This window comes from uncultured Luteimonas sp., from assembly GCF_947492465.1.
In the GTDB taxonomy this organism is placed as follows: Bacteria; Pseudomonadota; Gammaproteobacteria; order Xanthomonadales; family Xanthomonadaceae; genus Luteimonas.
In genome coordinates, this window is the sequence record NZ_CANLNF010000008.1 from 110,181 (window position 1) to 159,437 (window position 49,257).

The following is a 49,257-nucleotide window of genomic DNA, read 5'->3' on the forward strand; positions in this document are numbered from 1 at the left end:
TGCGCGCCATCCGCGCGGTCAAGGTTCTGCTAGGGAGCCTGGCATGAGCCTGCCGCTCCGGGTCGAGGTGGACGCTGACGGCATGCTGGGTCGCCAGTTCTCCGAGCTGGAACGCAGCCAGCTGCCGTTCGCCGTCATGCAGGCCAGCAACGCGGTCGCGTTCGAACTGCGTAACACCTGGAAGGCGACCGCCCAGCGCGTCTTCGACCGGCCTACGCCCTTCACCGTCAACGCAGTGCAATACCGCAAGGCCACGAAGGCCCGCCCGTTCGCCGAGGTGTACATCCGCGACGAGGCCGCCAAGGGCACGCCGCCTTCGAAGTACCTGCTGCCGCAGGTGGAGGGCGGCGCGCGCCGGCCGAAGGGCATGGAGGCGCTGCTGCGCTCCAGCGGCATCGGCGGCGGGGCATCGCTGCCGGCCGGCATGTTCGCGGTGCCGGGCAAGGGCGTGCAGCTCGACGCCTTCGGCAACGTGCCCGCCGGCCAGGTGCGGCAGATCCTGTCGCAGCTGCAGGCCGGCCGCGAGGCGGGCTACGTCTCCAACGAGAGCGAGGCGAGCCGCGGTCGCCGGCGGCGCCGCCAGGCGAAGAAGGGCACGCGCGGCGGCAACTACTTCGTGCTCAACAAGAAGCGCGGCCGGCTGCTGCCCGGCATCTATGAGCGGCTCGCCACCGGTTTCGGCAGCGCGGTGCGCAGCATCTTCGTGTTCGTGCGCGCGCCCCGGTACCGCCAGCGCTTCGACATCTATGGCCTCGCGCAGCGCCAGTGGAACCGCCTCATGCCGTTCCACTTCAACCGCGAGCTGGCCAAGGCCATCGCGTCCGCGCGCTTCCGGGGGCGCGGATGAGCCAGCGCGCCTTCCTGCAGGCCTTCGACGCTGCCGCCTTCGGCACCTTCGCCGCGGCCGGCATCGCCGACGCCGCTGAGTACCTCGCGCCGGACGCCGCGCCCGGTGCGCCGGCGGTGCCGTGCACGGTGCTGGTGGACCGCAACGTCGAGGACTTCGGCGACGACATCGCCCCTGTCTCCGCCTTCCGCACCCGCATCACCTTCCAGGTGAGCGAGCTCGCGGCGGAGGAGGGTGGCGTGGTCTCGCTGCTGGACGCCGCCGGCCTGGTCACCGAATCCTTCACCCTCGCGCAGCGCACGCGCCACGACGAAGGCATCAGCGCCTGGTGGGTGCAGCATGGCTAGCCCGCGCGCCATCTACCTGGACGCCGTGGCCGACTGCATGCGCCAGATCCTGCAGGCGGGCGGCTACAACACCAACGCCGGCCAGACGGTCACCCTGGAGCCGACGCCGAAGCTGGCCGAGAGCGACGAGCCGTTCATCGCCGTGGTGTGGTCGCGCCAGGTGCGCGCCACGGAGCCGGCGGTGGTGCGCACGCACCGCGCCACCACCGTCGACATCGTGGCCCGCGTGCCGGCGCAGCTCACCGACGCGCGCGAGCGCCTCGACCTGATCGTCCAGGACATCGAATCCGCGCTGGCGCGGCAGGAAGTGCGCTTCCCCGTCGGCTACCAGTTCCCCGTCTACCAGTCTGCCGAGCCGCTGCTGGCGCCGGCCGGCGCCGGCTGGATCGGCGTGCAGGTCACGGTGGCCGGGAACATTCCCATCCACTCCCCAGCCCTCTAACCGCCGCCCCGCGGCATCACCCCGAGGTATACCTCCATGGAAGCACCCGATTACAGCTACGTGGGCAGCGGCCACATCCTGATGAAGGAGTTCGGCGCCGCCGCTCCCTTCCTGCCGGTGGGCAACTGCTCGGCCCTGTCGTTCTCGCCGCAGGTCAATACCCTGCAGCTGCAGGACTTCACCCAGCCCGGCGGCGGCCTGCGCAACCGCATCGATCGCGTCAGCGACGTGCAGTTCAGCCTCACGTTCCACGACTTCAAGGGCGAGAACTTCGCCCGCTTCCTGCGCGCCAGCAATACCGACGTCGCCGCCGGCACGGTGGCCGCCGAGGCGCTGGTGGCCTACAAGGGCGGCTGGACCCCGCTTTCGAAGTACGCGTCCAGCATCGACACCGTGGAGCCGGCCGGCGGTGGAGTGGCCTACGCAGCGGGCACCGACTACGTGCTGGACAACGGCGGCCTGTGGATCCCCGAGACCAGCACCATCGCGGCCCCGGTGGCCGGCGCGGCCAACATCGAGGTCGACTTCGACTACGACGCCCACAGCGTCACCGAAGCCTTCGTCAATCCGGCCAAGCAGTACACCCTGGTGTTCGCGGGCCTCAACGAGGCGCGCAGCGGCAAGCAGGTGCGTGTGATCGGCCACAAGCTGTCGGGCGGCGTGATCAGCCAGCTGGGCCTGATCGGCGAAGAGTACGGCGCCGGCGAGGTCAACGGCTCGCTGATGTCCGACACCAGCAAGGGCGCGGGCCTGTCGAAGTACTTCCAGATCCTGGTGGTCGACTGATGTCGGACGACCTGGACGTTCTCGACCCGGCACCGGTCGAGGTGGTCTACCGGAGCGAGCGGCTGGAGATCCGGCCGCTCGAGCTCCTCCAGATCAGTGCCGTGGTGCGGCTCGCGCGGCCGCTGCTGGACCGGCTGCTCGATGCCGACATCGACAGCGAAGCAGGCCTGACCGACTTCCTGATGGCGGCGCTGGCCGACGACCTGCCGCAGGTCATCGAGCTGGCGGCGGTGATCACCGGCAAGCCGGCCGACTGGCTGGGGAAGGGCACCGCGGCCGACCTGCTGCGGCTGGGCAAGGCCGTGTTCGAGGTGAACCGCGATTTTTTCGCCCAGCTGCCCGAACTGCTCCGCGGCGAGTGGACGGGCAGGGCAGCGAAGTCGCGGACTGGGGATGGGCCGATGCCGTCGAGCTCCTCATCGAGCGCGGGCACCGGCTGAGCGACATCAAGCACTACACGCTCGCGCAGCTGCGGGCGTTCGCCCGCGCCGGCGACCGCTGCCGGCGCATGGACCTGGTGGACCAGCTGACGATCCAGCGGGCCGCCGCGCACTACGAACCGAAAGACTTCCAGGCCTTCGTGAAGAAGCTGACCTCCTGACATGGCAACCGGCCCCAACCTCCGCGTCCGCATTTCCGCCGACCTGGCCGACATCAAGCAGGGCCTCGGCCTGCTGCGCGGCGAGCTGGCCAGCGTCAAGAAGCAGGCCGCGCAGGTGGCACCGAGCACGGGCCGGTGGCAGGAAGGCCTGCGCGCGGTCCGGCAGCAGCTGCTCGGCATCGTTTCGCTGTACGGGGCGATGCGTGCGGCCGGCGGCTACGTCCGTCTGGCCGACGATGCCGCGAACCTGGCTGGCCGTCTGCGCCTCGCCACGAAGTCGCAGGCGGAGTTCAACAAGGCGCAGCAGGAAACGTTCCGCATTGCGCAGCGGACATCCGCGGACTGGGGCGCGGTTGTGGCCCTCTACTCCCGGCTCAGCCAGACCACCAGCCTTGCGCAAGACGACATCCTCGCGCTGACCAAGACCATCAGCCAGTCTTTCGCCGTCTCGTTCGCCAGTACTGCGGACACCGAGAACGGCATCCGGCAGCTGTCGCAGGCCATCGCCGGCGGCGTGCTCCGAGCAGAAGAGTTCGGCACGATCGTCGACACCAATGGTCGGCTGGTGCAAGCGCTGGCCGACGAACTGCGCATTCACACCGGCCAGGTACGGCAGTACGTCAACGACGGCAAGGTGAGCTCCGAGATTCTTCTGCGTGCGCTTCGCAACAGCGCCCAGCAGATCGACGACGAGTTCAGCAGCCTTCCGCTCACGGTGTCCAAGTCAGTTACGCAGCTGCGCAACGCCCTGACCAAACTGGTCGGCGATACAGACCAGGCCGAGGGCGCGAGCCGCGACTTGGCCGAAGCGATCAGCGAGCTCGCGGGCTGGCTCAGTTCCGACGAGGCCAAGCAGGGCTTCGCCGACATGATCTCGTCGCTGGTGCAGATCGCCCGGCTGGCCACGACCGTCGCCAATGGCATCGGCAAAGTCGCGCGGGAGACCCGTGACCTGTTCGCAGGCGTCGAGGGATTCCTGAAACGCAATGCGTCGCTGCCTGCCCTCGGCGCGCGCGCCGCTGGCGGCGACCCCAAGGATGTCTTCGGCGTCGGCGCCTACCTCAAGCAGCAGTTCCCGTGGCTGTACAAGGAATTCGGCGCGGCAGCACCGGAGCGGCCGGACTTCGGCAACGTGCTCACCGGCGCCGATTCGCAGGGCGGCGGGGGTGGAGGCGGGGGCGGTGGCGGCGGCGGCAATGCCGGCAAGGCCGTCGCCCGATCCAACGCCCTGATGCGCGACTCCGTCGCCCGCGCCCTGGCCGAGCTGGACCGGCTGTACAAGGGCAGCGAAATCGGGTTCCGGGAGTACTTCGCCAGCCGTCAGCAGCTGCAGGAACAGGCGATCGACCTGGAGATCGAGCAGGCGCGCAACGAGCTGGCCGTCACCAAGGACCTGGCCAAGCGCCGCGACCTCGAAGAGCAGATCGCCATCCTGCTGCGCGATCGTGCGGACATTGCCACGACGGCGGCTCACGAGCAGGCCGAAGCCGAGAGCGCCCTCGCGAAGCAGCTGGGTGAAGTCAAGCTGGCGATGCTCGAGCTCGACGGCGAAACCGGGCGTGTCGCGCGCGCCAAGCTCGAAGAGGAGTACCTCGAACTCTTCAAGCGCCTGGAGGCCGCCAGCGACGCAACTGGCCAGGCCATGGTGCGCAACCTCATCGACCGGCTGGTGGCCAAGGCGCAGCAGGACGAGCTGGGCGAGCGGCTGTCGCAGATCACCGGGCGCCTGTCCGGGGCGGAAGGGTCGATCAGCGCCCAGATGGAGGCCGGGGCGCTGGGAATGGGCGAGGGCGAGCGCCGGCTGAACATCGAGCGCGAGGCCGCGCTTGTGAAGCTGCGCGAGCTGCGCGCGGAGACTGTCGCCTACCTGCAGACGCTGTCGCCCGACAGCAAGGAGGCCGCCGACGCGCTGCTGTTCCTCGGCCAGATCGACGGCGAGCTGGCGAATGTGGTGGCCTCGCGCCGCAAGTTCGCGATGGCGATCGAGGACCAGGCGGTGAACGCCTTCGGCGACTTCCTCGGCGACCTGGTCGACGGCACGAAGACGTTCAAGGAAGCCTTCGCCGATATGGTGCGCAGCTTCGTCGCCGGCGTGGCGAAGATGATCGCGCAGGAGCTGGCGCTGCGCGCCGTGCGTGCCGCGCTGGGCGCGTTCGGCGGCGGCACGGGCGCCGGCGTGGCGCACAGCGGCGGCATCGCCGGGCGGCTGGCACAGACGCGCCAGAACCTCAGCCCGATGCTGTTCGGCGCAGCGCCGCGCTACCACACCGGCGGCATTGCCGGCCTGGGCCCGGACGAGGTTCCTGCGATCCTCAAGCGCGGCGAGGAAGTGCTGACGAAGGGCGACCCGCGCCACCGCTACAACGGCGGCATCGGGCAGGGCGAGGGCGGCCGCACGATGGTCAAGACGCCCATCGTCGCCATCGGCGACCGCGCCGTGGCCAACGCGCTGGCCGGCGCCGATGGCGAGGACGTGATTCTCACCCACGTACGCAACAACTGGGACGCGCTGGTCAATGGCGCTCGCTGACCCCGTCCCCTGGCCGTTCTTCCCCGGCGGGGAGTTCGTCGAGCAGCTGGACTCGCGCACGGACATCCTGCCCGCGGCCACCGGCCCGGAACAGCGGATCCGGCTGCGGCCGGAGCCGCACGTCCGGCTCACGTTCGACGGCCTGGCCGAGGCCGACGAGCGCCGCTGGCTGGAGAACCTGCTCAACGCCAACGGCGATGGCCGCTGGTGGGTGCCCTGGCCGATGGAAGGGCAGGCGCTGGCCGCGCCGCTGTCGCTGGGCGGCACCACCATCGGGCTGGACACGCGCTGGCGCCACTTCGTCGCCGGCGGGCAGGCGCTGCTGGTAGGCGCCACGCCGCGGCAGCACGCGCTGGTGTCGATCGACAGCCTGACCGACGAAGTGCTGGAACTGGCCGAACCGCTGGACGCCAGCTGGCCCGCCGGCACGCTGGTGTACCCGGTCATGCCCGCGCGCCTGGATGGCATGCTCGAGCTGCCGCGCTTCACCGGCGACGCCGGCGCCTACCAGGTGAAGTGGCGCGCCGATGCCGCGGTGGCGTGGCCAGCCGCGTTCGGCGAGCTCACCTACCGCGGCGTGCCCGTGCTGGACCTGCCGCTGGAGTGGACGCAGGACCCGCTGGACGTGCCCGAGCGCACCTTCACCACGGTGGACGATGGCCTGGCGCTGCCGTTCGCTGTGGACCAGGCCGGCCAGCCGCGCAACCGCATCCGCGTGGCCTGCACGGTGCAGGGACTGGAGGCCGCCGCGCAGCTGCGCTCGCTGCTGTACGCGCTGGGCGGCAGCTGGGGCGCGCTGTGGGTGCCCAGCCTGGCGCACGACTTCCGCGTGGTGGGCAACGTGCTGGTGGGCGCCACCGCGCTGGACGTGGCCTGGGCGGGCTACAGCCTGGCCGCGCCGGCGCAGAACCGGCGCGACATCCGCATCACGCTGTGGAACGGCACCACGTACTACCGCCGCATCACCGGCGCCACCGAGCTGAGTGCCACCACCGAGCGCGTGACGCTCGACAGCGCGCTGCCCGCCGCGTTCCTGGCCGTGGACGTGGCGCAGGTCGCCTTCCTGCAGCTGTGCCGCCAGGAGGCCGACGTGAACGTGCTGCGCTGGTGGACCAGCGACGTGGTGCGCACCACGCTGGAGTTCCGTGGCGAGGTGGCCCATGGGGTTTAGCCTGTTCGAGCTCTCGCGCGTGCTGGGCCGCAAGGCGGCGCTGTACACGTTCCAGCACGGGCCGCTGGTGGAGCGCTTCAACTCCACCGACCGCGACCTGACCATCGGCGGTGACCTGTACAAGGCCGCCCGCGGCATCAGCCACTCGCCCATCCGCGACACCGCCAGCAGCGGCAAGGCGCAGGTCACCATCACCATGCCGGCGCTGCTGGATCCGGCCGCCACTGACACGCCGCCCACGCAGGTGCTGCTGGGCTGGTGGCGGCCGTACCCGCCCAGCACGCGCGTGTACGTGACCATCGCCACCACGCACCTGGGCGACCCGGACGAGGAGATCCACGAGGAGTGGAGCGGCCGCGTGCTCGCGCCATCCTTCAAGGACGTGGAGATGACGCTCACCTGCGACCCGTCGCGCAGCAACTCGCGCACGGCGGGGCGGGCGAAGCGGATCTCGCGCAACTGCGGCGTCGCGCTTTACAGCCAGGGCTACATGCAGTGCAACCTGGACCCGGAGCCGATCGCGGTGGCGGCAACGGTGGTGGCGATCGACGGCGATGACGTGACCATCGCGCTCGCCGGCCACCCGCCGCGGCCGCTGGCGCCCGGGCCCATCGAGTGGGTCGACGGGATGGAGCAGCCGCACACCGCCGAGGTGCTCTCGATCGCCGGCGACGTGCTGACGCTGGACGATAGCAGCGGCATGGCGGTGGATGACGCCGTCACCGTCTACACCGAACCGCTGTGGTTCCTGGCCACGCTGGGCGTGGACGCCGTGGGCCTCACCCTCACCGCGCCGGAGTTCGCCACCGCGCCCTTCGGCCTCGAGGGCGGGCTGATCCGCTGGACGCGCGACAACGGCCTGGTGGAGTCGCGCAACATCCTCGCCCACCTCGGCACGTCGATCACCATCGACTATGGCGCCCCGGACCTGCTGGCGGGCCTGGTGCTGCGCGCCTACTGGGGCTGCCCGCACAACCTCGACGCGTGCACCGCCCGCGGCAACGAGATCCACTACCCGGGCTTCAAGTACCTGCCCGTCGCCAGCCCCATGGGGAGGTCGCAGGCATGGGGCTGACCGCGCGCGCGCGCCGCAAGGCCGGCTGGTGCTGGTGGATGGCGTGCTACCTGGTGCTGGACAAGCACCGCGAGGCGACGCGCGTCACCGCGTTCTGGGCGGCCGTGGTGGTGGCCACCCTCACCGGCAGCCTGCTGCTGGTCGACGTGCTGGGACTGCGGCCGCCGCCGGCCCCGGGCGAGCCGCGCGCCGCGTGGTGGGTGCAGCTGGTGCTGTTCGTGGTGTCGCTGCTGATCAGCTATGCCATGCGCCCCAAGGTGGAGCCGCCCAAGCCTTCCGAAGGCCAGCAGCCGGTGGTGGAAGACGGCGCCGCGCTGGAGCGCATCTACGGCCGCGTGTGGACCGACGACGGCAAGTGGACCGCATGGAGCAACGGCGACCCGGAGCCGATCCGGAAGAAGGGCGGCAAGAAGTGATCGTCACCAGCACGCACCTGCGCACCATCCCGTATTTCAACGAACGCGCCGGCTTCTGCCTGCCCAAGGCGCGCGCGTGGTTCCGCGCCCAGGGGCTGGACTGGTCCGACTTCCTGCGCCACGGCATCGACGCCGAGCTGCTGCTGGCCACCGGCGACGGCATGGCCGCCAAGCTGGTGGAGTGGGCCCGCGAGTGCGAGGGCCGCGCCCATGGGTAGCAGCAAGAAGCAGACCGTCAGCTACTGGTACCACCCGTTCTTCCAGCTGGCGCTGCACGAAGGCCCGTTCGACAAACTGCTGAAGATCCGCGGCGGCGACGTCGACGCCTGGGTGGGCGAGCTGACCGCCAGCGGCAGCATCGAGGTCGACCAGCCCAACCTGTGGGGCGGCGAGGAGAAGGAAGGCGGCATCCAGGGCACGTTCGACGTGATGTTCGGCGAGATGGACGCCGAGCCGAACGCCTACATCCAGACCGCGCTCGGCCCGGACCCGTCCAACCACAACGGCGTCGCGCTGCTGCAGTTCAACAGCGGGCGGTATGGCGCGGGCAACCCGTACCCGAAGCCGATTTCGGTGCTGACGGAGCGAATCTACGCGGGGTGGCTGGATGGGGTGTGCTGGTATCCGGAGAAGGCGGCAGTCCCGCTCATCGCAGCGCCAATGTGGAGCATGCAGTGGCGCGCCACGTCCAACAATCCGCACCTCTTTACGGCTCCGGCAGAAGTGGCAACGTGGTCGAGCAATCCGGACGATTACAGCGTCGTCGACGTAGGTTCGTTGATCAACTGGCCCACCGGGATCGGTGCCGTGGGCTTGGCCTGGCTGCACATCAACGCTCCCCAAGGCGTGCCCCAGTCGTTCCACATCGACGTGAAAACCAACTACGACGACAGCGGTGCGGTCATCGGCGTGCATAACGTCACGCTCGGAGCTGCCACACCACCGGAGGAGGTGCCAACGTATCCGCGTGCCGAGGGCGTGCGGGTCATCGTGCCGGAGAGCAATGGTCCGTTCTCAGGCTGGGTGTGCTATGCATGCGTGGATGGGCGGGACATCGAGACGGGCGGCACCTTGGGCAGCGCCACGGCGCACCGCATGCTGAATTCCTCCGTCTCGGTCATCGCAGAACAGCATGCGATGAATCCGGCCCACGTCATCTACGACAGCCTCGCCTACCTGCAGGGCGAGCCGGTCGCATCGATCGACGAGCCGAGCTTCGCCGCGGCGGCCGATCGCCTGTATCAGGAAGGCTTCGGCATCTGCACGAAGTACAACCACGCCCAGGAGACGATCGAACAGTTCCGCCAGCGCATCCTGGACCTGATCGGTGCGGAGTGCTCGCGTTACAACGGCAAGTGGTATCTGGACCTGATCCGTGAACTGTCGCCCGCTGAGATCGCCGTCCTGCCGGTGCTCACGGACGACGACATCCTGGACTGGCAGGAGGACCCGACCAATCGGGACGACGCGGTCAACCAGGTGGCGGTGAAGTGGTTCGACCCCGACACCAAGCAATCGCGCATCACGCCCCACGTGCATGCACTGGCGGCCATCAACACGCTGGGCAGCGTGAACCCCGAGGTGCGCGACTACCCCGAGATCCCGTACGAAGCGCTGGCCAACCGCATGGCCCTGCGCGACCTGCACAACAAGTCAACGCCCACGCGGCGCTTCAACCAGACCACCAATCGAAAGCCCTACAACTGGCGCAAGGGCCACGCGTTCCGCCTGCAGTCGCCCAAACGAGGCATCGCCGACATGGTGTGCCGCGTGGCCGATATCGATCGCGGCACGCTTCAAAGCGGCGCCATCCGGCTGGTGGCTGTTCAGGACAGTTTCGCCATGCCGGCCACGGCATACGTCGTGGGTCAGCCGACCGTGTCGGAACCCAGCCCGGTGCCCGAGCCGATCGTGCACCAGGTACTGTTCGAGGCGCCGTACGTTGAGCTGGCAGGCGTGCTGTCCGCAGGCGACCTGGCCGCCCTCGATCCGGACGCGGGCTACATCCTCGCGCTCGGTGCCAAACCCGGGAATGGACAAGGATATGCGCTCCTGACGCGCCCATCCGGCAGCGAGTTCGACCGTATCGGCACGTTTGACTGGTGCCCGAGCGCGCTGGTGACCGAGGGGTCTGGATTCACGGACACAGGGTTCACGCTGTCTGGCGGAAGTATGCTCGCGCGAGTGGGGCTCGGGTCGGCCGCCGTGTGGGGTAGTGAGATCGTGCGCGTGGATGCGCTGGATCTGGAGACCGGCGCCGTAACACTGGGCCGGGCCTGCGCGGATACGGTGGCGGTGAAGCACGCTGCCGGCGAGCGCATCTACTTCTATGATGCATGGGCCGCAACCGACAGCATCGAGTACGCGACTGCGGAAACAGTCGAGGCCAAGCTGCTTCCTCGCACTGGCACCCAGGAGGCCGACCCCGAGGACGTCGCTCCGCTGTCTGTCGTCCTCGATCAGCGCGCCGCGCGGCCATATCCGCCGGCCGCGCTCACGATCAACGGCCAGGCGGATCCCACCAGCCTGTCTGGAACCTTGGCGTTGCTGGTCGCATTCCGCGATCGCATCGCGCAGGCCGACCAGCTCGTCGACCAATCCGTTGGCGACATTGGACCGGAGGCGGGCGTTACGTTGACCGTACGCTGCTACCTCAACGAAGTCCTGGACGACACGCAGACCGGCATCGCCGGGAACACCGTTGCGGTGACGCCTTCGGGCAACGGGCTGGTGCGGATCGAGGTGGAAGCCGAGCGCGATGGGCTGGTCAGCTGGCAGGCCCAGATTCGCGAGTTCTCCTACACCATCAACTCGCCGGATCGACGTGTGACCGTTGGCGGCGACAGCCGTGTCACGGTCGCCGGCGACTTCCGCATCACCAAGGGATAAGAGGCCATGGCCGACCTGATCATTTCCGCACTGGCGCCTGCCGGGGCATTGTCCGCAGCAGATCTGCTTGAGATCGAACAAGGCACGGACCCAAGCAACACGAGCGGCAAGGTGACGCTGGAGGCGCTGCGCGCGTTCGCCCTCACATCGGCCGAGAATCTGCAGACCGGCACCAGCTACACGCTGGTGCTCGCCGACGCGTTCAAGCTGGTGGCGATGGACAACGCGGCTGCCAACGCGCTGACCGTGCCAGCCGACAGCTCCGTGGATTTCCCGCTCGGGACCCGCATCGACCTGTCGCAGGATGGCGCCGGCCAGACCACCGTCGTGGCCGACACTGGCGTGACCATCCGCACGCCCGAGACCCTGAAAATTCGCAAGCGCTACGGCAAGGCCACCCTCATCAAGCGCGCGGCTGACATCTGGGACCTCGAGGGCAACCTGGAGGCCGCGCCGTGATTCCACTGGGAATCCTGGCGGCGGCCGACCGATCGACCGCAGTGCCGCCGCCGGCCGGCTCGACGTTCGACCCGGCGCTGAAAGGCGCGAGCATTGCGCTGTCCAATGGCAACCTGGACGCGACGAAGGCAGGCAGCGGGTATCAGACCGTTTACACCACGCAGGGGAGGAGCGCGGGAGTCTACGCCTTCGAAATGCTGATGCCGGTTCGGCCGTCACTGTCGGCCGCCATGGTCGGAATTGCAGACAAGACGAACAGCGGCTCGGTCATCGGAACCTATCTAGGCACCTCCTACGTTGAGACGCTGGGCCTCAACGACGACTCAGGCTCGTTCGTGAGTGGCAGAATCTATCGCAGGATGACTGTCGGAAATACCTCGGGAGGCGGCACGAGTCGATATGAGGAAAACGACGTTGTGACCGTCAAAGTGGACTTCGGCGTGAATCAGCTGACCGGCTACGTCAACGGCGTGCAGATGGCCAACCTGCCAATCGCTGTTACTTCTGGCAAGACGTATTACCCGGCCGCCAGCCTCCAGAATGGCGTGGTCATTCGGTTTCGGCCGACTGGCCTGACCTACCTGCCAGCGGGCGCCACCGAGTGGGGGTGAGAGTTTTCTCACAGTTGGAGAAGCTCCCGCCCGACAGCGCATCGTTGCTTGAGTCTGTATCGTCCATTCGCCAGCAACGCCTCACCGCGCTGTGACGCCCGACTTATGACGGGCAATGCGCGAGGGGCGGGCCGCACCTAGGGCGGCTGCTGGCGCTCAGTACTTCGCCGGGTTCGGCGCCACCTAGCTGGTGCGGTCGCGGTCCAAAATCTCACCGAACGTGGGTTCAACCCGTTCGCCAACACGTCGAGCCGTGCCTCCTGGTGGCGGCGGGCCCACAGGCCGAAGCTCCCTTGCTGCCGTGGCCTCGGTTCGCGTGGCCTGCAGCACTTCGCGCGTCGCCCGTGTTTCGCGAATGAGTTCCTTCAGCAGATCCTTGATGCCGAACACCGCAAACGGCAACAGGAACCAGAGCAGGGCGAGCACGAACAGGAACAGCACGACGACAAGGCCGAGGCCGCCGGTGAGAAGCGAGGCGTCATCCATATCAGGTCCCCAGCGCGGCCGGGCGGCCGCGGTGAACCGATCGTACCAGCCGCGGCAATGGCGGGCCCGCGCTGGTTGAGTTGGGCGTGCACGCTTTCGGTCGCATACTCCCCTCCGCCAGCACCGTGCGGAGCCGACGTGACCTCGATGGCCCAGTCGCGCGGGCGCCCCGCTCCCCGGGGCGCGGCTGGCGCCTTTCTCGCGACGTGCGACGGGCGGGCGTACCCTTCCGGGGATGCTCCCCGAAGGCTTCGAGTGGATCCCCCGGCACCAGTTCGCCAATGGCGAGCTGGCGCTGGTGCTCGGCCGCATGACGGTGGCCCAGCTGCTGCAGCGGATCGACGGAAGCTGGATGGCGCGGCTGTGCCCCTACGCCGAGCCGATGAGTCCGTGGATCCAACGCAGCTGCCGTTCCTTCGAGAGCGGGAAGGCGGGCGCCGAGGCCTGGGCGCGGCGCCATGAGGCGGCTCTGCGCGCCGAGGCGGCCCGGATTCCGCGACCGCGTATCGCGGGGATGCCGCCGCCGGCGGCGGCGCCCGAAGCCGCGGCGGGCGAGGTCGGGCCTGTCGGCCCAGCGCAGTAGCTCCCTCGGTCGGATCCGCCCCGGACGCTCAAACTTCGGCCGGGAACTCCGTGTCCTCGCCGCCCGTGGTGCCGAACAGGCCGGCGTCGAGCGCCGAGTCGGCGATATCGGCGATGCGCTGCTGGGCGTCCGCCGCCAGCTCGGGCCCGGCTTCCGCCTTGATGTCTTCGGCGCGGTGCCAGAACCAGGTGGCGAACTCGCGGGGCGTGCGCCCCGATCGGGCGTTGGAGAACTCGCCCACCTCGCGCGCCAGCAGCTGCAGGCGCTCCTCGAGTTGGTCAGGCGTCATCGCAGGGCTCGTCTTCGTCGCCCGGCACCAGGCCGGCCTCGTGCAGCATGCAGTGGATCCTGGCGTCGACGTGCGCCAGGTCCGCAGGCGCGGCACTTTCGCGGATCTCGTCGGCGATGCCGGCGAAGGCGTCGATCAGGCTCTCCGGGCTGGTCTCGGCGATGAGCGTGGGCAGTTGGGCCTCAAGCTCAGCCAGTCGACGGTCGATCGTGGCGCGATCCTGGTGCGGCATGGCAGCTCCTAGTGCGGCTTCCCGGTTTCGAAAAGCGGTTGGTTGGCGCCCATCTCATTCATGTCGGTCAGGAGTTGCGGCAACGCCTGGGCGAACGAGTAGAGCACCTGGAAGGGAACGACCACTTCGGTGGTCTCGCCCGCACTTGGCGTCTGGCCCAGCATCTGGGTATGGAACTGCAGGCGTACGGAGGAGATGCTCGACAGGATCTCCGGCACGGTGATGTGCACGCACACGCGCTCGGCCGGAGGGCGGGAAACGGCAGCGCCGTCCGTCGCTGGATCTGCCTCTTTCAGGGGCCGGAAGTCCTGCGCGTCGACGCGGGCGATGACCTTGGCCAGGCTTTCCTGCAGGCCGAGCAACGCGCGGTAGGAGATCAGGTAGTCGCTTTCCACGCCATCTTCCGGGTCTGCGCCGATTGGCGCTCCGCCGATGACGGCCACCACGCCGTCGATGGTCGGGTCAGGGTCTCGGATGCCGAAGCCCGTGCATTGGTAGAGCGGCCGGCCAAGCGGCGGCCTGGGGCCATCATTCCAGGCCGGCAGGGGCGTAGAGTCCGCCGCTGGAGCGACCGTGTGGCCAGCGCGAAAACCCGCCACCGTGGACACCAGCTGCGGCAGGAAATCCAGCACCGTTCGCAGCATGTTCCAGTCCATCAAGACCGGGTCGCGCGTGCCTACGGCGACGTTTCCGGCGTCGTCGCGGGTGCGAACGTGCATGCTGACCAGCACGGAATCGGCCTGCGGCACGAAATCGCCGAACGAGATACCGAGGAGCTCGTCCATGTCGTGCAGATCGCTCATGCCGCCTCGCGGTGCTCGTAGTAGGGGTGGCGCTTGTCGTCGAGGATGGCCTGCAGGGCGTCGAGGCCATGCGATTCGGGGTTCAGCCAGGCGTCGACGTGCTCCGGCTTGATGTTGATGACCGTGCGGTCGTGGCCAGCCGCGGCCACCTCCGGCTCCGGGTCGTCGGTGATGGCGGCGAAGGACAGCAGATCCGGCTCGCTGCCTTTCGGGTCTGACCAGCTGGACCACAGGCAGGCGATCAACATAGGCTCGCGATCGCGCGGCGTGAACGCGAGCACCCGGTTCTTCCCGTCCGGGCCCTCCACGTTCTCGAAGAAGACGTCGGCCACCAGCAGGCCGTGGTGCTGGCCGAACTGGGCGCGCCAGAACCCTTGAAGGTTGTCGCGCCTGGCGTTGTAGGTGCCCGGGAACTTGCGGTCGTAGAAAGCCGGCTTGCCGGCGGGACGGCACTGGTAGCGCATGAGCTTGACCAGGCGCTGGCCGCCCTCGGCGACGATCACCGGGGCGTAGACGCCAGGGTAGATCCGCCAGTCCTGGTCGCTTTCCCTGCCCTTGAGGGTGTCCAGCCGGCGCTGGGCCGCGGCCACCTTGTTGCTGCCGATGCGCACGTCCTCGGCCGCCTTCTTAGTGGCCTTGGCCTGCAGGGCCCGCTCAGCGTCGGCGACGCGCCGGCGCTGGGCGAAGATCTCCTGGGTGAGCTGGTCGATCTCCCAGGCGTCCCAACTGCGGACCATCTCGGCCAGCTCGGGTGGCCCGCTGGCCAGTAGGTCGCGCTCGATCCCGCGCGGCACCTTTGGCCGCTTCCGGGGATCCTTGCCCTGCTGCCACCAGAACACCTTCACATAGGAGTGGATGTCCATCCCGTGGCCGCCGGTGGCCCGGACGAACTTCTTGAACTCGCGGTTGACCTGGGCGGAGTAGCACATGGGCGGATGTTATCGCGGCTAGCCTAGCGAACTGGACCGGAGGTCTCATCGTGCCCGCAATACGGCCCGGTATGCGCTCCCGACCTGTCGAATGTCACATTGCGCTGGACACGATTTTGAAGCAAAAACATACGCTTAGGCTCACGCAGCCGGGCAGGCCGCCTGAGCTTTCGGAAAACCCGTGAGAAAATTGGTAACGTGCCGGTCGACGCCGATGGAGCAGGCGTGTCTTGGGGGCGGTGTGAAGTCAAGCAAGTATCGGGTGGTCCGGTTTCTAGAACTGCGCCTATCCCATGAGGATGACGCCCGGCATCGCGATCCTTACGACCTCCGCGCGATGCTCGTAGCGGCAGGGGGAGAGAACTTCTACCAGCGGCCGGTGCGGGACGGGGCCAATAAGGCCATCCGGATCGTTGACGCTCGCGAGGCCGTTTTTGAGGGCAAGAGCTACTTCGGGATGCTCTTCTCTCTAGCTGATCGAAGCCTCGTTGATGCTGCCTACGCGATGATCGAAACGGGTGCTACTCGCAGCATTGGAAAGGAAGACGGCGAGGGTAACCGGACGGAGGCACACCTCCTGATCGATCTCGATTACACAACCGTCGGCAATCATCAGGTCTATCGTTGTGCTCTGGAGGAAGCTACTGGCCTCTCGCCGTCTCAGGTTCTGGCACGCATCCGCCCTACGCTTCAGCGAGCAGGTGAGCGAAGCATGGAGATCAATCGAGGCGAAGTCCAAAAGTGGCGCCCGGGAGTTCATTTGGAAGGCTTGTTCAGCGGCGACCTATTGACTGAAATGGCTGGGGGCGTGGTCGCCGGCTTCAACTTGCTCAAAGATGAGAGCCACTCCGGCGGGATCGACGAGTTTGATGTCCTGCGAAGGAGACGAAAAATTCTGGAAATAGGTGTCGCACGAGATCCGGTCGAAGGCAGGAGCCCCCTGCAAGTCGTTAAGGACTCCCTGGTGGCAGTTATTTCGCTGGCACGCCGGGAACGGTGGGACACGGTCAGAGTGCAGTACACAGAGGCTGGCACAAAAAAGGGCCATTCTGTCGAGCTGGACCCTAACGCTTTCGACGAGGAAACCCTGGAGTCGGAAGGTTTTGCCCTTGATCGGGCCGTTGTCAGGACGGCGCGAATCAATCTAGATCACCCCATGAGCGACGACCACGAGGAAGTCGTGGTGGATTTCCTCAGGAAAATGGCAGCTAAGCTTGCCGAACAGGAGTAGCCGGGATGAGCGTTGCGGTGCTGAAGCAGCTCGTTACGCCGTTGTCGTATCTCCGCATTACTTCGGCCCGACACGAAAAGCTCTGGGTAGACCTGCTATACCCGGCCGCCGCAGCAGCGATAGTTACCTTGGTCTGGGCTCGCTGGCCTGAGGCGATGCCCTTCAGAGGCGGGGATGGCTTGCTCTCTGGAGTTGGCAGTTTTATGCAGGTTCTCGTCGGCTTTTACGTGGCTGGATTGGCAGCTGTGGCTACTTTCCCCAGGAAGTCCCTCGACCAGGACATGGTTGGCATTCAATTTAAGGGCAAGCCATTGCCGCGCCGGCAGTTCCTTTCGTACATGTTTGGCTACCTCGCATTGGTCAGCTTAGCGATGCTGGTAGCTCACTTGCTTAGGGCGGTGCCAACGGCCGTCCTGTCGAACATATCCGATCCCGTGGGCTTCCACTTGGCAAAAGGGGCCTTTGTCTTCGTCTACCAGTTCATGTTCTGGCAGATGATCCTTATCACCCTGTTGGGCATCCACTTCTTGGCCTACAGGATCCACGTCGACTGACGGGCCGTGTCGATGATTGATAGGCGCGCCCTCGTGTGGCATGCGGCGACGTCCCTCCGTAAAATTCGCAGAGGTGGCACGGGCTGAAGCCTGTTCCACGTGTGGCAGTCCGTAATTTTCTCGGCTGCAACTGATTGAATTGGCGGCACAGCGGCCAAGCCTTTTAATCCGCTGGTCGATGGTTCGAATCCATCACGGCCCACCACCGCAGGACTGGCCCGCAGGCCCACGGCGCGCGGCGGCGCTGTGACCTCGTCGCAGCCGGAAGATCGGGCGGCGCGGTTCGAATCCATCACGGCCCACCACCGCAGGACTGGCCCGCGGGGCCACGGCGCGAGGCGGCGCGGTGACTTAGTCGCAGCCGGAAGATCGGGCGGCGCGGTCGAATCCATCACGGCCCACCACCGCAGGACTGGCCCGCGGGCCCGCGGCGCGCGGCGGCGCGGTGGCCTCGTCGCAGCCGGAAGATCGGGCAGCGCGGTCCGAATCCATCACGGCCCACCACCGCAGGACTGGCCCGCAGGCCCACGGCGCGCAGCGGCGCGGCGGCCTTGGTCGCGGCCGGTAGGTCGGGCGGCGCGGTTCGAATCCATCACGGCCCACCACCGCAGGACTGGCGCGCGGGCCCACGGCGCGCGGCGGCGCGGTGACCTCGTCGCAGCCGGAAGATCGGGCGGCGCGGTTCGAATCCATCACGGCCCAGCATCGACCACCGCCGCGTTCCTGCGCGGCTGGTCCCGGCTCAGGCCGCCTCGTTCTCCGCGACCACGTCCAGTACCTCGTCGCCGTAGCGCTCGATCTTGCCGGCGCCGATGCCGCCGACGAGCGCGAGGTCGCCTGGCGTCTGCGGGCGCAGCCGGGCGATCTCGCGCAAGGTGGCGTCGTGGAAGATCACGTACGGCGGCACGCCCTGTTCGCGCGCCAGCCGGGTGCGCAGGCTCCGTAGCGCTTCGAACAGCGGACGGTCGGCCGCGGGGACCTCCACCGCCGGGCGGGCGGCGCGGGCCTCGCCGCCGCGGCCGCGCTTGCGCAGCGATTCCTTGCGCAGCAGGACCGGCTGCTCGCCGCGCAGCACCGGGCGGCTGGCCTCGGCCAGGCGCAGGCCACCATGGCCTTCGGCATCGACTTCGAGCAGGCCCAGCGCGACCAGTTGCCGGAACACGCCGCGCCAGCTGCGGGCATCGAGGTCGGTGCCGACCCCGTACACGGCCAGCCGGTCATGGCCGAACTGGTGGATGCGTTCGGTATCGGCACCGCGCAGCACGTCGATCAGGTGCGCGGCGCCGAAGCGCTGGCCGGTGCGGTAGACGCAGCTCAGGGCCTTGCGCGCGGCTTCGGTGCCGTCCCAGGATTCGGGAGGCGAGAGGCAGTTGTCGCAGTTGCCGCAGGCCCGCGGCAGGGCTTCGCCGAAGTTGTCCAGCAGCACCTGGCGGCGACAGCGCATGGTCTCGCAATAGCCCACCAGGGCGTCGAGCTTGCGGTGCTCCAGGCGCTTGCGTTCCGGCCCCGACTCGGACTGCTCGATCATCTGCCGCAGCAGCACCAGATCGCCCAGGCCGTAGCACATCCAGGCCTCGGCAGACTCGCCGTCGCGGCCGGCGCGGCCGGTTTCCTGGTAGTAGCCCTCGATCGACTTGGGCAGGTCGATGTGGGCCACGAAGCGCACGTCGGGCTTGTCGATGCCCATGCCGAAAGCGATCGTCGCCACCACCACCACGCCCTCGCCGCGCAGGAAGCGGTGCTGGTTGGCGATGCGCAGCGAGGCGTCCATGCCGGCGTGGTACGGCACCGCGTCGATGCCGTGGCCGGCCAGGAACCCGGCGGTCTCCTCCACCTTGCGCCGCGACAGGCAGTAGACGATGCCGGACTCGCCGCGGTGCGGCTCGAGGAAATCCAGCAGCTGGCGTTTGGCGTTCTCCTTCTGCACCACGGTGTAGCGGATGTTGGGGCGGTCGAACGAGCTGACGAACCGGCGGGCGTCCTGCAGCTGCAGGCGCTCGGCGATCTCGCGCTGGGTGGGCGGGTCGGCGGTCGCGGTCAGGGCGATGCGCGGGACCTGCGGCCAGCGCTCGTGCAGGATCGTGAGTTCGCGGTATTCGGGGCGGAAGTCGTGGCCCCACTGCGAGACGCAGTGCGCCTCGTCGATGGCGAACAGGGCCAGCGGCGCCCGCTCGAGCAGCGACAGGAAGCGCGCCGTGAGCAGGCGCTCGGGCGCCACGTACAGCAGGTCCAGGCCGCCCGCCAGCAGGTCCCGCTCCACCGCCTGCGCGGCGGCGCCGTCGAGCGTGGAGTTCAGGCAGGCCGCGCGCACGCCCAGCTGGCGCAACGCGTCCACCTGGTCCTGCATCAGCGCGATCAGCGGCGACACCACGATCGCGACGCCGTCGCGCAGCAGCGCCGGCAACTGGTAGCACAGCGACTTGCCGCCGCCGGTGGGCATCAGCACCAGGGCGTCGTTGCCCTCGGCGACATGGCGGACGATCTCGCCCTGCTCGCCACGGAAGGCGCGGTGACCGAACGTGGTTTCGAGCAGGCTCAGGGCAGCGGGGGAACTCATGCGTGCAGGATAGCCAGCCGGGACCCGCCTGGCTTGTAGGAAAACCGCCCGGAGGGGGATGCGACGACGGCGCGTTGCCGCGCCGTCGTCGGGAAAGCGCCGGCCCGCGTGCGCGGGCGGCAGGATCACTGCAGCAGCGAACGCAGCATCCAGGCGTACTTCTCGTGGGTCTGCAGGCGCTGGATCAGCAGGTCCTCGGTGGGCTCGTCGTCGGCGTCGTCGGCCACGTCGATCGCCTTGCGCGCGCTGCGGCACACCGCCTCGTTGCCGACCACCAGCTGGCGCACCATCTCGCGCCAGTCCGGCGCCTCGGTGGCGCCCGGCTCTTCCTTGATCGAGCTGAGCTTGATGAACTCGGCATACGAGCCCGGTGCGTTGTAGCCCAGCGCGCGGATGCGCTCGGCGATGTCGTCCAGCGCGGTCCACTGCTCGGTGTACTGGGTCTCGAACATGTTGTGCAGGGCGTTGAACATCGGCCCCGTCACGTTCCAGTGGAAGTTGTGGGTCTTCAGGTACAGCGTGTAGCTGTCGGCCAGGAACTTCGACAGCGCCGTGGCGATCTGGCGCCGGTCCTTGTCGGAAATGCCGATGTCGATGGCCGGGCCGCTGCCGCTGCTGGCGGGGGACGCTGCCGGGACCACCGCAGCGCTCTGCTGGGCCGCGGCTGCAGGGGCGGCGGACTTGCCCGGTTTCGCGGACTTCGACGGCTTGGCCGGCTTGTTCTTGGACATGGTGGACCTCGGGTCAGGTGGTTTTGGCGACAATAGGCCATGCATGACGAAGATGCGAATGGCCAGGGCGCAGGCAAGGGTGCCAATGGAGTCTAGGCGCGTCGCCGCGACGGCCGCGTTAAAGCAGGCGCGCCGTGAGATCGATGGCGCGCTGTCGCGCGACCGCGGACGGCTGCTGGGCCTGTGGTCGCGCTGGAATGCCCGGCCCGCCGATGCCCCTGCCGGGGAGGCGTTTTTGCGTGCGCTGCAGGCGTCGGTGCAGGCGCGCGAAACGCGGGCGGCACGACTGCCGGCCGCGACCGTGGCCGAGGGCCTGCCGATCGCCGCCGAGGCCGACAGGATCGTGGCGCTGGTCCGCGACCACCAGGTGGTTGTGGTGGCCGGCGAAACCGGCTCGGGCAAGACCACGCAGCTGCCCAAGCTGTGCCTGCAGGCCGGGCGCGGCGCCGCCGGCATGATTGGCTGCACGCAGCCGCGACGCATCGCCGCGCGCGCGGTCGCCCGGCGCGTGGCCGAGGAACTTCAGGTGCCGATGGGCGGGCTGGTCGGCTACCAGGTGCGTTTCAACGACAACGTCTCCGAGGAGACCGCGGTCAAGTTCATGACCGACGGCATCCTGCTGGCCGAGATCGCGTCCGATCGCTGGCTCTCGCGCTACGACACGATCATCGTCGACGAGGCCCACGAGCGCAGCCTCAACATCGATTTCCTGCTCGGCTACCTCAAGCAGCTGCTGCGCAAGCGCCGCGACCTGAAGCTGATCGTGACCTCGGCCACGATAGATACCGAGCGGTTCTCCCGGCATTTCGACGACGCGCCGGTGGTCAGCGTGGAGGGCCGCGGCTATCCGGTGGAGGTGCGCTGGCGCCCGCTGGAGGACCTGGCCGGCTCCGGCGAATCGCCGGGTGCCTCCGCCTCCGCGGGCACGCGCGGGAGCGCGCGGGACCGGGCCGACGCGGAGGGCGGGGTCTCGGTGCTGGACGGCATCGTGGCCGCCTGCGACGAGATCATGCGCGAACGCGGGACCGGCGACACGCTGGTGTTCCTGCCCGGCGAGCGCGAGATCCGCGATGCGCACCGGGCGCTGGAGCGTCGCAAGTACCGCCATACCGAAGTGGTGCCGCTGTACGCGCGGCTGTCCGGGCGCGACCAGGACCGCGTGTTCAACCCCGGCCCGCAGCGGCGCATCGTGCTGGCGACCAACGTGGCCGAAACCTCGCTGACGGTGCCGCGCATCCACTACGTGGTCGATCCGGGCCTGGCCCGGGTCAAGCGCTACAGCCCACGGCAGAAGCTCGACCGCCTGCACATCGAGCCGGTCTCGCAGGCCAGCGCCGACCAGCGCAAGGGGCGCTGCGGCCGCATCGCGCCGGGCACCTGCATCCGCCTGTACTCGGAAGCCGATTTCCTCTCGCGCCCGCAGTACACCGATCCGGAGATCCGGCGCGCGGCGCTGGCCGGGGTGATCCTGCGCATGCTCTGGCTGGGACTGGGCGACATCGATGCCTTCCCGTTCGTCGAACCGCCCGACCCGCGGGCGGTGGCGGACGGCTGGCAGCAGCTGACCGAGCTGGGCGCCATCGATGGCGACCGCAGGCTGACCGAGACCGGCCGGCAGATGGCCCGGCTGCCGGTGGACGTCAAGCTGGCGCGCATGCTGAGCGCCGCGCAGCGCCACGGCTGCCTGCACGAGATGCTGACGATCGCCTCGTTCCTGGGCATTCAGGATCCGCGCGAACGCCCGGCCGACCAGCGCGCCGCCGCCGACAACGCGCATGCGCTGTTCGCCGACCAGAAGAGCGAGTTCGTCGCCATCCTCAAGCTGTGGGCGGGCTATCGCGAGGCGCACGAGGAGCTGACCCAGTCGCAGCTGCGCAAGTGGTGCGAGAAACATTTCCTGGGCTTCCTGCGCATGCGCGAATGGCGCGAACTGCATCGCCAGCTCAAGCTGCAGTGCGAGGAACTGTGGCCCGACGGCGAACTGGCGCGCGGACCAGGACAGACCGGCGAGCGGGTGCGGGAGCGGGCGAGGCGCCGGGGCAGGAACGCGGCTGCCTCAGCCGCCACTTCGCGCCACGCCACGCGTGAAGACCCCGCCGCGCACGCCGCCGATGCGCCCGGCGGCGAGGCGGCCCGCTACGCGCTGCTGCACCGGGCGCTGATCGCCGGCCTGCCCACGCAGATCGGCCATCTCGGCGAACGCGGGGTCTACGAAGGGCCGCGCGGGCGCCGCTTCCAGCTGTTCCCGGGTTCGGCGCTGGCGCGCAAACCGCCGCCGTGGGTACTGTCGGCGACCCTGCTCGACACCGAGAAGGTCTGGGCGATCACCAATGCCGCGATCGAGCCGGACTGGGCCATCGCCGAGCTGCCGCACCTGCTGGCGCGGCGCCACCACGATCCGCGCTGGTCGCGCGCGCAGGGGCGCGTGCTGGGCAGCGAGCAGGTCAGCCTGTTCGGGCTGGTGCTGGCGCCGAAGAAGCCGGTGGACTACGGCCGCCTGTATCCGGCCGAGGCGCGCGAGCTGTTCCTGCGCGATGCGCTGGTGGCCGGCGAGGCCAACCTGCGCAGTCCCTTCCTCGGACGCAACCTCAAGACCCTCGAGGCCGCGCGCGAGGAGGAAGCCAAGCAGCGTCGTGCCGGCCTGGTGGTGGACGAGGACTGGATGCGGCAGTGGTACGCCGACCGGATCCCCGCGGAGATCGTCGATACCCGCGCGCTCGATGCCTGGTACGGCAAGCAACCGCCCGAGCGCAGGCGCGCGCTGGAATGGTCGCGCGACGAACTGCTGGTGGGCGAGGGCGCCGACGCGGTGCGCTTCCCGGCCTGGCTGCCGCTGGGCGAGGCCAGGCTGGCGGTGCGCTACCGCTTCGAACCCGGCGCGCCTGATGACGGCATGACCGTGTCGGTGCCGCTGCACCTGCTCAACGCGCTGGACCCGGTGCGGCTGTCCTGGCTGGCGCCGGGCTTCTTCGCGGACAAGGCGGCGGCGCTGATCCGCGGCCTGCCCAAGGCGCTGCGCCGCAATTTCGTGCCGGCGCCGGATTTCGCGCGCGCCTTCGCGCAGGCGCATGGACCCGGCGAGGCCGATGCCTTCACCGGTGCGCTCGCGCGCTTCCTTGCGCGCATGACCGGCGTCCAGGTGTTGCCCGGCGATTTCGACGAGGCCGCGCTGGAGCCGCACCTGCGCGTCAACCTGCGGCTGGTGGACGTGAAGGGACGCGGCGGCGGCCAGGTGCTGGCCGAGTCGCGCGACCTGGACGAACTGCGCGAACGCTTTGGTGCGCGCGCGGCCGAAGCGTTCTCCGCGCACGCGGCCGAGGGGCTCGCGCGCACCGGACTGCGCGAGTTCCCGGCCACCGCGATTCCGCTGTCGGTGCCCGGCGCGGGCGGCGTGCCCGCCTGGCCCGCGCTCGAGGACGCCGGCGACAGCGCGGTGCTCGCGGTGCATGCCGATCCGGCCCGGGCCGCGCGCCTGCATCCGCAGGGGGTCCGCCGGCTGCTGGCCATCGCCCTGCAGGACCGGGTCAGGCAGGCGCGCAAGCAGCTGCCGGTACCGCCGAAAACCGCACTGCTGTACGCGGCGATCGAATCGTCCGGCGATCTGCGCCGCGACGCGCGCGGCGGCGACCGCCTGCGCGAGGACCTGGTCGATGGCGCGCTGTCGGCGCTGCTGGCCGAAGATCTTGGCGTGATCCGCGATCCGGACGCCTTCGCCGCGCGCCGCGACGCGGCGGGCCGCGCGCTGTTCGGCGAGGCGATGGCGCGGCTGCAGCAGGCCGAGGCGATCCTGGCCCTGGTGGCCGAGGTGCGCGCCCGGCTGGAATCCAGGCTGGTCGGCTGGGCGCGGGCGAACCTGGACGACATGCAGGCGCACCTGGCGTCGCTGGCGCATCCGGGTTTCCTGCGCGATGCGCCGGCGGCGGCGCTGGCCGCGTATCCGCGCTACCTCAAAGCCCTGTCGGCGCGCGCTGAACGCGCCCAGCGCGATCCGCTGCGCGACCAGCAGCGCATGCTCGAGCTCAAGCCGCTGCTCGATGCGCTGGCCGATGCCGAGGCCGCCGGTCGCGGCAGTCCCGAGGCGCGCGACGCACTGCGCTGGGAGCTGGAGGAAGTGCGCGTGGCCACCTACGCGCAGGAACTGGCCGCCCGTGGCGGGACGACCGCGAAGAAGCTGGCGGCGCGGATCGCGGCGCTGGACTGAGGCCGGGGCCTACGGCGGTCGAGCCGCGACCGGTCACGTCCGACCGGCGTCTGCCGTGGGATTCACCACCCGAGGCTCATCACGGGCCGGCGGGAAGACGTCCCGCACGGATCGCCGGTGGGTTGCCCGGCGTCGACACGCCGGGGCCAGCATGGCGCCCCGGCCCGGTCGCCCTACTCGACGCGCTGGACCTTGGCCTGGGTGTTGTAGCCGTCGATCCGCATCCACCACACGCCCAGCACGCCGGGCTTGATGCGCACCTTCGGGCTGGTCCTGCGCACGCCCGACAGGGTCGCCGAATCGGTCTGCTCCCAGACCTGGCCATTGTCGAGCGTGTAGCGCTTGCCGTGGCCGAAGCCGTTGAATTCGCCCGCGATGCTGGCCTCGATCGGTTCCTCGGAGCCGAAGTGGAAGAAGCCGCGGTTCTTCTCCACCACTTCGTTGCGGCCTTCCTCGCGCGCCTGCTCGACGGCTGCGGCCACCGCGGCCGAAGCCTGCTGTTCGACCCGGCGGTCGAGCCAGGCGTTGAGCCGGGCCAGTTCGTCTGCACTGAGCTTGTCCAGGCCGGCCGCCTTGAATTCCTCGGCGCTCATCGCCTGCTGCAGCGGCGGCGCCTCCTGCGCGAAGGCGGGCAGGGGCAGGGCAAGCAGGCTGGCCAGCAGCACGGCGTGGATCGGTCGCATGACTGTTCCTCTCGGCGGGAGGCCGCTAGTGTAGGGCGTCCCCCATGGAGGATGCGGTGTCGCCGTGACCCCCGGATTCGAGACCTGGCTTGCCGCGCCCGAGGCCGAGGCGATCGCGCCGGCGCTGCGCCAGGCCATGCGCGCGGCAGGTGAGGGGCTGGTCGAGACGCCAGCGTCGCCGGCGGTCCTGCGCGACACGCTCGCGTCGCTGGCCCTGCTCGGCGCCGACGGCGATTCGGTGGCGGCTGCGATCCTGTTCGAGCTGCCGCAGCTGGCCGCGCGGCTGGAACCGGCGCTGCCCGCGCGGCACGCACCGGTCGCGGCCCTGCTCGACGGGCAACGCGCGGCCAACCAGGTCTGGACCCTGCACGCCGAGACGACCGGCGGCGGCAATACCGAGGGCCTGCGCCGCCTGCTGCTGGCCATCGTGCGCGACCTGCGGGTGGTGCCGATCCTGCTGGCGCGCCAGCTCGCGCGCATGCGCCACGCCGATGCGCTGCCCGACGACGAGCGGCAGGCGCTGGCGCGGCTCACCCGCGACATCCTGGCGCCGCTGGCCAACCGCCTGGGGATCTGGCAGCTCAAATGGGAGCTGGAGGACCTGGCCTTCCGCCACCTGGAGCCGGACACCTACCGGCGCATCGCGGCCCTGCTCGACGACAAGCGCTCCGGCCGCGAACGCTACATCGCCCAGGTCAGCGGCGAACTCGAGCAGGCGCTGCGCGCGCAGGGTATCGCCGCCGACATCGCCGGCCGCGCCAAGCACATCTACAGCATCTGGAAGAAGATGCGGAAGAAGGACGTGCCGATCGGCGAGCTCTACGACCTGCGCGCGGTGCGCGTGCTGGTCGACGACATCCCGGCATGCTATGCGGCGCTGGGCGTGGTGCACGCGCTGTGGGCCCCGGTGCCGGGCGAATTCGACGACTACATCGCGCGGCCGAAGAACAACGACTACCGCTCGCTGCACACCGCGGTGGTCGGCCCGGAGGGCAAGACCCTGGAAGTGCAGATCCGCACCCGCGAGATGCACGAGCAGGCCGAACTGGGCGTGGCCGCGCACTGGCGCTACAAGGAAACCGGCGGCTCGCAGCGCTCCGCCGCCGGCAATGCCGCGCTCGAGCGCAAGATCGAGTGGATGCGGCGCCTGCTCGAATCGCACGCCGAGGGCGAGGAGGGATCCGGCCTGGCGCGGAGCCTGGATACCGAGCTGGTCGAGGACCGCCTGTACGTGCTGACGCCCGCGGGCGAGGTGATCGACCTGCCCAGCGGCGCCACGCCGCTCGATTTCGCCTACCACGTGCACACGATGGTCGGGCATCGCTGCCGCGGCGCCAAGGTCGACGGCCGCATCGTGCCGCTCGACCACAAGCTGCGCAGCGGCGACCGGGTCGAGATCCTGACTGCCAAGGAGCCCGAGCCGCGGCGCGACTGGCTGGTCGCGGCCAACGGCTTCCTCGCCAGCCCGCGCGCGCGCGAGAAGGTGCGCAGCTGGTTCCACCGGCTCGACCGCGAGCGCAACCTGCAGGCCGGGCGCGAGATGCTCGACCGCGAGCTGCGGCGCATGGGCCTGCTGCATGCCGACCTGCAGCCGGTGCTGGCCAGGTTCAACGTGGCCGCCGTCGACGAGCTGCTGGTGCTGGTGGCGCTGGGCGACGTCGGCCCGCACCAGGTCGGGCGCGCGCTGCAGGAACACGATCGCGCGCAGGCCCCGGGCGCCGCCGACGCTGCCGCGGCGCAGGCGCAACCGCGCCGGCGGGTACCGAAGGCGGCGACGTCGGGCTTCACCGTGGTCGGCGTGGGCAACCTGCTGGTCCAGGTGGCGCGCTGCTGCCAGCCGCTGCCGGGCGAGGAGATCGTCGGCTACCTGACCCGCGCGCGCGGCCTGACCGTGCACCGCGCCGACTGCGCCGCCTTCGCGCGCCTGGCCGCGGCGCAGCCGCAGCGGGTGCTGCCGGTCGACTGGGGACGCCAGGGCGGCGTGCACGAGGCGGCCGCGCTGGTCGATGCGGTCGACCGCAAGCACCTGCTCAGGGACGTCAGCAACGTGATCGCCCAGGAAGAAGCGCACGTGGTGTCGATCCGCGGCCAGGCCGGACGGCATGGCCGGGTGCGCCTGCGCCTGCGCCTGCGCGTGGACGGCTACGAACAGCTGTCGCGGGTGCTGGCCAAGCTCGACGGCCTGCCGGGCGTGGAGCAGGCGCGGCGCGAGTAGTACGCCGATCACACGCGTTCAGTCGTGACGCGTACTCTGGCGCCGTGGCCAGCGAACCCAGTCCAGATGCAGCGGCAGGCGCGCGCCGGGAACCCGTCCTGGGCGACCTGCGCGGGCTGCGCCTGGGCGATCGGCCCATGCGCGGGCGCCGGCCGCCATCAGGCACCATTGCAGGACGTCGCTGGTGGATGGTCGCGGCCGTTGCCGGCGCGGTCGTGCTGGGATTGCTGGCGCTGGCACAGGGGCCGTTCGGCGACCGGTTCTGGCCGCAGGCGCGGGTGCATGAACTGGGCATGCAGGGCGAGCAGGCCCTGTCGCGCGGACATCTGACCGCGCCCGATGGCAGCGGCGCGCGCGAGCTCTACGAGGCCGCGCTGGCGATGGATCCCGACCGCATCGAGCCGCGCCAGGGCCTGGCCCGGGTGGCGACGGCGGCACTGGCGCGCGCACGCGCGGACCTCGCCGCCGATCGCCTGGCCGATGCCCACGCGCATCTGCGGCTCGCCCGCGAACTGTCGGTGCCGCGCGAAGACGCCGACACGCTGGCTGCGCAGCTGCGCGAGCGCGAGGCCGCGCTGGCCGGCATTGACGGATTGATCGAGCGCGCGACCGCGGCCCACGCCCGTGGCGACCTGCAGCAGGGTGCCGATTCCGCGCTGCCGCTGTACGCGCGCGTGCTCGAACTGCAGCCCGCGCATGCGCAGGTGCTGCGGGGCCGCGACGATGCGCTTGGGGCGCTGCTCGACGCTGCCCGCGAGGACCTGCGCCAGGGCGACTTCGCCGCCGCGGCTGCCGCCGTCGCCACCGCGCGCCGTTACGATCCCGGGCATGTCGACCTGCCCGACACGCAGGCGCGTTTCAACGAGGAACTCGACGCGCTGCGCAGTCGCGCCGAGGCCGACCTGCAGCGTGGCCGGCTGGATGCGGCGGTGGCGGCGTGGCGACGCCTGGAAGCCCTGGACCCGGACGATCCGGCGGCCGCCGAAGGCCTGCGCCGCGCGGCCGACGCGCATGCCGCGCAGGCGGCGCGGCTGGCCGCGGATTTCCGTTTCGGCCACGCGACCCGGGCGCTGGACCAGGCGCGCGCATTGGCGGCCGATGCCCCTGGCGTCGCCACCGCGGAAGCGGCGATCGAACGCTCCCGTCGCAGGTACGAGCGGCTGCAGGCGCCTGCACCAGCGGGCGAACGCGCGCGCCGCGTGCCGCAGCTGCTGCGCCAGGCGGCCGAAGCCGAGGCCCGCGGCGACCTGCTGACGCCGCCGGGCGAGAGCGCCTACGACCGCCTGCGCGCCGCGCAGGCGCTGGCCCCGCGCGATGCCGACGTGCGCCGTGCGATCGCCCGCCTGCTGCCTTCGGCACGCGACTGCTTCGAACGCGCCCTCAGCGCCAACAACCTGGCCCTCGCCCGCCGCTGCCTGGATGCGCGCGACGCGCTGGGCGACACGCCACCCACCGTGGCCGCGGCGCGCCGGCGCCTGGCCTTGCGCTGGTTGGCGATCGGCGACGAACGCCTGGCCGCGGGCCAGCTGCAGCCGGCCTCGGCGGCGCTGGAGGCGGCGCGGGCGGTGGATCCGTCGGTGCCCGGACTGCCCGAGTTCGACCGCCGTTTGCGGACTGCGGCCGCCGCGGGCAGGTAGGTGGGAAGGCCGCATTGGCCGGGCGGACGCCTGCGACGCCGGATCCGGCACAGGTTGCGCGTTCGGCCCCGGGCAGAGTGGGGGGGCTCTGGACGGTGGCGGGGACGCATACCGTGCGGACCCTGTCCGCCACCGGCGGGCGGTCAGCCGGTCCCGGCGCCGTCCTCGAAGAAGATCCTCCGGACCGCAGCACGCGCAGCCTCCGCGGAGAAGTGCCGCGCGATGTTGGCGTGGCCATTCGCGCTCAGCTTCATCCACAGTTCCTCGTCGCCATACAGGCGCAGGATCGCCGCGGCAAAATCCTCTGCGCTATCGGCGAGCAGGACGTCCACGCCATCCCGCAGGTGCATGCCTTCTATCGCGAGCGAGGTCGCGACCACCGGTTGGCCGTGCGCCATGCTCAGGTTGATCTTGCCCTTGACCCCCGCGCCTACCCGCAGCGGGGCGATCGCGATACGACAGCCGCCCATGTACGGTTCGAGGTCGGGTACGTGCCCGTGCACCAGCACCCCCTCCTGCCGGGCGAGTGCCTGGATGTCCGGGGGCGGATCCACGCCGATGCAGTGCAGTTTCACGCCGGGCAGTCGCGCGCGCACCGACCCGAACACCTCATTGCAGAACCAGCGAACCGCATCGGCATTGGGCGGATGCCGGAACCCGCCGACGAAAACCAGGTCGCTTCGTTGCGCGAAGGGGAGCCCAGCCCCGGCGACCTCGTGCACGTTCGACAGTAGTTCGACCCGCGCGCCGGGTGCTTCGCCCGCCAGTGCCGCCGCTTCGACCGGGCTGACGACTGTCGTGACGTCGCTCCTGGCCAGCATGTCGAGCTCCAGCACGCGCGTACGCGCTGCGCTGCGCGCGAGCGCGGCATCTCCGGCCAGCTGCGCGGTCCGGGTCTCGCGTACGTAATGCAGGTCGACGCTGTCGAAGACCAGGCGTGCGCCGGCCGCATGCGTCCGCAGCAGCGGCAGCAGTTCGCGCATCACGTAATGACGGCTGACCATGGCCACGTCGAATCGCGGTCCATGTTCCTTCAGCCAGGCAGGTAAGCGTGCTGCATACGGCGCGTACCAGACCTCGATGCCGAGCTGCTGCAGCTCCGCGGTGTAGCGGCCGGCATGCGCAAGGTCGGCCGGAAGGAACACCACGTGCGCGCCCTCGTCGCGCAGGATCCGCATCAGGTTGACCAGCCGCAGCGATGCGGAATCGCGATCAGGCCTGGGCGTGGTGGCATCTACGATCAGCACCTGGCGGCGGTCGCGATGCAGTGTCGCCGGGGCAGGTAGCGTGCCGGGTGCCGGCTGCGCGGCCAGTTCGGCGGCCCGGTGTCGTGCGAACACGCCCTGGTTGCGCGTCTGCGCAGCCTTGGGTCCTTGTGCGACATCGGTGCCGGCGGTCGCCCCTTCATCGTGCACCACGCGGGCCGCGGGCTGGTAGCGCACGCGCAGCCCAGCAGCACGCACGGCGAAGGCCAGGTCGGTGTCCTCGTAGTACGCCGGCGCATAGCGCGCGTCGAAGCCGCCGATCTGCTGGAACAGGCTGCGTGGAATCGTGATGGCCGCGCCGGAAAGGTAGTCCGCGTCGCGCACATAGGCGTAGCGCGGATCGTCGGGAGTCCCGAAACGCCCATAGTTCCATGCGCTCCCGTCGGAAAAGACCACGCCGCCGGCCTCCTGCAACCGCCCGTCCGGATACAGGAGCTGCGCACCCGCCATGCCGGTGTCCGGGTGGTGCCGGAAGGTGGACAGCAATGCATCGAGCCACCCGGGCTGGGGCACGGTGTCGTTGTTGAGGAAGACCAGCATGCGTCCAGTCGCGGCGGCGGCGCCGTCGTTGCAGGCGGCAATGAATCCGCCATTGACCGGTCGAGCCACGACCCTGAGCCCGCCGACCTGCGAAAGCCGGGCAAGCGTGTCGTCCGGTGACGCGTCATCCACCACGATGAGTTCGAAGGGGGCCTGCGGAGGATGGGCGGCAATCGCGCGCAGGCAGGCCAGCGTATGCGGCCACTGGCCGTGGACGGGGACCACGATGCTCGCTTCCGGCACCTCTGCGCAGGGCACGGCGAACGGCGCGAAGGCGCTCCGGTCCGCGTCGATGAGCGGCGGGTGCATCGGCGCTGGCGGGCGGATGAACTGCAGCTTCACCCGCTCCCAGCTGTGCCGCCAGCCGCGCGTCCGCAGGCTCGCCACGCCACGACGGACCAGGCCACTGCCCCGGACCAGCCACAGGCGGATATCCGCGAACGGAAGGTTCATGCGCAGGCAACTCCAGCTGACCGCACGGTGACGGTTCCCGGGCGGGGGCAGCAGCGGTGGGCTAGACTCGACATCGCGCCGATTGTCGCATTCCGCGGCAGACTGCCGGTGCAGGTCACGGGTGCATGGCGCGTATCGAATACGACGAAGACGAACAGGGCGGCAAGCGTCCGCCCGCGGGCGACTGGCGACGCAGGCTGGTGACCTGGACACTGGCGGTGGTCGGCCTGGGGATCGGGTTCCTGGTCCCGTACACGCTCTACCTCAACCACCAGATCAGCGAGCGCTTCGGCGAACTGCGCTGGCAGGTGCCCACGCGCGTGTACGCGCGGCCGCTGCGGCTCGCGCCGGGGCTGGCGATGGATGCGCAGACGCTCAAGACCGAACTCGATGCCGCGTCCTACCGCGAGGGCGATGGCGTGCGCCCGGGCACCTATGCGCGCGACGATGGTCGCTGGACGATCTCCAGCCGCGGTTTCCGCGACATCGATGGCGCGATCGGCGCCAGCCGCATCGAGGCCACGATCTCGGGTGGGCGGGTGCGGACCCTCGAGGATCTCGCCGGCGGCGGCGCGATCAAGTCCGCACGCCTGGACGCGGCCCGCATCGCCACGCTGTACGGGCAGAAGCAGGAGGAGCGCCGCCTGGTCCGGGTCGAGGACGTGCCGGGACTGGTGACCGATACGCTGCAGGCGGTCGAGGACCGTGATTTCGCCCACCACGTCGGTATCGACCTCAGCGGCATGGCGCGCGCGGCCTGGGTCAACCTCCGCTCGGGCGAGAAACGCCAGGGCGCGAGCACGCTCACCCAGCAGCTGGCGCGCAGCGGCCTGCTCGGCATCGGCCGCGAGCAGACCTGGAGCCGCAAGTTCAACGAGATCCTGTATGCGCTGCTGATGGAGGCGCGCTACGACAAGGCCACGATCCTGGAGGCCTACCTCAACCAGGTCTACCTGGGGCAGCGTGGGGCGCAGGCGATCCACGGCATGGCGGCGGGTGCGGAGTTCTGGTTCGGCCGCCGCCTCGAGGACCTGGAAACCGAGCACGTCGCGCTGCTGGTGGGCATGGTGCGCGGGCCGTCGCATTACGATGCGCGCCGCCATCCGGAACGCGCCCGGGAGCGCCGTAATTTCGTGCTTGCGAACATGCTCGAGACCGGCCTGATCGACCAGAAGGCGCACGACCGCGCGGTGGCCGCACCGCTGGGCGTCACCAGCGCGCCGGGCAGCATCGCGGCCAACCGGTTCCCGGCCTATGTCGACCTGGTGCGCCGGCAGCTCGGACGGGATTATCCGACCGATGCGCAGCAGGGCGCCGGGCTGAGCGTGATGACCGGGATGTCCCCGTCCGCGCAGGCCTACGCCGAGGCCTCGGCCACGCGCACGCTCAAGTCGTTGCAGACGGGCGACCGGCCACCGCTGGAGACGGGGCTCATCGTGACCGATGTGCACGATGGCGAGGTCGTCGCCGTCGTGGGCAGCGCCACGCCGACCGTACACGGGTTCAACCGCGCGGTCGAGGCGCGCCGCCCCGTGGGTTCGCTGCTCAAGCCCTACGTCTACCTGCTTGCGCTGATCGATCCGCGCAGGTGGTCGCTGGCCACCTGGGTGGACGATTCGCCGGTGTCGGTCACGCTGGACAATGGAAAGCGCTGGTCGCCGGGCAACTCCGACGGACGCAGCCATGGCACGGTGCGCCTCATCGATGCCTTGGCCCGTTCGTACAACCAGGCCACGGTGCGCGTCGGCATGGACGTCAACCCGCGCCAGCTCGCGGACCTGGTCCACGTCCTGGCCGGCATCGAGGCGGACGCCAATCCTTCGTTGATCCTGGGGTCGGTGGACCAGAGTCCCTACGCGATGGCGCAGCTCTACCAGTTCCTTGCCTCCGGCGGTGAGATCCAGCCGTTGCGCGCGGTCCGCGGTGTCATCGACAGCGACGGCAACGTGGTCAAGCGCTACGACAAGGACCCGGCGCCCGCCACCAGGAGCGACGCGATCGCCGCGCGCCTGGTGACCGTGGCGCTGCAGCACGCGGTGAGCTCGGGTACCGGTCGCCAGCTGGTCAACGACGGGCTCGGCCGGCTCAATGCAGCCGGCAAGACCGGCACCAGCAACGACGGACGCGACAGCTGGTTCGCCGGCTGGACCGGCGACCACCTGGCCGTGGTCTGGGTGGGCAACGACCAGAACGAGCAGACCGGCCTGTACGGCGCCACCGGCGCGATGCGGATCTGGTCGGGGCTGTTCAAGCACCTGCCCAGCGCGGCGCTGCGGGTCGGCGACGAAGGGTTGGAGTGGCAGTGGGTGCTGCAGTCCAACGCCACCGAAGCCGAGTGCCCGGGGGCGCGCCGCTTCGCCTTCGTGGCAGGGTTCGCACCGCCCTACCAGCCGTGCGCCGCGCTGCTGCCGCCGGATCCGTATGCCGATCCCGACGGCGTGGGCGAGAATGCCGAGCCGCGGCGCGGCGGCTGGCGCGAGTGGTTCGGCTTCGGCCGTCGCGATCCGCAGCCCGCGCCGCAACCCCCACCCCAGCCGGCCCCCCAGCAACCGCTTCCCCCGCCCACCGAGTAGTCCCCATGAAGTCCACCCACGCCATCGCGGCGCTTGCCGCCGCCCTGGTGGCGGCCTGTGCCAGCACGCCGTCCCTGACCGCGCCCGCGTCGCTGACCTCGGCCACGCCGGAGCAGATGGTCGCGGGCATCGACGCGGCCGCCGGCAGCGGCGAGGGCGAGCTGGCGGTGCAGCCGCTGCGCGATCCGATGGTCGAGGACCTGCGCGAGCAGGCCCGGCAGGCGCGGGCGCAGGGCCGCCACGACGCGGCCGCCGAAGCGCTCGATCGCGCCCTGGAACTGGTCGCCGACGATCCGGCCCTGCTCCAGGAGCGCGCGGAAACGGCGCTGCTGCAGCGCGATTTCGCGCGTGCCGGGCAGCTGGCCGAGCGAGCCTTCGCGCTGGGCGCACAGGTCGGGCCGCTGTGCCGGCGCCACTGGGCGACGATCGAGCAGGTGCGGCTGGTCGACGGCGACGCCGCAGGTGCGGCCTCGGCCCGCACCCAGGTGGAAGGCTGCAAGGTCGAGGGTCCGAACCGTTTCTGAGATGTCCGCGACGCAGGACGGCACGCAGTCCAGCGCCCTGGCCAGGCGCAGCACCGCGGCGCTGGCAAGCGGCGGGCTGCTGGCGCAGCAGATCCCGGCCTTCGCCCCGCGCGAGGCGCAGCAGCGCCTGGCCGCCGCCGTGGCGCAGGCGCTCGACCAGCGCGGCACCCTGTTGGCCGAAGCCGGCACCGGTACCGGCAAGACCTTCGCCTACCTGGTGCCGCTGCTGCTGTCGGGGCAGAAGGCGATCGTCTCCACCGGCACCCGCGCGCTGCAGGACCAGCTCTACCACCGCGACCTGCCGCGCGTGCGCGATGCGCTCGGCGCCGGCCTGAAGACCGCGCTGCTCAAGGGCCGCGCCAACTATCTGTGCCGCTACCGCCTCGAACACGCCAAGGGCGAGCCGCGCTTCAGCACCCGTGAACAGATCAGCCAGTTCCAGCGCATCGTGGCCTGGAGCGGGCGCACGCGGATGGGCGACCTGGCCGAACTCGAGGCCCTGCCGGAGGACTCGCCGCTGCTGCCGATGGTCACGTCCACGGCCGACAACTGCCTGGGCAGCGAATGCCCGATGTGGAACGAGTGCTTCGTGCTGCAGGCGCGCCAGCGTGCGCAGTCGGCCGACCTGGTCGTGGTCAACCACCACCTGCTGCTGGCCGACCTTGCGCTCAAGCAGGAAGGCTTCGGCGAAATCCTGCCGGGCGCGCAGGCGTTCGTGGTGGACGAAGCGCACCAGTTGCCGGAACTGGCCGCGCAGTTCTTCGGCGAGAGCCTGTCGGCCCGGCCGCTGGTGGAACTGGCGCGCGACGCGCTGGGCGAATGCAAGGACGTGCCGTCGGCGCTGGCCGTGCTGCAGCAGCCGGCGCGCGAACTCGAACACGCCACGCGCGCGCTGCGCGCCACCATGGAAGGCCTGCCCGGGCGCGGCACCCGCGACCGCGCGCTGCACTGGCCGGCGTTCGACAGCGGCCTGGAGGCCGTGTCCACGGCGGTGGCCGCGCTGCGCGATGCCCTGGCACCGCTGCGCGAGTCCTCGCCCGGTTTCGATGCCTGCCACGCCCGCGCGCAGGAAAACACCGCGCGGCTGGCGCGCTGGGTGGGAAAACCGGGGTCAGAGTCGACTTTTCCCCTTGAGTCGACGGCAACTGCTGGCGTTGAGGGAAAAGTCGACTCTGACCCCGAAGACGTGCGCTGGTACGAACTCTCGCCGCGCGGTTTCCGTCTGCAGCGCACGCCGCTGGATGTGTCCGGGCCGCTGCGCACGCATCGGGAACAGTCGCACGCCGCCTGGGTGTTCACCTCGGCCACGCTCGCGGTCGAAGGCAGCTTCGACCATCTGTCCACGCGCCTGGGCCTGGACGGGCCCGAGACCCTGCTGGTGCCCAGTCCCTTCGACTGGCCGGAGCAGGCGCTGTGCTACCTGCCCACGCGCATGCCGCAGCCGTCCGACCGCGACTACACCTGGGCGGTGGTGGAGGCGGTCCGGCCAGTGCTGCAGGCCTCGGGGGGGCGCGCCTTCGTGCTGTTCGCCTCGCATCGGGCGCTGCGCGAGGCCGCCGAACTGCTGCGCGAGGAGGGCGAGTGGCCGCTGTTCGTGCAGGGCGAGGCCCCGCGGCACGTGCTGCTGCAGCGCTTCCGAGAGTCCGGCAACGGCGTGCTGCTGGGCGCGGCCAGCTTCCGCGAGGGCGTCGACGTGGCCGGCGAGGCGCTGAGCGTGGTGGTGATCGACAAGCTGCCGTTCGCCGCGCCGGACGATCCGGTGTTCGAGGCCCGGCTGCAGGCGATCCGCCGCGCCGGCGGCAACCCGTTCCGCGACGAGCAGCTGCCGCAGGCGGTGATCGCGCTCAAGCAGGGCGTGGGCCGGCTGATCCGCACCGAACGCGACCGCGGCGTGCTGGTGCTGTGCGATCCACGGCTGACCCAGAAATCCTACGGCGAGACCTTCCTCGAATCGCTGCCGCCGTTCCGGACCACCCGCAGCGTCGCCGACGCCGAAGCCTTCTTCGCCGCGCCAGCCCCTTCGGACAAGGGTCTGCCCTAGCTGTCGCGCGGCGGCGGCATCGCGCAGGCTGGGTGCACGATCCCCAGTCCGTCGCCGGAGCGCCGCATGAGTCCGACCCTTGGCCCGGTTTCCGCCCAGCTCGAACTGCCGCCGCCCAATGCCTGTCCGGCCGGCCTGCCGCCGTCGGGCACCGCGCGCGAAAACGCGCAGTGGTGGGGCGACCTCTCGCCGCAGGAGCAGGCCAACCACCTGTCGACCCACGGGGCGCTGATCGGCAACCTCGACGGCCTGCCCTCGGAGGTCCGGCACGAGGCCAATCTCGCGGCGCTGCGCCAGGATGCCGCCGGCGGCAGCGACCGCCAGGCCTCGCAGGCCCTGCTCGACCGGATCGAAGGCTCGCAGTCGGGCCCGGCCAGCGACCGCCTGCTGCTGCTGGGCTTCCAGCCGGCGGCCGACGGTGCCGACGCGCAGGCGATCGTGGCCATCGGCAATCCCGACAACGCCGACAACGTCGCGGTCTTCGTGCCCGGCACCAGCTCCGACGTCGCCGGCATCGGCGGCAACCTCGACCGCATGGCCGACCTGCAGGCCCAGGCCGGGACGATTCCCGGCTCCGGCGAGACTTCGACCATCGTCTGGCTCGGCTACGACGCGCCGGACTCGATCTTTCCCGACGCCCTGGGCGCCGGTTACGCCAGGGATGGCGCGGAAGACCTGCGCGACTTCACCCTCGGCCTGCGCGAGTCCCACCAGGGCCCCGACGCCCGCGTCACGATGATCGGGCATTCCTACGGCTCGACCGTGGTCGGCACCGCCGACGCGCTGGCCGGCGAGGGGCTGGCGGTGGACGACATCATCGCCATGGGCAGCCCCGGCATGGGCTACGAGGCGTCCGAGCGGCAGGGCTGGTTCGACGGCCCGCTGGTCGACAACACCAGCGACATGCATATCGATTCGGACCACTTCTGGGCTGGTGCCGCCCGCGACGACGTGGTCACCTACACCGAAGTGCACGGCAACAGCCCGGTCGACTGGAGCTTCGGCGGCCAGCGCATCACCACCGACGGCGCGTCCGGACACAGCGATTACTGGAACCCGGGCACCGAGTCGCTGCGCAACCAGGCCTACATCCTGACCGGCAACTACGACCAGGTGGACACGGTCGGCCGTCGTCCCGGCTGATCACGCGCCGGGCGCTATGCTGCCGCGCATGGAGACCGGACCCCACCGCGGCCCACGGCGTCTCCCCATCGCGGGCGCGCTGGCGTGCCTGCTGCTTGCCGGCTGCGCCGGCGCCAAGGACACCGATCGCATGCAGCACAAGACGCCGCAACAGGCCGCCGCCGAGTTCCTGCCCCAGGTCGAACAGGTGCTGGCGGGGCTGTCGATCCAGCGCGAATCGCTGGAGGTCCGCGCCAACCGCTGCGAGGGCCAGCGCGGCGAGACCCGCGAAGACCTGTTCTACGTCTGGGTCGGTCTGCGCGGCCTTGCGCCCGGCAACGACATCGCCCGCCAGATCGAGGCCGCGCATGCGCGCTGGCAGGCGCAAGGCTGGGACATCACCCGCTTCCGCCACCTCGACAGCGGCGGGGTCAACCTCACCGCGACCGACCCGGCCAGCGGCAACAGCTATACCCTGGATTCGGGCTTCAAGCCTGCCCCGGACGCCTACCTGGCCGCATTCTTCAATACGCCGTGCTTCCAGTCGCCCGAGGGCAAGGTCGCGTTCGGCGAACTGCCGGTGCCCTGACCCGGCGACGCCCGGGTTTTCCTGCGCCATCTTCGGCCAGCGCCGCCGCGCCGCTAACATGGCGGCATGAGACTGCTTGCGTTCGAGACCGCCACCGAAGCCTGTTCCGTCGCCGTGTACGTGGATGGCGAGGTGCTGGAGCGCTTCGAACTCGCGCCGCGGCGCCACGCCGAGCTGGCGCTGCCCTGGGCCGATGCGCTGCTGGCCGAGGCGGGCGTGGCGAAATCGCAGCTGGACGCGATCGCGGTCGGGCGCGGTCCCGGCGCGTTCACCGGCGTGCGCCTGGCGGTGGCGCTGGCGCAGGGCATCGCCCTGGCGCTGGACCGCCCGGTGCTGCCGGTCTCCACGCTGGCGGCGCTGGCCGCGGGCGCATCCGCCGCGCGCGTGGTGGCGGCGATCGACGCGCGCATGGGCGAGGTCTACCTGGGTGCGTTCGAACGTGGCGACGGCGGACCCCGGCTGCTGGCCGACGAGGTGGTCGTGAATCCGGCCCAGGCCACGAAGCCGCCCGGCGGCGGCTGGCAGGGCGTGGGCACCGGCTTCGACGCCGCCGCCGGCGCGCTGCGCGAGCGCCTGGGCGAGGCGCTGGCGGAGGTGGACGCCACGGCGCTACCGCGCGCCGGCGATGTGGCGCGGCTGGGCGCGCTGGCCTTCGCCCGCGGCGCCGGCATCGCCCCGGAGCGACTGGAGCCGGCCTACCTGCGCGACAACGTCGCCCTGACCTCGCGCGAGCAGCAGGCGCTGCGCGACGCCCGCCGCTGATCGGGGAACTGCGGGCCGCAACCGCGGTCTGGCCCTTCGGGCCCACGAGGAAGACACCATGCAGGCAGGCAGCCGGGACGAGGATCGGGCGGGCAGGCTGCGGCGCTGGCTGCGCCGGGAACTGCCGCCGCTGGCGCTGACCATCGCGCTGCTGGTGCTGGCGCGCTCGTCGTTCGCCAACCATTACCAGGTGCCGAGCGGTTCGATGATGCCGACGCTGGTGCCGGGCGACCGCGTCGTGGTCGACATGAGCGCCTACGGCCTGCGCGTGCCGTTCACCGCGATCGAGCTGCTCGCGCGGGGGCGTCCCGCGCCGGGTGAAGTGGTGGTGTTCAAGTCGCCGGTCGACGGCACCCGCCTGATCAAGCGCGTGGTCGCGGTGGGCGGGCAGACCGTCGCGCTGGCGGACGGACGGTTGCGGGTCGACGGCCGGCCGCTCGATGGCGGTGGCGGCGCGCCGGTCGAACGCATCGGCGATCGGCTGGTCGGGCTCGACCTGGGCGACGGCGGCGGACCGGACATCGCGGCGGCGACGATTCCACCGGGCATGGTGCTGGTGCTGGGCGACCACCGCGGCGCCAGCGCCGACGGTCGCTACTTCGGGCTGGTGCCGGAGCAGGCGTTCTACGGGCGCGCGCTGGGCGTGTACTGGCGGCGCGGGCAGGGGCCGGTCTGGAAGCGGCTGTAGCGACGGGTTCCGCGTGACGCGGCGCAAGGGCCGGAGCCGGACTCAGTCGTCGACCAGCGTGCCGCCGGGCAGGAACTGCCAGGTCCGGGTGACGTGGAGGATGTCGATCTCCTCCTCGGTCCGCGGCAGTGGCGGGTAGGGCTCGGCCAGGCGCGCAATCCGCAGCGCGGCGTCGTCGAGCAGCCGGGTGCCGCTGGAACGCAGGATGTCGGCGCGCTCGACCGAACCGTCGCGGCGGATCGCCACGCTGATCACCAGTTCGCCGGACAGTTGCCGGCGTCGCGCCTCGTCGGGATAGTTGAGGTTGCCGACCCGCTGGACCCGGTCCACCCAGTCGCGCAGGTAGCCGGCATAGGCCCATTCCCGGGTGCTGGCGGACACGAACTTGCGCTTGGGACGCTTGGCGTAACGCTCCGAGCGCAGGTGGATTTCCGCCGCCAGCCGCGCCATCGACAGGTCGCGGTCGATCTTCTCCCGCCCGCGCGGCAGGACGCTGTCGTCGGCCTGCGGACGCGCATCGGCGGTGGGCGTCGGCGCCTCGCCGCGCTGGCTGGCGACCACCCGAGCCTGCGGCGGCGGCTGCGCGGAAGGCGACTGCGCACGCATCTCGATCGGCGCCACGCCCGACTCGGCCTGCGCGACCAGGCCGGCCTGGTCGTCGCGCGGACGGTTGCTGCGGTCGTGCTCGCCGCCGCCCTCGTTGCTGGCCTGGGCAAGGAAATCGGCCTGCGCCCGGGTGAGCGGGCTGGTGGTCTCGGTGATGATCACGTCCAGCGTCGGCAGCACCGGCGCCGCGTCGTCGAGCGCGAACCCGACGCCCAGCACCAGCATCCCGTGCAGCAGCAGCGACAGCACCAGCGTCGCGCTCAGGCGTTCGCGTTCGCCGATGACGGGGGGCGGGGGAAGGGTGAGGGCGGACATGATGGAAAGGGCGGACCGGACGGAATCAGGGGCGGGGCGGCGTTGCCGGCCGCGCCACGCTACGCGAATGCGCCCGCGTTGGCACCGGCCGCTGCCCGCGCGCGTCCCGGACTGCGATCCTCATCCGGGTTTGCCGCCGCCCTCCAGCGCATCGAACAGCATCCCCGCGATATTCAGCCCGAACTGGCCGTCGAGTTCGCGGATGCAGGTCGGGCTGGTGACGTTGACCTCGGTGAGCCAGTCGCCGATCACGTCCAGGCCGACGAAGCGCATGCCGCGCCGCCTCACCTCGGGACCGACCTGGGCGGCGATCCAGCGGTCGCGCTCGCTCAGGGGACGGCCCTCGCCGCGGCCGCCGGCAGCCAGGTTGCCGCGGAACTCGTCGCCCTGCGGGATCCGCGCCAGGCAGTAGTCCACCGGGACGCCGTCGATCAGCAGGATGCGCTTGTCGCCGTCGACGATCTCTGGCAGGTAGCGCTGCGCCATGGCCAGGTGGCGCCCGCCCTGGGTGAGAGTTTCCAGAATCACGTTGAGGTTGGCGTCGCCGGTGCGGGCGCGGAAGATCGAGCGCCCGCCCATGCCGTCCAGCGGCTTGAGCACCGCGTCGCCGTGCTCGGCCACGAACGCCTTGAGCGTGGCGGCCTCGCGGCTGACCACGGTCGGCGGGCAGCACTGCGGGAATTCGAGCGCGGCCAGCTTCTCGTTCATGTCGCGCAGCCCGCGCGGATCGTTCACCACCAGCGCGCCCTGGCGCTGGGCGGTGCCCAGGATCAGGGTGTCATGGAGGAAATCCGCGTCCACCGGCGGATCCTTGCGCATCAGCACCAGATCGCCCGGTCCCAGCGCACGATGTGATGACGGTCCCAGTTCGTACCAGCCCGAGCGATCGTCGCGCACGGTCAGCGGCGCGAGGTTGGCGTACGCCTGGCCATGGACCATGCCAAGGCTTCCCGGCTGCACGTAGCGCAGGGCATGCCCGCGCCGCTGTGCCTCCAGCAGCATGGCGAATGTCGAATCCTTTGCGATGTTGATCGACCCGATCGGATCCATCACCACCACCACGTTCAGCTGCATATGACCCACCAGTGGCACTTTCTGACAAATGTTAGCAGTCGCCGCGCGCCGGTTTCGTTCGTGGCGGCGCCAACTTGCGCAATCTTCTTCATCGGCGCTTGACAGTCTGGCGCGAGGCTGGAATATACGGCGATCGCGGCAATGCGGGCAGTGGCCCGCGATTGCGCGCCCGGGGAAGGACGCATGACGGAACACGAAAGCCGCGCCGGCAGCCTCGATGGCCTGCGGGTGATGGTCATCGACGATTCGAAGACGATCCGCCGTACCGCCGAGACGCTGCTCAAGCGCGAAGGCGCCGACGTGGTGACGGCTGTCGACGGGTTCGAGGCGCTGGCCAAGATCGCCGACCAGAAGCCGCAGATCATCTTCGTCGACATCATGATGCCGCGCCTGGACGGCTACCAGACGTGCGCGCTGATCAAGAACAACCAGCTGTTCAAGAACACGCCGGTGATCATGCTGTCCTCCAAGGACGGCCTGTTCGACAAGGCGCGTGGCCGCATCGTCGGCTCCGAGCAGTACGTCACCAAGCCATTCACGCGCGAGGAACTCCTCGACGCGATCCGTACCCATGTCAAGGCGTGAAAGGGGGAACCGCCGTGGCTCGAATCCTGTTGATTGAAGACTCGCCGACCGATACGGCGGTGCTGACCCAGCTGCTTGAACGCAACGGCCACCAGGTGCTGGCCGCGTCCAGCGCCGAGGACGGCATCGAGGCCTGCAAGCGCGAAATGCCCGACCTGGTCCTGATGGACGTGGTGCTGCCGGGCATGAACGGCTTCCAGGCCACGCGCGCGCTCGGCCGCGATGGCGGCACCAAGGAGATCCCGGTGCTGATCGTGAGCACCAAGGGCATGGAAACCGACCAGGCCTGGGGCATGCGCCAGGGCGCCAAGGGCTACCTGGTCAAGCCGGTGAAGGAAGACGTGCTGGTCAACGAGGTCAACCGGCTGCTGGGGGCGGCGGGATGAACCAGCATCGCGACCCGTTCGCGATGCTGCTCGACTACGAGCAGCGCAGTCTTGCGCACGTCGCGGGCCTGCCGGAGCAGTTCGACGCACCGGGCCTGTGGCGCGGCGTGGGCTACCGGGTCGGCGAGCGCAGGCTCGCGTCGGGCTTCGACGAGGTGGTGGAGATCCTGCCGCTGCCGCAGATCACGCCGGTGCCGGGGGCGCAGCCGTGGATGCTGGGCGTGGGCAACGTGCGCGGCAACCTGCTGCCCATCGTCGACCTGCGCCAGTTCCTCGAGGGCGAGCGCACCGTGCTGCACGAATCGCAGCGGGTGCTGATCGTGCGCCAGCCCGACGGCAACGTCGCGGTGACGATCGACGAGCTGTACGGCCAGCGCGGCTTCCACGACGAGCAGCGGATCGATACCGAGCCGGTCGCGCAGGGGCGCTACGTGCATTTCATCGAGCGCGCCTACCGCAACGCGGACCAGGAGTGGGGTGTGTTCAGCCTGGCCAGGCTGGCGCGCACGCCGGAGTTCAGACAAGCCGCGGCCTGAGGGTCGCGTCCAGCAAGACAGAGCAGGGGCAGGGGTAGGGACCATGAGCACAGTAGTCGATACGGTCGCCGGCAAGGGGCGCGGGCTGGGAAGCAACTTCTGGATCGCGGCGCTGGTCACCACGCTGGTGATCTTCGGCGCCAACACCGGCTACGCGGGCTGGAAGGCGGCGCGGCTGGGCGGCGCGAGCACGGCGGCCTCGAGCCTGCAGGTGAACTCGCAGCGGCTGGCCAACCAGGGCCGGGAAGCGGTGGCGGGCGACACCGGCTCGTTCGCGGCGTTCAAGGACACCAAGGCGCAGATCGACCGCGACGTCGAGCAGCTGAACTCGAACTTCGGCACGACCACGGGCGTGGCCGGTCCGATCCAGACGGTGACCGCCACCTGGACACCGCTGGCCGCCAGCGCCGAACAGGTCGCCGCCAGCGAACAGGCCGTCAGCGGTTTCGCCGCGAACGCCAACAACTTCAGCCAGGCGGTCCCGCAGCTGCAGGCGCAGCTCGACGAGCTGGTGCGCGCGATGTCCTCAAGCGGCTCGCCCGCCTCGCAGGTCTACATCGCGCTGCGCCAGAACGTGCTGGCCGGCAACATGGCGCGCCGGGTGGCGGAAATCCAGGCAGGCGGCAGCGGCGCCTCGATCGCCGGCGACGCGCTGGCGCGCGACGTGGGCGTGTTCGAGCAGGTGCTCGAAGGCCTGCGTGCGGGCGACCAGGCGATGAACGTGCAGCCGCTGAGCAACAGCGGCGCCGTCTCCGCGCTGACCCAGGCGTCCGAGCGCTGGGCCGCGATGAAGCAGGACCTGGACGCGATCATCGCCAACGCTCCGGCGCTGTTCCAGGCGCAGGCCGCGTCGGCCGCGCTGACCAGCGGCTCCGACAAGCTGCTGTCGGACGCGCAGGACCTGTTCTCGGCCTTCACCGCGTTCGGCTCGCTCAACGACAAGAGCGTGCTCGGCAACGTCTGGATCAGCATCATCTCCGGCCTGCTCGCGATCCTCTCGCTGGGCGGCCTGCTGTGGTCGCTGAACCGCGCGCAGCGCAAGCGCTACGAAGACACGATGGAGCTCAACAACCGCAACCAGGAGGCGATCATGCGCCTGCTGGACGAAATCGGCGCGCTCGCGGAGAACGACCTGACGGTCAAGGCCACGGTTACCGAGGACATGACCGGCGCCATCGCCGACTCGATCAACTTCGCGGTCGAGAACCTTCGCGACCTGGTCGGTACGATCAACGACACTTCCGCGCAGGTCGCATCGAGTGCGCAGGAGACGCAGGCCACCGCCATGCACCTGGCCGAGGCCGCCGAGCACCAGGCGCAGGAGATCAACTCCGCCTCCAACCGCATCACCGAAATCGCCTCGAGCATCGACCAGGTCTCGAAGAACTCGGCCGAGTCGGCCGACGTGGCGCAACGCTCGGTGCAGATCGCGACCAAGGGCGCGGGCGTGGTGCGCGAGACGATCGCCGGCATGGACTCGATCCGCGACCAGATCCAGGAAACCTCCAAGCGCATCAAGCGCCTGGGCGAAAGCTCGCAGGAGATCGGCTCGATCGTGGAGCTGATCAACGACATCTCCGAGCAGACCAACATCCTGGCGCTGAACGCGGCCATCCAGGCGGCGTCCGCGGGCGAGGCGGGCCGCGGCTTCGCGGTGGTGGCCGACGAAGTGCAGCGACTGGCCGAACGCGCGTCCAACGCGACCAAGCGCATCGAAACGCTGGTGCAGACCATCCAGAGCGATACCAACGAGGCGGTCAGCTCCATGGAGCAGACGACCTCCGAAGTGGTCGCCGGTGCGCGACTGGCCGAGGACGCGGGTACCGCGCTGGGCGAGATCGAAAACGTGTCGAGCAACCTCGCCAGCCTGATTCTCGGGATCTCCACCGCCGCCAGACAGCAGTCGGCGGCGGCGAGCAACATCACCGAGACCATGAACACGATCCAGTCGATCACCGCGCAGACCTCGCAGGGCGCGAACCAGACGGCGCAGTCGATCGGCAACCTCGCGCAGCTGGCCGCCAACCTGCGCCGCTCGGTCGCCGACTTCAAGCTGCCGGCCTGAGCACGGAGCCAGGACACGGGATGAACGCGACGACGACCGGTCGCAGGCCGATGCACGCCGGCAAGCGCGAGGGAAAGCGATGACTGCGCTGCGCGAAGCCCTCGACCACACCGCGCTGGGCTGGATCAAGCCCGAGCTCGACGAAACGCTGCGCCTGGCCAAGGCCGAGCTGGAGGACTACGTCGACGATCCGGCCGACGTCGGCCGGATGCGGCTGTGCGCCGGCTACCTGCACCAGGTGCAGGGCACGCTGCGCATGGTCGAGCTGTACGCCCCGGCGATGGTGGCCGAGGAGATGGAACAGGTCGCAATGGCGCTGCACGCCGGCACCGTCGGCGAGCGCGACAGCGCCTGCGCGGCGCTGCTCCGCGGCATCGTGCTGCTGCCCGACTACCTCGAGCGCCTGCAGGGCGGCCACCGCGATATCCCGATCGTGCTGCTGCCGCTGCTCAACGAACTGCGCGCCGCGCGCGATGAGAGCCTGCTCAGCGAAAGCGTGCTGTTCTCGCCGGACCTGGAACGTCCGCTGCCAGGCGCCATCGCCGCCGACCGGACGGCGTCCAACGACGACATGCCGGCCCGGCTCGAGGCGCTGCAGCGCGAGATCGGGAAGTGGCAGGAGCACACCGGGGCAGCGGAGCTGTCGACGCTGGCGCCGGCGCTCGATGCGCTGCTGGGCCATGTGCGGCAGGTGCCCGTGCAGCGCATGCTGTGGGTGGCGTCCAGCGTCGCGCGCGCACTGGCCGATGGTGCGCTGCCGGTCTCGTCCGCGCTGCGCAAGGTGTTCGCCGGCGTGGAGCGCGAGACGCGCCGCGCGCTGCTCGACAACAACGGCTATGCGGAAGCCGATGGCGAGGCGGCCCAGGAGCCGACGCGCCAGCTGCTCTACCACGTCGCCCACCATCCCGACGACAGCCATCCCGCGCTGCGCGAGCTGCGCCAGCTCTTCGAACTGGAGGCGGCACTGCCGACCCAGTCCGAGCTCGAACACGCCCAGGGCAGCATCAGCGGACGCAACCGCGCGCTGCTCGATACGGTCTCGGCCGAGGTGAAGGACGACCTGCTGCACGTCAAGGACGCGCTCGACCTGCACCTGCGCACCGGGTCGGACGACCTTGGCGCGTTGCAGCCGCACGCCGAGACGCTCGGCCGCGTGGCCGACACGCTCGGCATGCTCGGCCTGGGCGCCGCGCGCAAGGTGGTGCAACAGCAGCGCGACACGATGCAGGCGATCCTCGACGGCGCCGTCGCCGCGAACGAGGATGCACTGCTGGACGTGGCCGGTGCGCTGCTCTATGTCGATGCATCGCTCGACCATCAGGTGGCGCGACTGGGCGCCGCCGAAGCGGTCGACACCGGCGCGGGCAGCGAACTGTTCGCCGGCGAGGCGCAACAGGTGGTCGACACCATCGTGCGCGAGGCCATCGCCAACTTCGTGCAGGCCCGGCAGGCGCTGGTCGCCTTCGTCGAGACCAGCTGGCAGCACGAGCAGCTGACCGACGTGCCGCGCCTGCTCGACGAGGTGGCCGGCGCGCTGCGGATGATGGAACTGACGTTGCCGGCGGACTACCTGGTCGCCGTCAGCCGCTATACCGAACACGAACTGATCGCGCGCCAGCGCGTGCCCAACGGCCGCCAGCTGGACACGCTGGCGGACGCGCTCGCGAGCCTGGAGTACTACCTCGAGGCGCTGCGCGAGCAGCGCGGCAACCGCGACGAGATCCTCGACATCGCCCGCGGCAGCCTCGAGGCGCTGGGCTACTGGCCGCTGCCCGAGCCGGTGAAGTCCGTCGTGGACGTGCCGGCCGCCGTCGAACCCGTGGAGCCGGTGTCCCGGGTCGAAGCCGCGACCCCCGCCGAGCCGGTTGCGCAGCCTGAAGCGCCGCCCGTGACTGCGCCTGCGGACCTGCCAGCGGACGTGTCCGCCGCAATCGGGACCACGCCCGCCGAGCCGGAGGCGCCGATCGTCGGCGGCTTCGAGACCGTCGGCGAGGAAATCGACGAGGAGATCCGCGAGGTCTTCCTCGAGGAATTCGCCGAGGAGATCGACAACCTCGACGGGCTGCTGCCGCTGTGGCGCGCCGCGCCCGAGGACATGGAAAGGCTGCGCCCGATCCGGCGCGTGTTCCATACCCTCAAGGGCAGTGGACGGCTGGTCGGTGCGCGCGCGCTGGGCGAGTTCAGCTGGAAGGTCGAGAACATGCTCAACCGCGTGCTCGACCGCTCGCGTCCGCCCAGCGCGGCGGTGATCGCGATGGTCGACCGCGCGTTCTACACCTTGCCCGAGCTGCAGGCTGCTTTGCGTCGCGAGCGCAGCCTGACCACCGACCTGCAGCCGCTGCAGGACGCCGCCGACCGGATTGCCGCCGGCGACGAGGCCATGCCGCCCGAGGCGGTCGCCGCCGCCGCGCCGGCGCAGGTGGAAGATCCTGTCGCGGCGCCGCCCGCCCAGGAAACGGTTGCGCCGCCGGCCGAGCCGGCACCCGCGCCCGTGCCTGCCAGCATCGATGCGCTGCTGCTGGAAATCCTCGACGTGGAAGTGCAGGGCCACCTGCAGACGGTCGACGCCTGGGTCGCGCAGGCGCGCGCCGGCGAGACCCTTGGCAGCGACGCCTTGCTGCGCGCCCTGCACACCATGAACGGTGCGTTCGCGATGACCGAGGTACCGGTCGTCAACAGCGTGCTGGGACCGGCCGAACACTACGCGCGGCGCCTGCTCGCCTCGCATGCGGTGGCGGTACCAGACGGGATCGACGCGATCGCCGAGCTGTCCGCGACGGTGCGCTCGACGGTCGAGATCCTGAAGGGGCCGTCGCCTGCGCTGGTTCCGCAGGATGCGCTGGCCGCGCGCCTGGTCGCGCTGCGCGACAGCCTGCCCGAGGCCGCGAGCGGCCTGGCCGCGCTGGTCGACGCGCAGGGCATGGAGGAGGCTGCCGACGCCGACGTGCCCTCGCTGACCACCGAAGACCTGAGCGCCTACGGCGCCTTTATCCAGAGCGGTCTTCAGATCGGGCCGGAGTTGTCCGGGCCGGCAGCTTCGGAGCCCGGGTCCGGCGACAACGAACGCCTCGAGGCCGAGCGTCTCGAAGCCGAACGCCTCGGAGTCGAACGCGTCGAAGCCGAACGTCTCGAAGCCGAACGCCTCGAAGCCGAGCGCCTCGAAGCCGAACGCCTCGAAGCCGAACGCCTCGAAGCGGAGCGACTCGAAGCGGAGCGACTCGAAGCGGAGCGACTCGAAGCCGAACGCCTCGAAGCGGAGCGACTCGAAGCCGAACGCCTCGAAGCGGAACGCCTCGAAGCGGAACGTCTCGAAGCGGAACGTCTCGAAGCGGAACGTCTCGAAGCGGAACGTCTCGAAGCGGAACGTCTCGAAGCGGAGCGTCTCGAAGCCGAGCGTCTCGAAGCCGAGCGCCTCGAAGCCGAACGTCTCGAAGCCGAGCGCCTCGAAGCCAAGCGCCTCGAAGCCGAGCGCCTCGAAGCCGAGCGCCTCGAAGCCAAGCGCCTCGAAGCCGAACGTCTCGAAGCCGAACGTCTCGAAGCCGAGCGTGTCGAGGCCGAGCGTCTTGAAGCAGCCGGCCCTCAACCAGGCCTCGAAGCAGAAGACCTCGGATCGGCTGCTCCTGAAGGAGATGACGAAGCCGAACGCCTCGAAGCCGAGCGCCTCGAAGCCGAACGCCTCGAAGCCGAGCGCCTCGAAGCCGAGCGCCTCGAAGCCGAGCGCCTCGAAGCAGAGCGCCTCGAAGCAGAGCGCCTCGAAGCAGAGCGCCTCGAAGCAGAGCGCCTCGAAGCAGAGCGCCTCGAAGCAGAGCGCCTCGAAGCAGAGCGCCT

At 70.3% G+C, this 49,257-nt stretch carries 43 protein-coding genes (1 of these 43 cut by a window edge); 32 read left to right on the forward strand and 11 right to left on the reverse strand.

Going from position 1 to position 49,257, the window contains the following annotated elements; all coding sequences use genetic code 11:
* The 14 genes from Q0863_RS15710 to Q0863_RS15775 all read left to right on the forward strand — a co-directional run.
* On the forward strand, positions 1-47 hold the 3' end of the coding sequence (locus tag Q0863_RS15710; RefSeq protein ID WP_298580586.1) for a DUF1508 domain-containing protein. The gene continues 145 nt to the left of window position 1, outside the view; only the last 47 of its 192 coding nucleotides appear in the window; its start codon lies beyond the left edge, outside the window; it ends in the stop codon at positions 45-47.
* A complete protein-coding gene (locus tag Q0863_RS15715; protein ID WP_298580589.1) occupies positions 44-847 on the forward strand; it encodes a hypothetical protein in 804 nt (267 codons plus the stop codon). Before Q0863_RS15710 ends, Q0863_RS15715 begins: the two co-directional genes overlap by 4 nt.
* Positions 844-1,194 (forward strand): hypothetical protein, encoded by a 351-nt coding sequence (locus Q0863_RS15720; protein WP_298580591.1) that lies wholly within the window; start codon positions 844-846, stop codon positions 1,192-1,194. The genes Q0863_RS15715 and Q0863_RS15720 overlap by 4 nt, the downstream gene beginning before the upstream one ends.
* Entirely contained in the window at positions 1,187-1,636 is a 450-nt protein-coding gene (locus Q0863_RS15725; RefSeq protein ID WP_298580593.1) for a hypothetical protein, read from the forward strand. Before Q0863_RS15720 ends, Q0863_RS15725 begins: the two co-directional genes overlap by 8 nt.
* A 36-nt stretch (positions 1,637-1,672) precedes the next feature.
* On the forward strand, positions 1,673-2,422 hold the full coding sequence (locus Q0863_RS15730) for a hypothetical protein (protein WP_298580596.1): 750 nt from the start codon (positions 1,673-1,675) through the stop codon (positions 2,420-2,422).
* The gene (locus Q0863_RS15735; RefSeq protein WP_298580598.1) at positions 2,422-2,862 is read left to right on the forward strand and encodes a hypothetical protein; all 441 of its coding nucleotides are present in this window, start codon (positions 2,422-2,424) and stop codon (positions 2,860-2,862) included. Before Q0863_RS15730 ends, Q0863_RS15735 begins: the two co-directional genes overlap by 1 nt.
* A gap of 162 nt (positions 2,863-3,024) precedes the next feature.
* Complete coding sequence (locus tag Q0863_RS15740; RefSeq protein WP_298580601.1) at positions 3,025-5,553, forward strand: tape measure protein; 2,529 nt, start codon at positions 3,025-3,027, stop codon at positions 5,551-5,553.
* The gene (locus Q0863_RS15745; protein ID WP_298580604.1) at positions 5,540-6,724 is read left to right on the forward strand and encodes a hypothetical protein; all 1,185 of its coding nucleotides are present in this window, start codon (positions 5,540-5,542) and stop codon (positions 6,722-6,724) included. The genes Q0863_RS15740 and Q0863_RS15745 overlap by 14 nt, the downstream gene beginning before the upstream one ends.
* Entirely contained in the window at positions 6,714-7,799 is a 1,086-nt protein-coding gene (locus Q0863_RS15750) for a phage BR0599 family protein (RefSeq protein ID WP_298580607.1), read from the forward strand. Before Q0863_RS15745 ends, Q0863_RS15750 begins: the two co-directional genes overlap by 11 nt.
* Positions 7,790-8,215 (forward strand): hypothetical protein, encoded by a 426-nt coding sequence (locus Q0863_RS15755; RefSeq protein ID WP_298580610.1) that lies wholly within the window; start codon positions 7,790-7,792, stop codon positions 8,213-8,215. The genes Q0863_RS15750 and Q0863_RS15755 overlap by 10 nt, the downstream gene beginning before the upstream one ends.
* Positions 8,212-8,433 carry a hypothetical protein gene (locus Q0863_RS15760; protein WP_298580613.1) on the forward strand — a complete coding sequence of 74 codons (222 nt, stop codon included), beginning with the start codon at positions 8,212-8,214 and terminating at the stop codon, positions 8,431-8,433. The genes Q0863_RS15755 and Q0863_RS15760 overlap by 4 nt, the downstream gene beginning before the upstream one ends.
* Positions 8,426-11,104, forward strand: a complete 2,679-nt coding sequence (locus Q0863_RS15765; RefSeq protein ID WP_298580615.1) for a phage tail protein — start codon at positions 8,426-8,428, stop codon at positions 11,102-11,104. The genes Q0863_RS15760 and Q0863_RS15765 overlap by 8 nt, the downstream gene beginning before the upstream one ends.
* A 6-nt stretch (positions 11,105-11,110) precedes the next feature.
* Positions 11,111-11,563, forward strand: a complete 453-nt coding sequence (locus Q0863_RS15770; protein WP_298580619.1) for a hypothetical protein — start codon at positions 11,111-11,113, stop codon at positions 11,561-11,563.
* On the forward strand, positions 11,560-12,174 hold the full coding sequence (locus Q0863_RS15775; RefSeq protein WP_298580621.1) for a hypothetical protein: 615 nt from the start codon (positions 11,560-11,562) through the stop codon (positions 12,172-12,174). Before Q0863_RS15770 ends, Q0863_RS15775 begins: the two co-directional genes overlap by 4 nt.
* A 183-nt stretch (positions 12,175-12,357) precedes the next feature.
* Here the strand turns inward: Q0863_RS15775 and Q0863_RS15780 are convergent, their stop codons facing one another.
* Positions 12,358-12,660 carry a hypothetical protein gene (locus Q0863_RS15780; RefSeq protein WP_298580624.1) on the reverse strand — a complete coding sequence of 101 codons (303 nt, stop codon included), beginning with the start codon at positions 12,658-12,660 and terminating at the stop codon, positions 12,358-12,360.
* A 235-nt stretch (positions 12,661-12,895) separates the two neighbouring features.
* On the opposite strand from Q0863_RS15780, the gene Q0863_RS15785 reads away from it, so the two are divergent.
* The gene (locus Q0863_RS15785; RefSeq protein WP_298580627.1) at positions 12,896-13,243 is read left to right on the forward strand and encodes a hypothetical protein; all 348 of its coding nucleotides are present in this window, start codon (positions 12,896-12,898) and stop codon (positions 13,241-13,243) included.
* Between the two features lie 28 nt (positions 13,244-13,271).
* Here Q0863_RS15785 and Q0863_RS15790 read toward each other — a convergent pair whose 3' ends face one another.
* The 4 genes from Q0863_RS15790 to Q0863_RS15805 are packed head-to-tail and all read right to left on the reverse strand — an operon-like array spanning position 13,272 to position 15,496.
* Positions 13,272-13,532 (reverse strand): hypothetical protein, encoded by a 261-nt coding sequence (locus Q0863_RS15790; protein WP_298580628.1) that lies wholly within the window; start codon positions 13,530-13,532, stop codon positions 13,272-13,274.
* Complete coding sequence (locus Q0863_RS15795; protein WP_298580630.1) at positions 13,522-13,764, reverse strand: hypothetical protein; 243 nt, start codon at positions 13,762-13,764, stop codon at positions 13,522-13,524. Before Q0863_RS15795 ends, Q0863_RS15790 begins: the two co-directional genes overlap by 11 nt.
* Positions 13,765-13,772: 8 nt before the next feature.
* Complete coding sequence (locus tag Q0863_RS15800) at positions 13,773-14,567, reverse strand: hypothetical protein (protein ID WP_298580634.1); 795 nt, start codon at positions 14,565-14,567, stop codon at positions 13,773-13,775.
* Entirely contained in the window at positions 14,564-15,496 is a 933-nt protein-coding gene (locus tag Q0863_RS15805) for an SOS response-associated peptidase family protein (protein WP_298580637.1), read from the reverse strand. The genes Q0863_RS15800 and Q0863_RS15805 overlap by 4 nt, the downstream gene beginning before the upstream one ends.
* 337 nt (positions 15,497-15,833) lie before the next feature.
* Between Q0863_RS15805 and Q0863_RS15810 the strand changes: the two genes are divergently transcribed.
* Both Q0863_RS15810 and Q0863_RS15815 read left to right on the forward strand, forming a co-directional pair.
* Entirely contained in the window at positions 15,834-16,727 is an 894-nt protein-coding gene (locus tag Q0863_RS15810; RefSeq protein WP_298580640.1) for a hypothetical protein, read from the forward strand.
* Positions 16,728-16,732: 5 nt separating this feature from the next.
* The gene (locus Q0863_RS15815) at positions 16,733-17,281 is read left to right on the forward strand and encodes a hypothetical protein (protein WP_298580643.1); all 549 of its coding nucleotides are present in this window, start codon (positions 16,733-16,735) and stop codon (positions 17,279-17,281) included.
* Between the two features lie 742 nt (positions 17,282-18,023).
* Here the strand turns inward: Q0863_RS15815 and recQ are convergent.
* Complete coding sequence (recQ, locus tag Q0863_RS15820) at positions 18,024-19,838, reverse strand: DNA helicase RecQ (protein ID WP_298580646.1); 1,815 nt, start codon at positions 19,836-19,838, stop codon at positions 18,024-18,026.
* A gap of 125 nt (positions 19,839-19,963) precedes the next feature.
* Positions 19,964-20,569, reverse strand: coding sequence for a Dps family protein (locus Q0863_RS15825; RefSeq protein WP_298580649.1), 606 nt, complete (start codon positions 20,567-20,569; stop codon positions 19,964-19,966).
* 85 nt (positions 20,570-20,654) lie between these two features.
* On the opposite strand from Q0863_RS15825, the gene hrpA reads away from it, so the two are divergent.
* On the forward strand, positions 20,655-24,770 hold the full coding sequence (hrpA, locus tag Q0863_RS15830; protein WP_298580651.1) for an ATP-dependent RNA helicase HrpA: 4,116 nt from the start codon (positions 20,655-20,657) through the stop codon (positions 24,768-24,770).
* 173 nt (positions 24,771-24,943) lie between these two features.
* Here hrpA and Q0863_RS15835 read toward each other — a convergent pair whose 3' ends face one another.
* Entirely contained in the window at positions 24,944-25,453 is a 510-nt protein-coding gene (locus Q0863_RS15835) for a hypothetical protein (RefSeq protein ID WP_298580654.1), read from the reverse strand.
* 136 nt (positions 25,454-25,589) lie between these two features.
* Between Q0863_RS15835 and Q0863_RS15840 the strand changes: the two genes are divergently transcribed.
* A complete protein-coding gene (locus tag Q0863_RS15840; RefSeq protein WP_298580721.1) occupies positions 25,590-27,668 on the forward strand; it encodes a bifunctional (p)ppGpp synthetase/guanosine-3',5'-bis(diphosphate) 3'-pyrophosphohydrolase in 2,079 nt (692 codons plus the stop codon).
* Positions 27,669-27,856: 188 nt separating this feature from the next.
* Complete coding sequence (locus Q0863_RS15845; protein ID WP_298580657.1) at positions 27,857-29,305, forward strand: hypothetical protein; 1,449 nt, start codon at positions 27,857-27,859, stop codon at positions 29,303-29,305.
* A 143-nt stretch (positions 29,306-29,448) separates the two neighbouring features.
* Here the strand turns inward: Q0863_RS15845 and Q0863_RS15850 are convergent, their stop codons facing one another.
* Complete coding sequence (locus Q0863_RS15850; protein ID WP_298580659.1) at positions 29,449-31,563, reverse strand: glycosyltransferase; 2,115 nt, start codon at positions 31,561-31,563, stop codon at positions 29,449-29,451.
* A gap of 125 nt (positions 31,564-31,688) precedes the next feature.
* Here Q0863_RS15850 and mrcB point away from each other — a divergent pair, with 125 nt between their 5' ends.
* The 7 genes from mrcB (at position 31,689) to lepB (ending at position 39,862) form a co-directional block, all read left to right on the forward strand.
* The gene (gene mrcB / locus Q0863_RS15855) at positions 31,689-34,136 is read left to right on the forward strand and encodes a penicillin-binding protein 1B (protein WP_298580662.1); all 2,448 of its coding nucleotides are present in this window, start codon (positions 31,689-31,691) and stop codon (positions 34,134-34,136) included.
* Between the two features lie 5 nt (positions 34,137-34,141).
* Positions 34,142-34,660, forward strand: a complete 519-nt coding sequence (locus Q0863_RS15860; RefSeq protein ID WP_298580665.1) for a hypothetical protein — start codon at positions 34,142-34,144, stop codon at positions 34,658-34,660.
* Position 34,661: 1 nt separating this feature from the next.
* Complete coding sequence (locus Q0863_RS15865; protein ID WP_298580669.1) at positions 34,662-36,701, forward strand: ATP-dependent DNA helicase; 2,040 nt, start codon at positions 34,662-34,664, stop codon at positions 36,699-36,701.
* A 66-nt stretch (positions 36,702-36,767) separates the two neighbouring features.
* On the forward strand, positions 36,768-37,844 hold the full coding sequence (locus Q0863_RS15870; protein WP_298580672.1) for an alpha/beta hydrolase: 1,077 nt from the start codon (positions 36,768-36,770) through the stop codon (positions 37,842-37,844).
* A gap of 130 nt (positions 37,845-37,974) precedes the next feature.
* Positions 37,975-38,412 (forward strand): hypothetical protein, encoded by a 438-nt coding sequence (locus tag Q0863_RS15875; protein WP_298580675.1) that lies wholly within the window; start codon positions 37,975-37,977, stop codon positions 38,410-38,412.
* A 66-nt stretch (positions 38,413-38,478) separates the two neighbouring features.
* Positions 38,479-39,174, forward strand: a complete 696-nt coding sequence (gene tsaB / locus Q0863_RS15880) for a tRNA (adenosine(37)-N6)-threonylcarbamoyltransferase complex dimerization subunit type 1 TsaB (protein WP_298580678.1) — start codon at positions 38,479-38,481, stop codon at positions 39,172-39,174.
* A gap of 58 nt (positions 39,175-39,232) precedes the next feature.
* Positions 39,233-39,862: a signal peptidase I gene (lepB, locus tag Q0863_RS15885; protein ID WP_298580681.1), complete on the forward strand. Its 630-nt coding sequence runs from the start codon at positions 39,233-39,235 to the stop codon at positions 39,860-39,862.
* 42 nt (positions 39,863-39,904) lie between these two features.
* Here the strand turns inward: lepB and Q0863_RS15890 are convergent, their stop codons facing one another.
* Complete coding sequence (locus tag Q0863_RS15890; protein WP_298580684.1) at positions 39,905-40,783, reverse strand: energy transducer TonB; 879 nt, start codon at positions 40,781-40,783, stop codon at positions 39,905-39,907.
* Positions 40,784-40,903: 120 nt separating this feature from the next.
* Positions 40,904-41,857, reverse strand: coding sequence for a glutathione synthase (gene gshB, locus Q0863_RS15895; RefSeq protein WP_298580687.1), 954 nt, complete (start codon positions 41,855-41,857; stop codon positions 40,904-40,906).
* A 183-nt stretch (positions 41,858-42,040) separates the two neighbouring features.
* Here gshB and pilG point away from each other — a divergent pair, with 183 nt between their 5' ends.
* From pilG to Q0863_RS15920, 5 genes are all read left to right on the forward strand, one after another.
* Positions 42,041-42,442 carry a twitching motility response regulator PilG gene (gene pilG / locus Q0863_RS15900; protein ID WP_298580690.1) on the forward strand — a complete coding sequence of 134 codons (402 nt, stop codon included), beginning with the start codon at positions 42,041-42,043 and terminating at the stop codon, positions 42,440-42,442.
* A 14-nt stretch (positions 42,443-42,456) separates the two neighbouring features.
* Positions 42,457-42,828, forward strand: coding sequence for a response regulator (locus Q0863_RS15905; RefSeq protein WP_298580693.1), 372 nt, complete (start codon positions 42,457-42,459; stop codon positions 42,826-42,828).
* Positions 42,825-43,364 (forward strand): chemotaxis protein CheW, encoded by a 540-nt coding sequence (locus tag Q0863_RS15910; protein WP_298580695.1) that lies wholly within the window; start codon positions 42,825-42,827, stop codon positions 43,362-43,364. Before Q0863_RS15905 ends, Q0863_RS15910 begins: the two co-directional genes overlap by 4 nt.
* A 43-nt stretch (positions 43,365-43,407) precedes the next feature.
* Positions 43,408-45,429 (forward strand): methyl-accepting chemotaxis protein, encoded by a 2,022-nt coding sequence (locus tag Q0863_RS15915; RefSeq protein ID WP_298580698.1) that lies wholly within the window; start codon positions 43,408-43,410, stop codon positions 45,427-45,429.
* 79 nt (positions 45,430-45,508) lie between these two features.
* Positions 45,509-49,257, forward strand: a 3,749-nt coding sequence (locus Q0863_RS15920; protein ID WP_298580701.1) for an Hpt domain-containing protein, incomplete at its 3' end; no start/stop codon positions are given.

Coding starts and splice junctions, on each gene's coding strand:
- mrcB (WP_298580662.1), top strand. CDS start 31,689: ATGGCGCGTATCGAATACGACGAAGACGAACAGGGCGGCAAGCGTCCG.
- Q0863_RS15800 (WP_298580634.1), bottom strand. CDS start 14,567: ATGAGCGATCTGCACGACATGGACGAGCTCCTCGGTATCTCGTTCGGC.
- lepB (WP_298580681.1), top strand. CDS start 39,233: ATGCAGGCAGGCAGCCGGGACGAGGATCGGGCGGGCAGGCTGCGGCGC.
- Q0863_RS15750 (WP_298580607.1), top strand. CDS start 6,714: ATGGGGTTTAGCCTGTTCGAGCTCTCGCGCGTGCTGGGCCGCAAGGCG.
- Q0863_RS15860 (WP_298580665.1), top strand. CDS start 34,142: ATGAAGTCCACCCACGCCATCGCGGCGCTTGCCGCCGCCCTGGTGGCG.
- Q0863_RS15770 (WP_298580619.1), top strand. CDS start 11,111: ATGGCCGACCTGATCATTTCCGCACTGGCGCCTGCCGGGGCATTGTCC.
- Q0863_RS15715 (WP_298580589.1), top strand. CDS start 44: ATGAGCCTGCCGCTCCGGGTCGAGGTGGACGCTGACGGCATGCTGGGT.
- Q0863_RS15720 (WP_298580591.1), top strand. CDS start 844: ATGAGCCAGCGCGCCTTCCTGCAGGCCTTCGACGCTGCCGCCTTCGGC.
- Q0863_RS15805 (WP_298580637.1), bottom strand. CDS start 15,496: ATGTGCTACTCCGCCCAGGTCAACCGCGAGTTCAAGAAGTTCGTCCGG.
- Q0863_RS15780 (WP_298580624.1), bottom strand. CDS start 12,660: ATGGATGACGCCTCGCTTCTCACCGGCGGCCTCGGCCTTGTCGTCGTG.
- Q0863_RS15890 (WP_298580684.1), bottom strand. CDS start 40,783: ATGTCCGCCCTCACCCTTCCCCCGCCCCCCGTCATCGGCGAACGCGAA.
- gshB (WP_298580687.1), bottom strand. CDS start 41,857: ATGCAGCTGAACGTGGTGGTGGTGATGGATCCGATCGGGTCGATCAAC.
- Q0863_RS15875 (WP_298580675.1), top strand. CDS start 37,975: ATGCAGCACAAGACGCCGCAACAGGCCGCCGCCGAGTTCCTGCCCCAG.
- Q0863_RS15740 (WP_298580601.1), top strand. CDS start 3,025: ATGGCAACCGGCCCCAACCTCCGCGTCCGCATTTCCGCCGACCTGGCC.
- Q0863_RS15835 (WP_298580654.1), bottom strand. CDS start 25,453: ATGCGACCGATCCACGCCGTGCTGCTGGCCAGCCTGCTTGCCCTGCCC.
- Q0863_RS15840 (WP_298580721.1), top strand. CDS start 25,590: ATGCGCGCGGCAGGTGAGGGGCTGGTCGAGACGCCAGCGTCGCCGGCG.
- Q0863_RS15910 (WP_298580695.1), top strand. CDS start 42,825: ATGAACCAGCATCGCGACCCGTTCGCGATGCTGCTCGACTACGAGCAG.
- Q0863_RS15730 (WP_298580596.1), top strand. CDS start 1,673: ATGGAAGCACCCGATTACAGCTACGTGGGCAGCGGCCACATCCTGATG.
- tsaB (WP_298580678.1), top strand. CDS start 38,479: ATGAGACTGCTTGCGTTCGAGACCGCCACCGAAGCCTGTTCCGTCGCC.
- Q0863_RS15850 (WP_298580659.1), bottom strand. CDS start 31,563: ATGAACCTTCCGTTCGCGGATATCCGCCTGTGGCTGGTCCGGGGCAGT.
- Q0863_RS15915 (WP_298580698.1), top strand. CDS start 43,408: ATGAGCACAGTAGTCGATACGGTCGCCGGCAAGGGGCGCGGGCTGGGA.
- Q0863_RS15815 (WP_298580643.1), top strand. CDS start 16,733: ATGAGCGTTGCGGTGCTGAAGCAGCTCGTTACGCCGTTGTCGTATCTC.
- Q0863_RS15735 (WP_298580598.1), top strand. CDS start 2,422: ATGTCGGACGACCTGGACGTTCTCGACCCGGCACCGGTCGAGGTGGTC.
- Q0863_RS15790 (WP_298580628.1), bottom strand. CDS start 13,532: ATGACGCCTGACCAACTCGAGGAGCGCCTGCAGCTGCTGGCGCGCGAG.
- recQ (WP_298580646.1), bottom strand. CDS start 19,838: ATGAGTTCCCCCGCTGCCCTGAGCCTGCTCGAAACCACGTTCGGTCAC.
- Q0863_RS15745 (WP_298580604.1), top strand. CDS start 5,540: ATGGCGCTCGCTGACCCCGTCCCCTGGCCGTTCTTCCCCGGCGGGGAG.
- Q0863_RS15825 (WP_298580649.1), bottom strand. CDS start 20,569: ATGTCCAAGAACAAGCCGGCCAAGCCGTCGAAGTCCGCGAAACCGGGC.
- Q0863_RS15785 (WP_298580627.1), top strand. CDS start 12,896: ATGCTCCCCGAAGGCTTCGAGTGGATCCCCCGGCACCAGTTCGCCAAT.
- Q0863_RS15870 (WP_298580672.1), top strand. CDS start 36,768: ATGAGTCCGACCCTTGGCCCGGTTTCCGCCCAGCTCGAACTGCCGCCG.
- hrpA (WP_298580651.1), top strand. CDS start 20,655: ATGGAGTCTAGGCGCGTCGCCGCGACGGCCGCGTTAAAGCAGGCGCGC.
- Q0863_RS15810 (WP_298580640.1), top strand. CDS start 15,834: ATGCTCGTAGCGGCAGGGGGAGAGAACTTCTACCAGCGGCCGGTGCGG.
- Q0863_RS15725 (WP_298580593.1), top strand. CDS start 1,187: ATGGCTAGCCCGCGCGCCATCTACCTGGACGCCGTGGCCGACTGCATG.
- Q0863_RS15795 (WP_298580630.1), bottom strand. CDS start 13,764: ATGCCGCACCAGGATCGCGCCACGATCGACCGTCGACTGGCTGAGCTT.
- Q0863_RS15755 (WP_298580610.1), top strand. CDS start 7,790: ATGGGGCTGACCGCGCGCGCGCGCCGCAAGGCCGGCTGGTGCTGGTGG.
- pilG (WP_298580690.1), top strand. CDS start 42,041: ATGACGGAACACGAAAGCCGCGCCGGCAGCCTCGATGGCCTGCGGGTG.
- Q0863_RS15845 (WP_298580657.1), top strand. CDS start 27,857: ATGGTCGCGGCCGTTGCCGGCGCGGTCGTGCTGGGATTGCTGGCGCTG.
- Q0863_RS15865 (WP_298580669.1), top strand. CDS start 34,662: ATGTCCGCGACGCAGGACGGCACGCAGTCCAGCGCCCTGGCCAGGCGC.
- Q0863_RS15765 (WP_298580615.1), top strand. CDS start 8,426: ATGGGTAGCAGCAAGAAGCAGACCGTCAGCTACTGGTACCACCCGTTC.